The organism is Bacteroidales bacterium (assembly GCA_013141385.1).
In the GTDB taxonomy this organism is placed as follows: domain Bacteria; phylum Bacteroidota; class Bacteroidia; order Bacteroidales; family Tenuifilaceae; genus UBA8529.
Map to the genome: position 1 here is coordinate 57,672 of JABFRB010000006.1, position 57,671 is coordinate 115,342.

Here is a 57,671-nt window from a genome sequence, read left to right on the forward strand (position 1 = left end):
AGGAATTCATGCAGAAGTTATCAATATTCATACGATAAAGCCATTAGACGATGACGCAATCCTAAAATCTGTTCTAAAAACAGGTTGCGCTGTATCAGCCGAGGAGCATATGATGAATGGGGGTTTAGGTGATAGTATTGCTCAATTACTCTCACGCAAACTTCCTCGACCACTCGAAATGGTTGCCGTTAACGATAAGTTTGGGGAAAGTGGGAAGCCTGAAGAATTACTCAAGAAATTTGGGCTCGATACCCCAGATATAGTAGAGGCTGTTAAAAAAGTTCTGTCTCGTAAATAGATCGTTTACATCATTAAATGACCAATTACAGCGATAAGGAGTTGCTTGAAATGTATCGTATAAGCGATACTCAGAATTATGCATTTAACCTTATTGTTCGTAAGTACCAAGAAAGAATATACTGGCACATCCGCAAAATAGTTATAAGTCAAGATGATGCTGATGATGTAGTTCAGAATACTTTCCTTAAGGTTTGGGGAGGTCTTAGCCATTTCCGTGAGGATTCACAGCTTTTCACATGGCTATATCGAATAGCTACAAACGAAGCTTTAACATTCTTAAAAAGGAAAAGAACAAAATTTTTACTCCCAATTATTGATGTTGAACAACAACTTGCAAACACTATAGAGAGTGATCCATATTTCGATGGCAATGAGCTACAAGCAAAGCTACAGAAGGCAATTATTAAACTTCCTGTAAAACAACGATTAGTTTTTAATATGAAATACTTTGATGAAATGAAATACGAGGAAATGTCTAGAATCCTAGGAACATCTGTAGGTGCTCTTAAGGCATCGTTTCATCATGCAGTAAAAAAAATTGAAAAATTTCTTGAAGAGGATTAAACCCTTCTCAAGTGATGAAGTCATAAACTCAAGATATTAAATAGAATGAATGATTTAGAAATATTTGACCCTAAGTTAACTAAAATTGGTAAGGATAACCCATTTAAAGTTCCTAATGGGTATTTTGAATCATTGCCAACAAGGGTTCAGAATTATTGCAATGAAAATAGCGTTAAAAATCCGTTCGTATTGCGAATCGCTGCAATAAGGACTCAATTAGCCTTGGCTACTGGTCTTTGTCTTTTTGTTTTAATAGCATTTATAGGCTATCATTATTCACAACAAACTAATAGCATTAGCTCTCTAAAAAGGGTAGACTATATCAAAGTAGTTGAAGAGAGCGGCACTGAATTTGATGAAATACAACTATACGAAGCCTTCTCGAATGGACATAAAAAGGATTCAATAAAGAATTCGATGAATGATGAATTAATTGAATACCTATTGTATGATAATATTAATAATGGAACACACTTAGATCATTCAAAAGACATTAAACCGTGATACGTATAAATCCAATTATACTTTTAACCTTTTGTCTAACGCTTGGTTTCTCATCTTGTAAATCCAAGCACGAACAATGCGAAGAAGTATTGAAAGTACAAAAAGTTGCTTTCTTCACACAAAAGTTAAATCTCACCACACACGAGGCTGAATTATTTTGGCCTGTTTATAACGATTATTGGAAACGGAAAAACCAGATACTCGAAAGCAAACGTTCAACCATGAAGTTTTGTGCAAAAAATCTGGAGAAGATGACCGATGAAGAAATAATTAAATATGCTAATGAATATGTTAATTTTCAAAAACAAGAATCAGATCTTTTGATTGAATTTAACGAAAAGTTTAAGCAGATACTACCTCCTTCAAAAGTTCTAATGCTTTATCAGACAGATTACGATTTCAAGACATACCTTTTACAGCAAATAAAAAATTCTGGCAAGAAATAGTTTGATTTCCTTTGAACAACATATTTTAAGTAACAAACTTTTCATTTTTATAGATTAAATCTTTAAAATCAAAATATAAAAGTTTTGCAAAACTTTTATATTAACGATTGTTATATTTATATGGCTAATTATCAAAATAAACCACATGTCGGGTATAGATGTTATCGATGGAATTGCGGAGGGTGTAATTGTGCTGGACGATATTTATATTCCTGGCACAAAACAAACGCCTGAAATTATATGCAAGTATAAATCTGGGGAGGTTGCCTTTAAAGGAAACTTTATCTCAAGTAATCCCAGTGAATTTATTGAGCCTATCCAGAATTGGCTTTATGCTTTTGCTAAAGCCAAAAAGGCAACTACTCTTACTATAGTCTTTCACCTAACATACCTTAATGGCAGTTCAGGAAAATCGCTGTGTAAGTTATTTCAACAAGTTGAGGCAATTCAGGACTCAGGAATAAATGTCGATGTACAACTTTTTTATGAGGACGATGATATTGACATGTTCGATTGGTGCAAGGAAATGAAAAACAGCTATCATCTTCCATTTAGCCTCTCAAAGGTTAATTAATTCTTCTACAAAAGCCATTCTTAACTATTTAGAAGTTAGGTATTATCATTAGGGTAGGGTATGTTTCCTTTAAATCACCCCTCGCTTCTATTGATTTATATCAATATCTGGATAAATCTTTTAATTATATATTTGTGTACCTCAAATAATTCGAAATTTTACAGATAATTATGAAAAGATATCTACTGCATTTTTTTGCAACTATAGTACTAATAGCCTGTTCTGCTAGTATTAATGCGCAAGTTGAAGATCCTGTAACTTGGAATTTTAAAGCAATAAAAGTTGAAGGAAAAAAATACGAAATAACTATCAATGCATCTATTGAACAGGGTTGGCATCTTTACTCGATATCTCTTCCAGAAGGAGGTCCCATTGCAACTACATTCACCTTTAAGCAATCACCCGACTTTAAACTCGACGGTAAAGTAAAGGAGATAACCAAGACCACCAAAGAACATGATGAAATATTTGACCTTGATTTATCTTTTTTCTCAAAAGAGGCAACCTTTAGCCAAATGGTTGAACTCAATAATGTTGAAACAACTAATATTGAAGGCAATATTGAGTATCAAGCTTGCTTCTCGGATAAATGTATCTACCTTGAGAAAGATTTTTCGGTAAAAGTGGGTAATGGAGAGCCTCAAAAGATAGAAGTTCAGCAGCAAAAAACACCTGAAAAAAACGAGAATTCTTCTCTTTGGTATATATTCTTTTACGCTTTAGGATGGGGTCTATTGGGATTATTAACGCCCTGTGTTTATCCAATGATACCAATGACCGTTTCATTCTTTCTAAATAATGAATCGGGTCGTTTAAGATCTATTATCAATGCTCTTGTCTTTGGCCTTTCAATTATTGCCATATATACTTCAATTGGATTATTAGTTTCGCTATTTGGTCTTAGCCCAAATTTCGCAACCGTTCTTACCTCACACTGGATTCCTAATATTATTTTCTTTCTGCTTTTTATAGTATTTGCAGCATCGTTCTTTGGTTTATTTGAAATTACTTTACCAAGTAGCTTAACAACAAAAACCGATAGTAAAGTTGAAAAAGGAGGATTTGTAGGTTCATTTTTCATGGCCTTAACACTAATATTAGTTAGTTTATCTTGTGTTGGACCAATATTAGGAAACGTATTGATAGAGGCTTCACGAGGTTTAGGTTTAAGGCCTATTATAGGAATGCTTGGATTCTCAATTGCATTTGCTTTACCATTTACCATTTTTGCCATTTTTCCATCATTACTTAAGGGATTACCTAAATCTGGGGGATGGTTGAATTCGGTAAAAGTTGTTCTTGCATTTTTCATGTTAGCCTTTAGTTTGAAATTCTTAATGATAATAGACGATACGTATCATTTTGGCTTATTGGGTCGCGATGTTTACATAGCTATCTGGATTTCAATTTTCACCTTAATGGGTTTCTATTTGCTTGGTAAAATCAAATTTCAGCACGACTCAGATCTTAAGCACGTGGGCGTTTTTAGGCTTCTTTTAGCAATTGCGTCCTTTGCATTTGTTGTTTACCTAATTCCTGGCATGATTGGAGCACCCCTTAAATCTATATCAGGATTACTTCCTCCTCAGGCAAGTCATAGTTTTGACCTGATGACAATGATAAATAAATCAAAAACCGTTTCGAGTGCTAAAGTTGACGATAAAGCATCGTTATGTGAAACACCAAAATATGCAGATATCCTCCATCTACCTTATGGTTTGGATGGTTATTTTAGCTACAGTCAAGCACTAGCCTGTGCACGAACACAAAAAAAACCTCTATTTATTGATTTTGTGGGTCATTCATGTTCCAACTGCAAAGAAATGGAATCAAAGGTTTGGAGCGATCCTCGTGTATTAGAAAAGCTAAGGAATGATTATGTTATTGTTGCCCTATATATCGATGAAAGATTAGAACTCCCCGAAAGCGAATGGTTTACATCAAAGAAAGACGGCAAGGTAAAAAAGACCATTGGCAAGCAGAATGCGGACATGCAGATAAACCGTTTCAATATCAATGGGCAACCTTATTATGTTCTACTAGATGGGAACGAAAAACCTTTAGTAGAACCTAGAGGATACAATCTCGATATTGAAGCATATATTAAGTTTCTCGATAGCGGGATTGAAGAGTATAAAAAGAGAAGCAATAGTTTACAGTAAGAAATCTTATAGTTAAACATGAAGAGTCTGATGGAAAATTCAGGCTCTTTTTTTATACTGTAATTCAGAAATAAACATCCTGCCCTTAGCGTCTCCAAATTATTTTCTCCAACCAATGAGGTAATTGAATGATAACAAACAACCTCATTGCCATTGCCAAAACCACAGGGTAGATTACCCAAGGTAGAGCCTGTGGTAAAAATGGCCAAGTAATCAGTAATGCTATTAATACAATTAGATTAACGCTTAAATACGTTCGCATCCATTGCCTGGTTTTTTTTACCGATAGAAAGAAAACGGCTATTAAGTGGAATGGATTTGCCCATAGAAGGTTAAAATTCCAAACCATTGAGCGATGCGCAGTTCCTGCCCAAAGGAATGTAAAAAGCACACCCAGTAATCCGAAGAGAATCAGAAGTATTCTGTCAAACCAAAGATCTTTAACACCGCTCTTGAGATCCCTATACGATAAAAAAGCAGCTATCAGAAGTATTACCAGAGATACTTGCAACGGAGTTCCCCATATATTTTGATCAGAAAATTGTTTTCCCTCCAATAGAACTTTGGGTTGTTGAGCGAATGGTTGCTTAACTGAATCGGATAAAAGCGAAGAGTGCTGAAAAGCAGCCTGCAAATGTTCCGGCAGGTACATATATTCCCATGATGAAGCCACCCTATCTGCTGGCAGGCCCAGTAAAAGATTAATTCCAAGTTTTGCCCAGTGTGAATGAATTAAATTAGGCATTAAAAGTTGCCTAAAACTCTTCCCTTTTTCAAAAGAACTATAATCAAAAGTAATTTCACGTGGAATTGTTTTTACAAAGATATCCCTGATTCGTGTTGCACAATTGTCGCCAAAGAAATCATAAGGATAGTATCGATTCTCTGGTCTATAGTTAATTAATAACGAATCGAATAAGTGCTGCTTCTCATTCAAATTAATATTGAGTCTTTGTTCCCAAATCCAACGCCCTTCTTCAACGTAGCTCTGTTTAAACTCCCGATAGGGCGAAACAGATAGGATATATTTCAAACGTCCTCTCACAAAATTGGGATAAAAATTGGGATCGAAAAAATCAAAAGTTCCATAGTTAAAAACAATATCAAGGTTGCGCATCGGATCAGACACACGAATAGCACTATGTCCAAAAATCGAATAAAGTTCATTGCCTGGGGAGCAAGTTAAAAGGCTTATTCTAGAACTATCCGAGAGGTTAATCTCATATCTTTTCGCACTACCTTCCAGGGATAATAGAATACAAAATAGTGGCAAAATTATTCGCTGTAGTACTCTATCAATTTTCATAATGTTGCTTTTAATTTTCCAAAGATAGTTGTTTATTATTTTTCCAACATAATTACTTCAAACACTATAGGTGTGATCGTAAAACAGTAAAGATTTTATAAATTCGCAAATACAATAAAAAACCAATGATAATGGAAAAGCATAGCCCTTATATCGGCGGGAAATTCAAAACAACAGATCATACCTTTTTTGTAAGCAACCCTTTTAACAATGAGATTTTAGCAGAAGTATACCTTGCCGGTAAAGCAGAACTTGAAGAAGCAATAATATCAGCCCAAAAGATTCAAGATGAATTAAGATATCTTCCATCGTATAAAAAGTACTCTATTCTAATGGATATTGCACAAAAGATGAAAGATAAAAGAGATTTACTCGCAACAACACTTTGCCTTGAGGCAGCAAAACCCATAAAATATGCACTTAGTGAAGTTGATCGAGCTATTCAGACCTTCGTTATTGCTGCCGAGGAATGCAAGAGGCTGCCATCGGAGTATATTCAAATAGACTGGACTCCAGCGGGCGAAGGGAAAGAGGGCGTTGTAAAATACTTTCCTGTTGGGTTGGTTGCTGGTATATCACCTTTTAATTTCCCCTTAAATCTCACCGCTCATAAACTGGCTCCAGCAATTGCGTCAGGTTGTCCAATTATTTTAAAACCAGCACGCTCTACCCCTTTATCTGCATTACTACTTGCAAAAATTATTGATTCAACTGATCTACCCAAAGGGGCATTATCAATCCTTCCGATGGATCGAGAATCTGGCAATCAACTTGTTACCGACGAGCGTTTTGCATTACTAACCTTTACAGGTTCACCCCAAGTTGGTTGGGAAATGAAAAATCAGGCTGGTAAAAAACGGGTTGTCTTGGAACTTGGAGGCAATGCAGGTTTAATTGTTACTGAAACAACAAACTTAGATAAAGCAGTTCAAAAATGTGTGAATGGAGCGTTCTCATACTCAGGGCAAGTGTGTATACATACACAAAGAATATACATTCATCAATCCATATTTGATGGTTTTACAAAAAAATTTGTTGAGATAACCAGTCTTCTCAAAACAGGAGATCCATTGGATTCAAATACTGATGTTTCATCAATGATTGATGAGGAAAATGCAATTCGAGTTGAGGAATGGATAAGCGAGGCCGTTAAAGATGGAGCAAAACTTATTTATGGAGGAAAACGAAAAGATACTTTTGTGGAACCCACAATTATTACAAACACAAAGAGGGATATGAAGATTTGCGCCATGGAAGTATTTGGTCCTGTCGTAGTTATTGAATCGTATACTGATTTTCAAAATGCGATTGATGAGATAAACTACACTGAGTTTGGGCTACAAGCAGGTGTTTTTACAAATTTGCTTCATGAACAAAACCATGCCTTCAATGAACTTAAGGTTGGCGGAGTAATTATAAATGATGTGCCAACTTTTAGGGTGGATCATATGCCCTACGGAGGAATTAAAAACTCAGGATATGGACGCGAAGGTGTGAAATACGCAATTTATGATATGCTTGAGCCAAAATTGCTAGTTAGAAATTATATCTAATTTGCGCCCAATATCATAATTATTTTAATCGTTTATTATCTACGAATTACTGAAAAAAAGAGAGTAGCATCTTTTATGCTTTGGTTCAATTTGTATATTTGCACATTGTAAAATATATTGCTTTTTATAAGTCAAATGGCTTTTACACTTTTACTAAAAGGAATAATGATTGGCTTGTTGGTTTCGATTCCCCTCGGACCAATAGGGGTAATTTGCATTCAGCGTACAATTAACAAAGGCCGCTTAAGCGGTTTTTTTTCGGGAATTGGAGCAGCGTCAGCAGATACAATTTTTGCAGCCATTGCAGGTTTTAGCCTTACTTTTATCATCAATTTCATTGAAGAGAAACAAAGAATCCTAGAGGTTATTGGCGGCATAATAATTATTCTTTTAGGAATTAAAACCTTTTATACAAACCCTGTAAATCAACTAAAACGTCACAAAAAGAAAAAGAATAAACTGATTGAAGATTTTATATCTGTATTACTACTAACCGTTACCAATCCCTTTGCCATTTTTCTTTTTGTAGGGATGTTTGCTGCTCTCGGGCTGGCTTACAATGGCGAAAATATGGCACTTTCATTAATAACCATAGGGGGAGTCTTTCTTGGTGGCACTTTATGGTGGTTTACATTAAGTTCATTGGTTAACATGTTCCGAGATAAATTCCGTTTAAAACAGCTTTTATGGATAAATAAAATTGCAGGGGCAGTAATTTTCATTCTTGGGTTTTTAGCATTAGTGAATGTGGCAAGAATTCTTTTCTTTAAAAGCTAAATCTCATTTTTCCGCACCTAATAGTTAAACCCACTTGTCAGAAAACTTCGATAAATAATAATCTGTATTCATTTTTTTGCAAACTTTGAATAGTTGCGTATATTTAAATAGCTGTATTTTTCGTTTAGAGAATCTATTTATTCTAAGTATTTCTCAACAAATCAATACGGTACAATTACCCTTAAATTAATTCAAGATGAATTTAGCCCATAAACTGCTAAAAATTTCTTCTTTCAACCTAGAGGGAAAATGCGAAAAAGACACCTTTTTTAAGTTGATTCAATTTAACTTCTCAAGCCTTGTTATAATTGTTTTCTTTGTAATTCAGTCTTTTTTTGCAATTCTTTTCCTTGACAGTATTTTATTGATGCTAGTCTCAGTACTCACAGCCTTTATAATATCTATTAACTTAAATCTTGCTGTCAAAAGGAAGAATACTATTGGTCTTGATACATTTACCACGGTAATTAGCGGAATTGGACTACTTATTTCCGTTTTTTATTGCAACATGGGAGTAGTTGGATCTTTGCTATTTGGACTATTTCCTTTTTTAACCATTTCAATGCTTGGGTTTAATAAAGGGACTTATTTTTCAATTGCTTTCGGCATCCTATGTTTCCTCGTTTTTTTCATTCCATTGCAAATCAACACCTCATACAACCAACCTTTATCATACAAGTTGTACTTTACTATTTCTTACTTTGCGGCAATTATACTTGCAAATCTTTTTGAAGCGATTAAAGTTAAAACGATGCAAAACTCTGAAATGGAGGTTTTAAATGAAAAAAACGCAAATAAGCTAAATGAAGAATTTATAGCTAAACTATCTCACCAGATCCGTACCCCTTTAAACAATATCATGGTCATCTCAAACATCCTCTCTGGTTCTGAACTTGATGATAAACAAAGGGATATGATCGATACTATTCAAGCCTCAACTAATAATCTGGTAAATGTTTTAAATAGCATGGTTGAAATATCTAATATAGATATAAGAGAGAATAGTGACTTCAATATCAATTTCAACCTTCAAACAACTATTAACAATACACTAAACCTCTTCACATCACAAAGCTTCAATAATATATCCTTTAACTATAAAATTGATGAAAATTTACCCAAAAACTACTTTGGGGATCCAGTTAAAATCAAACAAGTTTTCCTTAATATTATTGAGAATATCATCAAGAACAAGAGTAGTAACAAAATACATCTTGATATTAAGATTGGGAAGAGTAAAGAAAGTCAGGAACTTATTGAACTATATTTTGAACTTAAGAGCAATAAACCAATAATACTCCCAGTCAATGAGAATCATAACCAATTCATTGTAAATGAAACAACTTACACATCAACAAGTTCCCAAATATACATTGAATTACTTGATTTAAATATTTCTCAAAAATTGATTGAGAGTAATGGCGGTAAACTAAGTATTTCGCTAACATCGGAAAGTGCTATTTTTAATTTTCCGTATAGTCTCAAAAAAAACATCGATGTTATTGATGAAAGACAGGTAGAGCCCAAGGAAGAAAGCATTGTAAAGGACAAACACCAAGCTCGGGCATCAATAGAACTTGAAAATGCCAGCGTATTGTTGGTTGAAGACAACCTCATAAACCAGAAAATTGTAATTCTTAGTCTGAAAAAATTGGTTAAGAATATAGAGATAGCGAATAACGGTAAAGAAGCACTTGATAAATTCGGCACAAGTAAATATGATATTATTCTAATGGACATTCAAATGCCAATCTTAAATGGCATTGTAGCTACAAAAAAAATTAGAGAAATTGAAGCAAGCACAAATTCGCATACGCCAATAATTGCTATTACTGCAAATGCTTTGCTTGGGGATAAAGAAGAATGTATTGAAGCTGGCATGGATGAGTATATCAGTAAACCTTTCCAAATTGAAGTGCTGATTCAAAAAATGAAAAGTCTACTTAAGTAATATTAACTAACTGATTAACAGGAGCAGAATTAAAACATGCAACTCAAATCAGGTTTAATGCCTATAATGAGAATATCATCGACTTGATCGTTTTTACCCTTCCACTCATTAATACTATCTTCAATGTACTGCCGCTGGGTCTCTAGTGGAAATTTATGAATATTCAAAAGAAGATGCCTAAAACGGCGAAACTTATATTTTTTATTTTCTAACCCACCAAATTGATCAGCATATCCATCGGTAAAGATATAAATCATATCCTCGGGTTGTATAGGAATATAATGACTACTAAATAGTTGTTTTTCTGACAGATTTCCCATGCCCACTGAGTACCTATCGCCTTTAATTTCAGTTATCTTACTATCTCTAATTAAATATAAATTACTAAAAGCACCTGCAAATTGGAGAATGTTATTTTCCTTATCGATGATGCAAAAAGAAACATCCATGCCATCTTTAACCAATGAACTATTCTCAGAGTAATCCTTACTGAACGTTTGAATTACACCAGTATTTAATCTATTAAGAATTTCTGCGGCATCGTTTACACCCTGATTATTAGTAATGTTTCGTAATAGTTCAATCCCTATTATAGACATAAACGCTCCAGGTACTCCATGTCCTGTACAATCGACAACGGCTACAAAAATTTTATTTTTTGTTTCGTTAACCCAGTAAAAATCTCCGCTAACAATATCTTTGGGCATATAAAATAGAAACGAATCGGGTAATAACTTTTTAAAATGTGCAACTGAAGGCATTATTGCTTCCTGAAGGCGTTTAGCATAGTTGATACTATCGGTTATACTTTTATTTTTTAAAATAAGTTCCTCTTTCTGTTTCTCCACTTTGGACATCGCATACTCTCTTTCCTTAAGAAATTGATTAGTTCTTCGAAAGTGCTTTGTTCTATTTCTCAAATAAAAAATAATGCCGATTAATGCTAGGAATCCATATAATCCATACGCAGCATTGCTTCTCCAAAATGGGATATTTACAATAATTTTAAGTGTTTTGCCTTCTTCATTCCAGGTCATATCACTATTTGAACCTTTTATAGTAAAAAAATATGTCCCTGCATTTAGATTTGAAAAGGTTGCTGAGTGTTTTGTCCCTAAATCAATCCACTGATCAGAAAGCCCTTTCATACAATAAGCATAATGATTTTTTTCAGAACGACTAAAGTCCAGAATAGAGAATTCAATTGTAAAGGCACTCGTTTCCTTTGATATTTCAATTTCGTCTAACCCCTCTACAGACAATGTTTTCCTATCTTTTCCACCTAAAATATCAAATGATGTTATTGCAATTTTTGGAATTTGTTTGTTTACCTTAATTGAGTCTGGAAAAAAAGTATTAAATCCTGATATACCTCCAAATAGCATTTCTCCAGATTTTGATTTATAACTTGATCCAACATTAAATTCTTGACTTTGAAGACCATCTGCCACATCGTAAGATTTAATTAAATCCGTTTCTGGGTTTAATACTGCTAAACCCCAGTTTGTACTCACCCAAATTCTTCCTTTTCTATCCTCTTCAATTGAATATATTATGTTGTTCGGTAATCCATCATCTTCGGTAAAAAGTTTGAAATTGTTGGTGTTTTGGTCAAATCTATGCAATCCGTTACTTGTACCCACCCAAATAAAACCCTTAGAATCTTCATGCAAACACATTACTTCATTGGAAATAAGTTGGCGCCCAGAGTAAATTGACTTTCTAACAAATCGGGATGCCTTTTGACTATTCGGATCAATCTTGTTTAACCCATTTAAAGTTCCAGCCCAAATATACCCTTTACTATCTACGATCACATCGTATACTTCACCAGACGTAATGGTTGTAGAATCCATTGGATTGTTGCAAAACCCTAGCAATGTATTATCTTTAATCTGATATAATCCTATTTTAGTTGCTATCCATAAACATCCATTCCTATCTTCGGCAAATGAATAAATTCTATTATTTCTGAATAAACCATAATTAATAATCCCTTTAAAAGCAAAATAATCAACAAACTCTTTCTTGTCAGGCAGATACACCTGTATACCATCACGTGTCCCAATTAATAATTCATTTTGTTGATTTATATAACTCGAATGAACAAAATCATTATATATATGCCTCTTCACGGAGGCGTATGAAAACAAGATTTTCTCTCCAGTATTAGGGTTAAACTTAAACAAACCAGCCCCCCAAGTTCCTACCCATATATTCCCAAAATTATCCTCGGAAATCGAAGCGATTATATTATTTGCGAACAATGGATTACCTAGAGAGTCCTTTGAAAAAAGTTTAAACTTCAGTGGCTTTCTATCCGATTTGATTAACCCCTGTAATGATCCAATCCAAAGAATCCCTGTTCTATCTACACAAATTGATTGAACAGAGGAGGCAATATGTTTCTCACCATTGGCATTAAAGTCATTGTAATTTATGAGAGTATGGGTTTTAGGATCAAAACTAGAAAATCCAACATCAGTCCCAATCCAAAGAATCCCTGCTTTATCTTCTTTTATTACATTAATTATTGAACTTTTAAGTTTGTTATTCTTATCCGATTTTGTAAAGAACCTTGCAAACTTATTTGTCCTGCGATTATAAAGGTTTAGTCCATTTTCGGTACCTATCCATAGATTATTATTTGAGTCTTCAAAAACATCCTTAATCTTATCGTTGCTTATTGTTTTTGTATCTGTCGGATCATTTGAATATCTCTTAAAAATTTTAAGTATCCTATCGAAAAAGCATAAACCATCTTTCGTCCCAACCCACAGAATACCTTGAGAGTCTTCAAAAATATCAAAATCGCCAGGATCTGTAGAGAAAGTAAAAAGGTCATTATAGTGAGGGTAACGTGTGAAATTATTTTCTTTGGAATTAAATTTATCTAGTGATGTAAGGGTTTTTATCCAAATAACACCCTCCTTATCCTCGTAAACTGTATATATTCTATTATCACTAAGGGTCAAGGGATCATTTATATTGCTATAATAGTTGAAAAATCTGCCTGATTTTCTTGATAGCACGCTCAATCCGAGGTTAGTACCTAACCATATATTTCCATTTCGATCTTCACAAATAGAATTAATGTAATTGTTTGATAAACTATTGGAATCAAGAGGATTGTTCCTGTAAGTTTTAAAAAAATAACCATCGTAGCGATTTAATCCATCCTGTGTGGCTATCCATAAAAAACCGTATGAATCTTGTATTACTCCAGTTATGACTGATTGTGTTAACCCATTATCAACATTATATAGATTAACACGAATAGCCGAACTACTTATTGGAATAGCTAAATTAATAGCAATAAGCAGGATGGTGATTGAGCTAAAAAAACGAGATAACCATTTCATAGGTCAGGCTAAAATATGAAAAATAATATACACTTTCCCTGATTCTATAAACATTTTATCATAATTGTAATTTCTATCTGCAAAACCAATTTTTCTACATTAAACAAAACTATAGAACTAAACTTTTATTACAGCACCGTCTCCTAGCTGAAGTTGTTGCAGTTTTAAAGAAGGAGAATTAAGAAAATTTCCTAATTCTAGACCTCCCCACTTATGGTTTATTTTTTCGATCGTATCTGAATCCATCATTACAACATTTGGCCAGTCCCGATTGGGTTTATCAGAAGGGTAAACTTTTCTTGTTCCATCAAATGCTACATGATTTATCTTTCCCTCTGAATCTCTAATAAAACAAGTATCCCTTTGTGGATCATAGTTACTTACTAAATACCAAATAACCAATGAAATATTGTTTAAATCGATTTCCTTATCAACAATAATTATTGCTTTAAGATTGTGTAGTGAGCTTAATCTAAACAATCTAGAAACTAGCTCCTTTGTATTAAAAACTTCTGATTTATTTATTGATATGATTAACGCAGATATATTATGTGATATTAGCGAAGAACTAAAAGAGGTTACGCCATCAGGTAGCGGTGCGAAATCCTCAGCAATACTTTCTTTATCAATTTCTGCTGTGTAACTATTCCTTTCCGTTTTCTTTGAAGTTGCATCAATAAATATTTTACTACCAAAGCACGGTTGTTCCGATGAATGATCAAGTACATCCAATGGACCCTTACTTAAAAATATATCATTTTGACAGTTAACTTGGCTTGAGAGTACCTGTCCGAGCTGCATAGCATTGTGAATATCGATATCGCCATCAACTGCAACTAATATTTTATTAAACATCATTTGCCCTGCTCCCCAAAGGGCATTCATTACTTTGTAGGCATGACCAGGGAAAGCGTGTTTTATCTTAACAACTGAGATATTGTGTGCAACACCTTCAAATGGAAGGCTCATATCTTCAAGTTCTGGAAGCATCGACATCCTTATTGGGGATAGGAATATTCGTTCGGTTGCTTTTGCAATATAGGCATCTTCCATTGGTGGTACTCCTACAATTGTGGCTGGATATACTGCTTTCCTTCGATGAGTAATACATGTAATATGAAATCGGGGATACCAATCAGCAAGTGAGTAAAATCCTGTATGATCACCAAACGGCCCTTCCCAAGCCAGTTCCTCGCTTGGATCAACATAACCCTCTATCACAAAATCAACATCTTCGGGTACTTCAAGATCAACAGTTATACACTTAACAAGTCGAACTTTCTTCTTTCGCAAAAAACCTGCAAAGATGTATTCATCCAAATTATCAGGTAATGGAGCTGTTGCTGAATAGGTGTATACCGGATCTCCACCAAGTGCAACAACAACAGGCATAAGTTTCCCTTGTGCCTTATACTCATTATAATGTCTCGCACCAACTTTATGACGATGCCAGTGCATCCCTGTTTCCTTTGGTCCAAAAACCTGCATCCTATACATCCCTATGTTTCTAATTCCGGTAACAGGATCCTTAGTATTAACCATCGGTAGCGTGATGAATTTACCACCATCATACGGCCAGCATTTTAGAATAGGTATTTTATTGATATCTGGGTCTAAATTGATTACCTCCTGACAAACTCCTTTTCCAGATATAACAGTAGGCATCCAATCAGACATCCTTTTTAGGCTTGGTAAAAGTTTAATCTTCTCCAGTAAAGATTCTCTTGGGCTTGACAACTCTTTGAACAATGATTCAATCCCCCTGCCAACATCATCTAAATCATCAACACCTAACGACAAAGATATTCTCCTTAAAGAGCCATAAAAATTAATAAGAACAGGAAAATCAGTCCCTGTATTCTCAAATAATAGTGCTTTCCCCCCATCAGGTTGTTTAGAAATGCGATCTGTAATTTCAGTGATCTCCAATTCAGGATTTACAAGCCCTTTTATTCGAATCAGTTCTCCATTTTGCTCAAGTACTTGGATGAATTCGTTCAAACTCTTATAAGCCATGCTATATAGATGGTTGATTGGTATATAAAGAATAAGGTTTCAGTTTGACTGAAACCTTATTCAAATATAAACAAAGATATCTATTTTTTAATGTACTTAAAATCTCTTCCTAAATACCTTGCAGATGATCCAAGCATTTCCTCAATCCTAATTAATTCATTGTATTTTGCAATCCTATCAGATCGAGAGGCTGAACCAGTTTTAATCAAACCTGTATTCAAAGCTACAGCCAGGTGTGCTATAGTAGTATCTTCTGTCTCACCGGATCTATGACTCATTATTGAAGTCATTGAATTGATGTCAGCTAAACGAACTGCGTTGATAGTTTCCGTAAGAGTGCCTATTTGGTTTACCTTAATCAGAATACTATTTCCAGCTTTCTCGTCAATTCCGCGTTGTAAACGTTTTACATTGGTAACAAATAAATCATCTCCAACGAGTTGAATTTTACTACCTAGCATTTTGGTAATCAGTTTCCAACCGTCCCAATCATCTTCTGCCATTCCATCCTCAATAGAAACGATAGGATATTTATCAGTCCAATTCTTCCAATAATCAACCATTTGCGCTGAGGTTAACTTATCACCAGTTGATTTATGAAGATGGTAAACCTTTTCCTCTGGTAGATAGTACTCAGATGAGGCAGGATCAAGTGCTAGGAAAATATCAATACCAGGTTTGTATCCTGCTTTCTCAATTGCCTGAAGAATTACTTGCACGGCCTCCTCATTCGACTTAAGGTTTGGAGCAAATCCTCCCTCATCACCTACGTTTGTTGAGTATCCTTGCTTTTTAAGAACTGACTTAAGATTGTGGAACACCTCTGCACCCATCCTAATAGCTTCGGTAAAATTCTCTGCACCAACTGGCATAATCATGAATTCCTGAAAATCGATACTGTTATCTGCATGAGAACCACCATTGATAATGTTCATCATAGGAATTGGAAGGGTACAAGCGTTAACCCCACCAACATAACGAAATAAAGGTTGTGAAGTTGATTGGGCAGCAGCATGCGCAACAGCTAATGAAACTCCAAGAATTGCATTTGCACCTAAATTGGCTTTATTCTCAGAACCATCAAGTTTAATTAGGGTTTCATCTATCAATTGTTGCTCATGAATATGCATACCAACAATTTCCTCAGAAATTACAGTATTTACATTCTCTACTGCCTTTAATACACCTCTACCAAGGTATCTTCCATTATCTCCATCACGAAGTTCAACAGCTTCATGAACACCTGTGGAAGCTCCACTAGGCACTGCTGCACGTCCAGAAAAACCACTTTCAGTAACTACATCAACTTCTACAGTTGGATTTCCTCTTGAATCGAGGATTTGGCGGGCATGTACACTAACTATTTGTCCCATAAAAAAGTATTTTAAATTTAAAAAATTTTGTATGTTTAATAAAAAGGGGATATGGTTATTAGCCTATCCCCTTTTTATTAAATATCATAATATTACTATTCAGACTTCTCTTCAGTTGATTCCTGATGAGATTCTTCAATTTTGGTTTCAGCTACAGTTTCAGCCTTTTTTGGCTTTGCACCACGACGTGTTTTCTTTGCTGCTGGTTTAGCAGATTCTTTCACATAAGTTGTGTTGTAATCAACTAGTTCAATAATGCACATCTCAGCACTATCACCAAAACGAGTACCAGTTTTAAGTATTCGGGTATAACCACCTGGACGGTCAGCAACTTTCACAGCCACATCACGAAATAATTCCGAAACCGCATACTTATCTTTTAAATAACTAAATACAGTACGACGTGAATGTGTTGTATCGTTCTTACCTTTTGTAATTAAAGGCTCTACATAAGTTCTTAATGCTTTTGCTTTAGCAACTGTAGTAGTAATTCTTTTTTTAAGAATCAACGAAGTTGCCATATTTGCTAGCATCGCCTTACGGTGAGAGTGAGTCCTACCTAAATGGTTAATCTTCTTATTGTGTCTCATCGCAATTAATCCTTGTCAAGTTTATATTTTGTAATATCCATACCGAAGGATAAATTCATTGCCTCCAGCAGATCTTCTAATTCAGTAAGAGATTTCTTACCGAAGTTTCTAAATTTAAGCAGGTCGTTCTTATTGAATGAGACCAACTGGCCTAATGTCTCAACATCAGCTGCTTTTAAACAATTAAGGGCACGAACAGATAAATCTAAGTCAACAAGTTTATTTTTCAGAAGCTGGCGCATATGCAATACCTCTTCATCAAATTCCTCATTTGAATATTTATCATCCGTATCAAGTGTTATTTTCTCATCTGAGAATAGCATAAAGTGGTAGATGAGAATTTTTGCAGCTTCTTTCAGAGCATCCTTTGGATGAATTGAACCATCCGTGAATATCTCCATAATAAGTTTCTCGTAGTCAGTCTTTTGTTCAACACGGTAGTTTTCAATCGAGTATCTTACATTCTTAATCGGAGTATGAATAGAATCAATTGGAACAATTCCAAATTCTCCATCTTCGGGTTTATTTTCCTCCGATGGAATGTACCCACGACCCTTATTAATAAAAAACTCAATTTCTAATTTGACATCAGGATCCATTCTGCAAATTACTAAATCAGGGTTTAGTACCTTGAATTTGCTAAGAAAATTTGATAAGTATCCTGCTTTTAACTCGCTTTGTCCCGAAATATTAACGGTAACCTTTTCGAAATCTTCACCATCAATAGTTCTTTTAAAACGAATCTGCTTTAAGTTGAGCACAATTTCGGTAACATCCTCCATAACACCGGGGATAGTTGTGAATTCGTGATCTACACCAGAAACCTTTATCCAGATTATGGCATATCCTTCAAGTGATGAAAGAAGGATTCTCCTCAAAGCATTGCCCACCGTGATACCATAGCCTGGCTCAAGAGGACGAAACTCAAATTTACCGTATTGTTCGGTAGATTCAAGCATAATAACCTTATCGGGTTTTTGGAATGCCAGTATAGCCATATGGTATAGGTATTTTTACTTAGAATAAAGTTCAACAATTAACTGCTCCTTAATGTTCTCTGGAATCTCCGATCTTTCAGGCACATTGATGTATTTTCCTGCAAAAGAATCCTTATCCCATTCTAACCATGAATATTTGGTATGACGGTTAGATGATGTAGCATCTTGGATTACTTCCAAGGATTTTGATCTTTCACGCACTGCAACAAGATCACCTTTTTTCAAAGTAAATGATGCTATGTTTACAACCTTGCCATTTACAGTGATATGCCTGTGGCTTACCAACTGGCGGGCTGCGGCTCTGGTTGGGGCAATCCCTAAACGATAAACTACGTTATCGAGTCTAGCCTCAAGAAGTTGTATTAAAATTTCACCTGTAATACCTTTACTTTGAGATGCTTTATGGAATAAGTTCTCGAATTGTTTTTCAAGAACACCATAAATAAATTTGGCTTTCTGCTTTTCTTGAAGCTGTACACCATATTCAGATAATTTCTTCCTTTTCTTGTTTACCCCGTGCATTCCAGGAGGGTAATTTTTCTTCTCGTAGTATTTGTCGGGTCCAAAAATGGGCTCACCAAACTTACGGGCTATTCTGGTTCTTGGTCCAATATATCTTGCCATTACTTAAAAAAGTTTATTGAGTACTTAATTAATAAACCGTTAAACCCTACGACGTTTGGGTGGACGGCATCCATTATGAGGAAGTGGAGTCACGTCAACAATTTCGGTAACTTCAATTCCTGTAGCGTTAATAGTACGCATTGCAGATTCACGACCAGCGCCGGGACCCTTCACAAAAACCTTAACTTTACGTAAGCCAAGATCGTAAGCTACCTTTGCGCAATCAGCTGCGGCAGTCTGAGCTGCGTAGGGAGTGTTCTTTTTGGAACCCCTAAAGCCCATCTTTCCAGATGACGACCAAGATATTACTTGTCCTGTACTATTTGTTAAGGATACAATGATATTGTTGAAGGAAGAGTGGATATGTGCTTGTCCTACTGGATCTACTTTTACTACTTTCTTCTTTACTGTTCCTGTCTTTTTTGCCATAGTTATTTCCTATTTAGTAGCTTTTTTCTTATTGGCAACGGTTTTCTTACGCCCCTTACGGGTACGAGCATTGTTCTTGGTACTCTGACCTCTGACGGGCAGGCCAAGGCGATGCCGAATTCCGCGATAACAACCAATATCCATCAACCTCTTGATGTTAAGCTGTACAGATGATCGGAGTTCACCCTCTACTTTATAGCCATCATTAAGGATTGATCGGATAGCGTTGATATTATCATCGTTCCAGTCTTTAACCTTAACGTCGTAACCCACTCCTGCTTGTTCTAGGATTTTGCGGGCACTACTACGGGCTATACCGTAGATGTAGGTTAGGGCAACCTCTCCCCTTTTGTTCTTTGGCAAGTCTACACCAACGATTCGTGCCATATTTTTACTTTAAAAAATTAGGGTACAAAGTTAATTAAATTTTTATCCTTGACGTTGTTTAAACTTCGGATTTTTTTTATTAATCACGTACAAACGTCCATTTCGCCTTACGATTTTACAATCAGCACTGCGTTTTTTTATTGATGCTCTTACTTTCATCGCAACAAAGTGTTTTCAAATGTTTATTTATACCTAAAAGTAATTCTGCCTTTAGTTAAATCATAGGGCGACATTTCAACTCTAACCTTATCACCTGGAAGAATCTTTATGTAATGCATTCTCATCTTCCCGGAAATATGAGCGGTAATAACGTGCCCGTTATCAAGTTCTACTCTAAACATTGCATTAGAGAGGGCTTCGATAATAGTTCCGTCTTTCTCAATTGCGGTTTGTTTTGACATATTGCCTCTTAAATTAACTGCTTTTTAATACTTCATCAATGTACTTAAAGGTAGATAACTGTTCTGCTTTATTTTTTCTAACAACAACAGCCAGTTCAAAATGTGCCGATGGTTTTCCATCAACAGTTTTAATAGTCCATCCATCTCGTTCCTGAAAAACCTGTTTTGATCCCATGTTAATCATTGGTTCAATACAAATTGTCATTCCGCTAATTAACTTAGATCCATTGCCTCTAACCCCATAATTTGGAACCTCAGGTTTCTCGTGCATATTACGACCTATGCCATGTCCTACTAATTCTCGAACTACAGAGTATCCATTACCTTCCGCATGTTGTTGAACTGCGCTGGATATATCCCCAACTCTAAGTCCATCTATAGCCTTATTGATGCCTAGTTCCAAACATTCACGGGTTACCTTAATCAGCCGCTGCACTTCGGGAGAGACTTCACCTATTACAAAGGTATAGGCTGAATCACCGTAAAAACCGTGCATATAGGTTCCGCAATCGATGGATACTATATCGCCATCCCTTAAAGCGTTATCCTTAGGGATACCGTGCACAACAGCACTATTCACTGAAGTACATAGAGTATTCGGGTAACCATTATAACCTAAAAATCCGGGCTTTGCCCCATTATCTCTTATAAATTCCTCTGCTCTTTTATCGAGTTCGAGGGTGGTTATCCCGGGATGAATTAATTTTGCTACTTCTGCTAAAGTTTTTGAAACAATTTCGTGATTTAACTTCAGTAGTTCAATCTCTTCCTCCGTTTTTGCCAATATCATTATTAAAAGAACTTAATCTGTCTAAACGCCTGTTCTACCCTTTATTCTGCCACTCTTCATAAGACCATCATAATGTCTCATGAGAAGGTGACTTTCGATTTGCTGCAATGTATCAAGCACAACCCCTACTAAAATTAGCAGTGAAGTTCCACCGAAGAATTGAGCAAATTGATTACTTACGCCAACCATATTTGCAAATGCAGGCAGTATAGCAATTATTGCTAAAAAGATTGAACCAGGTAATGTAATTCTTGACATAATAGTATCCAGATATTCCACAGTTCTTTTACCTGGTTTTACTCCAGGTATAAATCCGCCATTTTTCTTCATATCCTCAGCCATTTGGTTAGGATTGATTGTAATCGCAGTATAGAAATAGGTAAATGCGATAATCAAAATTGCATAGGTAAAGTTATACCAAAATCCATAAGGATTTGAAAAGGCAGAAGCAATACCCGAAGTAGTTTGAGTATCAAACTTGGTTAACAACATTGGTACAAACATTAATGCTTGAGCAAAAATGATTGGCATAACCCCTGCTGCATTTACTTTTAATGGAATATACTGTCTTACCCCACCATACTGTTTATTACCAACAATACGTTTTGCATACTGAACTGGTATTTTACGTGTTCCTTGAATTAAAAGAATGGAAAACATAAAGATAGCAAATAGCATTACCATCTCAACAAGAAACATTACCAAACCACCTCCAGCTACCTCTTCTATTCTAGAAGCAAACTCTGCAAATAGCGCAAATGGCAAACGAGCTATGATTCCAATCATGATAATCATTGATATACCGTTACCAATTCCTTTGTCAGTAATCTTCTCGCCAAGCCACATGATGAACATTGTGCCAGCAATAAGTATTATTGTTGAAGAAATAGTAAAAAATGCACCTCCTAAAGCAAATGCGGATTCAGGTAATTGGTAGTGTAGATTAGTCAAGTATGCTGGTGCTTGCAATACGAGAATAATTACAGTTAAATAACGAGTAATCTGATTCATCTTTCGACGACCACTCTCACCCTCTTTCTGTAATCTTTGGAAATAAGGTATTGCAATACCTAATAGTTGAACCACGATTGAGGCTGATATGTAAGGCATAATACCCAAAGCAAAGATTGATGCATTATGGAAAGCACCACCCGAAAACATGTCGAGCAGACCCATAATACCTTCACTAGTTTGCTTCTTTAAAGCACCAAGTTGTGCAGGATCTATACCAGGTAATACAATATAACTACCTAATCGATAAATTAATATTATTCCAAGTGTATACAGTATCCGCTGACGCAGATCCTCTATCTTGAAAATATTTTTTATGGTTTCAATAAAAGCTTTCATCAAACTATAGTTTTACAGCAGTACCTTGTTGTGCTTCAATTGCTTCAATTGCTTTTTTTGAAAAAGCATGTGCTTGAACATCGAGTTTTAATGAGAGAGTACCATTCCCAAGAATTTTGATATTATCATTCTTAGATGCAAATCCCGCATCAACTAAAGTCTGCACATTAATGGTTGCTAAGCCATTCTTTTCTGCCAATAGTTGTAAAACATCAATATTGATAGCTTTATACTCTTTACGAAATTTATTTTTAAACCCGAACTTGGGCAAGCGACGCTGTAATGGCATCTGACCACCTTCGAAACCAGCCTTTCTAGAATAACCAGATCTAGACTGAGCTCCTTTATGACCTCTTGTGGAAGTTCCACCGTGTCCAGAACCTTGTCCTCGTCCAATTCTTTTATCGTGGTGAGTAGAACCTTTTGCAGGTTTTAAATTATTCAAATTCATAGTTGAAATTGCATTATGTATGTTTATGCAAGCTATTATTCAACGCGTACAAGGTGCTTAACCTTTTCAATCATCCCGAGAATTTGAGGAGTTGCTTCGTGCTCAACGGTATGATTGATACGCCTTAGGCCAAGAGATTCGAGGTTTAAACGTTGGCGTTTAGAACTCCCAATTTTGCTCCTAATCTGTGTTATTTTTACTTTAGCCATAGTTTCTTAATCTAACCGTTAAAAACTTTATTTAAAGAAACTCCACGGTGTTCAGCTATGTTTTGGGCATCTCTAAGTTCTAGTAATGCCATCACAGTTGCTTTTACCAGGTTGTGAGGGTTTGATGAACCCTTAGATTTTGCTAGCACGTCGGTAACCCCAACGCTCTCTAGGACAGCACGCATAGCACCACCAGCTTTAACACCGGTTCCGTGAGATGCGGGCTTAATGAATACTCTAGCACCGCCATATTTAGCTAATTGCTCATGAGGAATTGTTCCCTTATAAACAGGAACCTTAACCAAGTTCTTTTTGGCATCTTCAATACCCTTTGATATAGCTGTTGTAACCTCGCTTGCTTTGCCAAGGCCATATCCAACAATACCATTCTCATTACCCACCACAACTATTGCGGAGAAACTGAAGGTACGTCCACCCTTGGTTACTTTGGTAACCCTCTGAATGCTAACCAACCTATCTTTTAGTTCAAGATCGCTGGATTTAACTCTTCTTATATTCGTATTTGCTGACATATCCACTAGATTTTTAGTCCGCCTTCTCTTGCTGCATCAGCCAAAGCCTTTACACGGCCATGGTAAAGATAACCGTTGCGGTCAAAAACCACATCAGTAATTCCTTTCTCTAATGCCACTTTAGCTGCAAGTTGCCCTACAAGACGAGCCTGTTCAATTTTAGTAATTTTGGTTTTCTCAGCGATCTCTTTAGCAGCAGACGAGGCGTGAGCCAAGGTTACTCCTTTTGAGTCGTCTATGAATTGTACATAGATCTGTGCATTGCTCCTGAAAACCGTTAAACGAGGCTTCCCGGTAGTACCGGAAATTTTCTTGCGTATTCTCCTTTTGATTCGGAGTCTTCTCTCTGATTTTGTCAAAGCCATTTTTAATCAGTTTTAACAGGTTATACACTAGCTGATTTACCAGCTTTTCTTCTAATAACTTCACCAACAAATTTAATCCCTTTACCTTTGTATGGTTCAGGTTTTCTAAGTGAGCGAATTTTAGCTGCTACCGATCCAATGAGTTGCTTATCAATGCTTCGTAGTGTTATAGTAGGATTTCCTCTACGCTCAGTTTTTGCTTCTACTTTTACTTCATCTGGAAGTAAAACATGAATATCGTGTGAAAAGCCAAGGCTTAGTTCAAGAACTTGCCCTTTAGCTTCGGCCTTATATCCAACACCTATTAACTCTTGCTGAATCTCCCATCCTTTTGAAACACCAATAACCATATTACTGATGAGTGAACGATAGAGACCATGCATGGCACGATGACGTTTTTGCTCTGTTGGTCTGGTGAGAACAACAGTATCTCCCTCCAAGTTAATTGAGATGTCAGGGTCAACTTTCTGGGATAGCTCCCCCAGAGGGCCTTTTACGCTTACCACATTATCAGCGCTAACTTTCACGCTTACACCCTGTGGTAGGTTTACAGGTTTTTTTCCGATCCTAGACATTGTTAATTATTAATTAAATTAGTAAATATAGCAAAGTACTTCACCACCAACTTTCTTCACACGTGCTTCCTTTTCAGTCATCACACCATGTGAAGTACTTATGATAGCTATTCCTAAGCCGTTAAGAACACGTGGTAGCTGATCTGCACTAACATAGCGTCTTAAACCAGGACTACTTACGCGCTCTATGTGCTTTATTGCACTCTTTTTTGACTCAGGGTTATATTTAAGCGCTATTTTAATCATTCCCTGCTTACTATCCTCTTCAAGTTTATAGTTTAGAATATACCCTTTTTCGAAAAGAATACGAGTAATATCTTTTAAAATACTTGAAGCAGGAATTTCTACCACACGGTGATTCGCCATAATAGCGTTTCTTACGCGGGTTAGATAATCTGCAATTGGGTCGGTAATCATGTTAATTATAGTTATAAGTTTTACCAACTAGCTTTTTTAATTCCAGGTATTAAACCATTAGAAGCCATTTCTCTAAAGGTTATCCTGCTTATTCCAAACTGACGCATATATCCGCGTGGCCTTCCGGTCAACATGCAACGATTGCGTAAACGAATTGGGTTTGAATTACGAGGTAGTTTTTGTAGACCAACATAATCTCCTTCTTCTTTAAGCCTTGCGCGCTTTTCAGCATATTTTGCGATGAGTTTTGCACGTTTAACCTCACGGGCTTTCATTGACTCTTTAGCCATACACTAGTTCTTTTTAGCGTTTTTAAAAGGTATTCCAAATTCACGGAGTAAGGCATAAGCCTCTTCATCAGATTTAGCAGAGGTAACAATAGTTATCTCCATACCAAGAATCTTATTAATTTTATCGATATCTATCTCTGGGAAGATAATTTGCTCCTGAATACCGAGGGTATAGTTTCCACGACCATCAAGTTTATCACTAATCCCTTTGAAATCGCGAATACGTGGAAGTGATACGTTAACAAGTCTCTCAAGAAACTCGAACATACGTTCACGACGAAGTGTAACCTTCAATCCAATAGGAACGTTTTTACGAAGTTTAAAGTTTGAAATATCCTTCCTTGAGTTTGTTTGAATCACTTTTTGACCTGTAATCTGAGTTAATTCATTCTGTGCATTTTCGATAATTTTCTTATCGGCAACAGCTTGTCCAACGCCTTGGTTGATTACAATCTTTTCCAAACGGGGTACCTGCATTACGCTTTTATAGCTGAATTCCTTCATCAATGCAGGAATAATCTCCTCGTTATATTTTTTGCTGAGGTTTGGTACGTATTCCATTACTTAATCTCCTCTCCTGATTTTTTAGAATAGCGAACTAGCTTACCATTCTCGTTTAACCGACGACCTATACGTGACGGTTTCCCAGATGTGGGATCAATTAACATTAGGTTCGAAATATGAACCGGAGCTTCCTTCTTAATAATTCCACCTTGGGGGTGCTTAGCATTAGGTTTTGTATGCTTAGATACCATGTTAACGCCTTCAACGATAGCACGGCTGTCTTTTACAATAACGCTGAGTACTCTTCCCTGTTGGCCTTTGGATTCTCCTGAGTTCACGAACACCAAATCCCCTTTTTTTATGTGTAACTTACTTGCCATCAGTGTAATAATTTACTTGTTATAATACCTCTGGTGCCAGGGATACAATTTTCATATAGCTATCGCGAAGTTCTCTAGCAACTGGGCCGAAAATACGCGTTCCGCGAATTTCACCCTGCGCATTAAGAAGAACGCAAGCATTATCATCAAAACGGATGTATGAACCGTCTGGACGTCGCATCTCTTTCTTTGTGCGAACTACTACGGCCTTGGTAACAGTACCCTTTTTAACTTCGCCGCCAGGCATAGCACTTTTTACAGTAACTACTATTTTATCACCAATGCGTGCATAACGTTTTGCTGTACCGCCAAGTACTCTGATGCAAAGTACTTCCTTTGCACCGCTGTTATCAGCAACTACTAAACGACTCTCTTGTTGTATCATGGCTACTTAGCTCTTTCAATGATTTCAACTAATCTCCAGCACTTTGTTTTGCTCAAAGGGCGGACTTCCATAATTCTAACAACATCACCAATATTTGAGGTATTAGCTTCGTCATGAGCATAGAATTTGGTAGTTCTGTTAACAAACTTACCGTAGATGGGATGTTTTACTTTTCGTTTTACAGCAACAACTATGGATTTTTCCATTTTATTGCTTACAACGATCCCTGTTCTTTCTTTACGTAAATTTCTTGTATTCTCTTCCATCTCTGTTAGCTTTTCTTGTTCTCTTTGAGATTACGTTCGCCAAGAATAGTTTTTAATCTTGCAATATTCTTGCGAGTATCAGTAATCTTCATAGGATTATCGAGGGGCGATATGCTGTGATTAAGCTTTAGCTTAAGTAGCTGTGCTTTCTCATTATCAATACGCTCCTCCAGCTCCTTGGTTGTTAGTTCTCTTATCTCTGCTGTTTTCATAGCTCGTTAGATAGCTGTTTCAGTATAATCGTTACGAACAACGAACTTAGTGGCTATTGGAAGTTTTTGCGCTGCTAGGCGTAATGCTTCCTTAGCTACCTCGAACGATACTCCTTCGGCTTCAATAATAATCCGACCTGGAGTTATAGGAGCAACAAATCCCTCAGGTGCACCCTTACCCTTACCCATACGTACTTCGGCTGGTTTCTTGGTAATAGGCTTATCTGGGAATATACGGATCCATATTTGACCTTCACGTTTCATATAACGGGTCACTGCCTGACGAGCAGCCTCAATCTGGCGACCGGTAATCCAACATGGCTCCATCGCTTTGATTCCGAAAGAACCGAATGCAAGTTGATTGCCACGTTGAGCATTGCCTTTCATACGGCCTTTTTGCTGCCTCCTGAACTTGGTTTTCTTTGGCTGTAACATTTCCTAAAAGTCCTTTTAGTTCTTAAAACTATTTCCTTTTCTTTCTAGGTCCGCGTTGTTGCTTTCCTTGATTAGTATTTTGATGTTGTTGAGTAGCAGGTGATGAGGCTCCTAAGTTTGGAGACAAATCACGTTTTCCGTATACTTCACCATTGCATATCCATACTTTAATACCAATTAATCCTACTTTGGTGTGAGCCTCAGCAAGAGCATAATCGATATCAGCACGAAAGGTGTGTAATGGAATTCTACCCTCTTTATAGGTTTCAGAGCGTGCCATTTCTGCACCTCCTAAACGACCTGAGATTTGAACTTTAATCCCTTCTGCTCCCATTCTAATAGTAGAAGCAATTGACATCTTAATGGCACGGCGGAATGATATACGACCTTCAATCTGGCGAGCGATATTGCTACCTACGATAACAGCATCTAGTTCAGGACGTTTCACTTCGTAAATGTTGATTTGCACTTCTTTTTTAGTGATCTTCTTAAGTTCTTCCTTAAGTTTATCAACTTCTTGACCACCTTTACCAATTATGATGCCTGGTCTAGCGGTATGTACTGTAACAGTTATCAGTTTTAACGTACGCTCAATTACAATCTTTGAAATACTGGCTTTTGCAAGTCTCGCGCTGAGGTATTCGCGAATTTTGCTGTCCTCAACGATCTTTTGAGCATAGTTGTTACCACCATACCAATTAGAATCCCATCCTTTGATGATTCCTAATCTGTTTGCTATTGGATTTACTTTATTTCCCATCTAGCTAGTTTTTTGTAGTATCGTTATTAACTGCACTGTCTAAAACAACGGTAACGTGATTTGAATGCTTACGAATTCTATGTGCACGTCCCTGTGGAGCTGTCCTAATACGTTTAAGCTGTTTTCCTTGATCAACAAATATTTCCTTTACATAAAGGTTTGCTTCTTCAAGACGAACGCCTTCATTTTTTGCTTGCCAATTGGCAACTGCTGAAAGAAGTAGTTTCTCAACCTTAATTGCTGCTTCCTTAGGAGTAAACTTCAGGATGTTAAGGGCATTATTAACTTCTTTACCACGTATCATATCTACAACCAAACGCATTTTGCGGGGAGAAGATGGGCAATTGCGAAGTATTGCAAAAGCTTTCTTCTTTTTCTCCTCCTTTATTTGGTTGGCCATTAATTGTTTTCTTGCACCCATTGCTAAGTTTCTTTAAAAATCAATTCACTTATTTCTTCTTATTACCTGCATGTCCACGGAAGGTACGAGTTGGAGCAAATTCGCCAAGCTTGTGCCCTACCATATTTTCGGTAACATATACTGGGATAAATTTATTCCCATTATGAACTGCTATGGTGTGTCCAACAAATTCAGGAGATATCATCGACCTTCTTGACCAAGTTTTAATAACTGTCTTCTTAGTTGTAGCGTTCATGTCAACAACACGCTTATCCAACTTATAGTCAATAAAAGGACCTTTTTTGAGTGATCGACTCATAACTTACTGTTTTATCTAATTACTTTTTCCTGCGTTCTATAATAAACTTGTTGGAGCTGTTCTTCGGAGAGCGTGTCTTATAGCCCTTTGCAGGGATACCCTTGCGTGAGCGTGGGTGACCTCCAGAAGCACGACCTTCGCCACCACCCATTGGGTGATCTACTGGGTTCATAGCAACCCCTCTAGTGCGAGGACGACGTCCTAACCATCTTGAGCGACCAGCTTTACCAGATTTCTCCAGTGCATGGTCAGAGTTAGAAACAGCTCCAATTGTAGCTTTGCACTCAGTAAGAATCATGCGAGTTTCACTGCTAGGCATCTTAATGATAGCATATTTACCTTCGCGGGCTAATAGCTGAGCATAAGATCCTGCACTTCGAGCCAACTGACCACCTTGACCAGGTCTTAACTCGATGTTGTGAATCAATGTACCCATCGGAATTTCCGATAGATGTAGCGTGTTGCCGATTTCGGGGGCAACCCCCTTACCTGACATAATAACTTGACCTACTTTTAGGCCATTAGGTGCTATTATATAACGTTTTTCACCATCTGAGTATTCAACCAAGGCGATACGTGCAGTTCTGTTTGGGTCGTACTCAATTGTTTTCACAACTGCTTCAACGCCATCACGTTCACGTAAAAAATCGATAAGCCTATATCTACGCTTATGACCGCCACCAACATAACGCATTGTCATGCGTCCTTGGTTGTTTCTACCACCAGTCCTCTTAATAGGACGAATTAATGATTTCTCAGGTGTCGAGGTGGTTATATCATCGAAAACACCTATAACTTTATGTCTCTGTCCTGGTGTAACAGGTTTTAGTTTCCTTACAGCCATTTCACTTAAATGTTGCTATAAAAATCAATCTTTTCACCTTCTTTTAACGTCACTATGGCTTTCTTGAAACTATTTGTTTTTCCGGATAGAAAACCGGATTTTGTATAGCGTGATTTCAATTTACCTGCGTAACGAATTGTATTTATCGAATTGACGGTTACACCGTATAACTCTTCAATGGCCTTTTTAATCTGTAACTTGTTAGCACTTTTCTCGACAATAAAACCATATTGGTTTAATTTCTCGCTTAAGCGTTCCATCTTCTCTGTTACTATTGGCCTTATCAAAATGTTCATCGCTCTTTAGTTTATGATACTTTAAACATCTTATGTAATACGTCAACCGAACTCTCTACCAGAACAAGTGTATTTGCATCAAGAACTTCGTATGTATTTAAAGATGATGCTAATACAACTTTTTGTCTCTGTAAATTTCTGGAGGACAAATATATATTTTTATTTGGTTCGCTTAGCACAAATAAAGACTTTTTGTCGCCAATATTAAGATTAGTGCAAATTGAGATAAATTCTTTGGTTTTAGGAGTATCAAAATTGAAGTCTTCTATAACCAAAATCTTATTATCTAAAATTTTGTGTGCTAATGCACTTTTACGCGCTAACTGCTTAACCTTTTTGTTGAGTTTCGATTCGTAATCACGTGGTCTTGGTCCAAATACTCTTCCACCACCACGGAATAAGGGAGATTTGATACTACCGGCACGTGCTGTACCAGTACCTTTTTGCCTCTTTAGTTTGCGAGTACTACCGGATATTTCGTTACGCTCTTTCGATTTGGATGTACCTTGACGTTGATTATTAAGATATTGTTTAACATCAAGGTAAATTGCGTGATCGTTTGGTTCAATGGCAAAAATGCTATCATTGAGTTCGATCTTTCTTCCGGTTTCCTTTCCAGCTATATTTAGTACTTTAACTTCCATTATTTCTCAATAATTAAATATGAACCTTTAGCACCTGGAATAGATCCCTTTACGAGGAGCAGATTGTTCTCAGGGATTACCTTTAATACACGTAGGTTGGTAATTTTAACTTTATCACCGCCTGTGCGTCCTGGTAATCTTTTTCCTGGGAATACACGAGAAGGGAAGGATGATGCACCCATTGATCCAGGAGCCCTTAAGCGGTTATGTTGTCCGTGGGTTTGTCCACCAACACCTCCGAAACCGTGACGTTTTACAACGCCCTGGAATCCTTTACCTTTAGTAATACCCGAAACATCAACCCATCGATCATCATTGAAGATATCAACTGTGATAACATCACCTAACTGGTGATCTTTATCCCAATCCCTAAATTCAATAACTTTACGTTTAGGTGTTGTGTTCGCTTTTTTGAAGTGACCCAGTAAGGGTCGTCCGGTGTGCTTCTCCTTCTTGTCATCGAAAGCGAGTTGAACAGCGATGTAGCCATCCTTCTCGTTTGTTTTGACCTGAGTAACTACGCAGGGACCAGCTTCAATCACAGTGCATGGTATGTTCTTACCCTCGGCACTGAATACGGAAGTCATTCCGATTTTACGTCCAATTAATCCTGCTGACATTTTTTAGTCAATTAATGATCAAACTCATACTTTAATTTCTACTTCGACTCCAGATGGAAGTTCGAGCTTCATTAGGGCATCGATAGTCTTCGGGGTGGAGCTGTAGATGTCGAGTAAACGTTTGAAAGAGCTGAGTTCAAATTGCTCTCTCGATTTTTTGTTAACGAACGTGGAGCGGTTTACAGTAAAAATCCGCTTGTGTGTAGGTAGCGGAATAGGACCACTCACCACAGCGCCTGTTGCTTTTACAGTCTTCACGATCTTCTCGGCAGACTTGTCAACCAGGTTGTGGTCATACGATTTTAGTTTAATTCTAATTTTCTGGCTCATTGCTATTACTGCTAAGTAATTTTTTATTCTTCTTCCTTAATTACTTTACCACTTGTGCTTTCAATAATCGTCTTTGAAATATTGGTAGGAACCTCAGCATAATGAGAAAACTCCATTGTTGATGTTGCTCTACCAGAAGTAAGAGTACGAAGTACTGTTACATATCCAAATTGTTCAGAAAGTGGCACTTTGGCTTTAATAACTCGGGCAACACCTTTAGATTCCATCCCTGTGATTTGTCCTCGGCGTTTATTGAAATCGCCAATTACATCACCCATGTACTCTTCTGGGGTTACCACTTCAACCGACATAATTGGTTCAAGTATAACTGGGCTTGCCTTAGGGCAAGTATGACGGAATGCTTGGCGAGCACAAATTTCGAATGACAGAGCATCGGAGTCTACAGCATGGAATGAACCATCTGTTACAATCACCTTCATGCTTGGCATCGAGTAACCAGCCAAAACACCATTCTTCATAGCCGAAGCAAATCCCTTTTCAATTGAAGGAATGAATTCCTTGGGGATATGTCCGCCCTTAACATCATTAACGAATTGCAAACCTGTAACACCCTCATCGGCTGGTCCAATTTCAAAGATGATATCAGCAAATTTACCTCTACCACCAGATTGTTTCTTGAACACTTCACGATGGTTTACAGATTTTGTGATACACTCTCTGTATGCAACCTGAGGAGCACCTTGGTTGATATCTACGCTAAATTCTCTTCTTAGTCGGTCTACAATGATCTCAAGGTGGAGTTCACCCATTCCTCTGATAATAGTTTGACCACTATCCTCATCGGTATGAACTCTGAAAGTTGGATCCTCTTCGGAAAGTTTGTTCAAAGCCAACCCCAGTTTATCCATATCTTTTTGAGTTTTTGGCTCTATTGCCAAACCGATAACTGGCTCGGGAAAAGTCATTGATTCCAGTGCAATAGGATGCTTCTCGTCGCAAACAGTATCGCCTGTACGTAGGTCTTTGAAACCTACTGCAGCACAAATATCTCCAGCTTCGCAGAATTCTATTGGATTCTGTTTATTCGCATGCATTTGGTAAAGACGGCTGATACGATCCTTCTTACCACTGCGAACGTTATAAACATAACTTCCACTATCCAATTTTCCTGAGTAAACACGAATAAATGCTAAACGACCAACATAAGGGTCGGTAGCAATTTTGAATGCAAGACCACAAAATGGCTCGTTAGCATCTGGCTTACGTGTTTCTTCTTTTTCACTATCAGGATTAATCCCCGTAACGGCACCTTTATCAAGTGGGCTAGGGAGGAATGCAATAACTGAGTCAAGAAGAATTTGAATCCCTTTATTTTTGAAAGCAGCACCACAAAGTACAGGAATAACTGTCATACTAATAGTGGCGGTGCGAATAGTCTGAGTAATCTCATCTTTTGTGATTGATTCAGGGTCATCGAAGAAACGCTCGAGTAGATCATCATTGAAACCTGCAACGGCCTCGATTAATTTTCCACGCCATTCAGCGGCTTCTTCTTTCATTTCGGAAGGAATCTCTTCGTATCTGAAATCTAACGTATTTGTTTTTGGATCTTCAAACCAAATAATGGCTTTGTTTGCAATTAAGTCAATAACGCCTCTAAAAGTTTCCTCAGCACCAATTGGTAATTGGATAGGAACGGCGTTTGCACCTAATTTTTCTTTGATTTGCGTAACAACCGATAGAAAATCAGCTCCTGTACGATCCATCTTATTGATGAATGCAATTTTAGGAACACCATATTTATCGGCTTGACGCCAAACGGTCTCGCTTTGTGGTTCAACTCCACCAACTGCGCAGAAAGTTGCAACGGTTCCATCAAGAACACGAAGCGAACGCTCAACCTCAACAGTGAAATCTACGTGACCAGGGGTGTCAATTATGTTTACTTGGTATTGCTGATTGTTATACTTCCAAAAAGTAGTAGTTGCAGCAGATGTAATTGTAATACCTCTCTCCTGCTCCTGAACCATCCAGTCCATGGTAGCAGCTCCATCGTGAACCTCTCCAATTTTATGTGTTTTACCCGTATAATATAGAATACGCTCGGTAGTTGTTGTTTTACCAGCGTCAATGTGGGCCATGATTCCTATATTACGAGTAAACCTTAAATCTCTGCTCATCCTTATCTCTTTCTATCTAATATTCCTTCTCTCAACCACTAAAATCTGAAATGAGCAAAAGCTTTATTGGCTTCGGCCATCTTATGCATATCCTCTTTCTTCTTGAATGCAGCACCTTCCTCGTTGAAAGCAGCCATGATTTCGGCAGCAAGCTTATCGCTCATGCCTCTACCAGTACGCTTACGTGAGTAAAGAATCATGTTTTTCATGGAAAGAGAGATCTTACGATCGGGGCGAACCTCCATTGGAACCTGAAAGGTTGCACCACCAACGCGGCGGCTCTTAACTTCTACCTGAGGGGTAATGTTTTCAAGAGCTTTTTTCCAGATCTCAAGAGGAGTCTTCTCAGAGTCCTTCATCTTATTAGAAACAATTTCTAACGCATCGTAAAAGATGTTAAACGATACGCTTTTCTTACCGTTTACCATTAAGTTATTCACAAAACGGGTTACCAAAGTATCGTGAAACTTTGGATCGGGGAGAATGATTCGTTTTTTTGGTTTAGCTTTTCTCATCGCTGTAAATCTTCAAGAGGTTAACTTATTTTTTCTTAGGTCTCTTAGTACCGTACTTCGAACGACGTTGGTTACGACCTTCTACGCCAGAAGCATCGAGGGTACCTCGAATTAAGTGGTAACGAACACCAGGTAAATCTTTTACCCTGCCACCACGAATAAGCACTATAGAGTGCTCTTGAAGATTGTGACCTTCTCCAGGAATGTAAGCGTTCACCTCCTTACCGTTGGTGAGCCTAACCCTGGCAACCTTTCTCATAGCCGAATTCGGTTTTTTAGGAGTAGTGGTGTACACACGTACACATACCCCGCGTCTTTGTGGACAAGCATCAAGCGCAGGCGCTTTACTCTTGTCGATCAGCTTAGACCTTCCTTTTCTTACTAGCTGCTGAATTGTAGGCATATAAACACTAAATATTTAATTAAAAAAATGTTACAAAATGGGCTGCAAAGGTATTCGATTTTTTTGAAATACCACAATTTCTAACCCTTTTTTTATTGCCAATTAATGAATTAGATCGGCATTTGTTAAGCGGTCGCAAAAGTAGAGCTTTTTAGCTAATATGCAAGTTTGTTTAAAAATATGTTGTAAAAGATAATAAATGACATATATAAAATAGATTTTTCATGAGTAGATAAAAGTTATATATTTCTAATTATCTGATAATTAAAATTTTTTTAATGATTTACAATGGATATAAGTAATATTTTCAAAATCAAGTATCTAAAAATTAGGCGTGTTGACTTCTAAATTTAAGTTAGTTTTCGCAAAACGCTGTTTATTTCAAAATTTTACTATTTTTGGGGGATTTAAAAATAAGGTAGATTAATTTGACATATACAGTAATTATACCTTAATATATATGTATACATCATAAGCATAAAAATAATTGTTTCAACAAATAACAACTTTAATACTCTGTAAGGATGAAAACGTATCTTACTAATCAAATCAAAAATGTAGCCCTGCTTGGAAATACCGGCTCAGGTAAAACACTTCTAGCTGAGTCGATGATGTTTGAAGGTAAAGTTATTGAACGTAAAGGGACTATTGAAGGGAAGAGTACAGTTTCGGACTACTCTGAAATTGAGCAACAGAACCAACGTTCTATTTTTTCGACTATCCTTTATACCGAATTCCTTGATCATAAACTAAATATAATTGACACTCCAGGTTCCGATGACTTTGTTGGTGCAGTTATTTCAGCTATGCGCCCAACAGATACAGTGGTTATGGTAGTAAATTCACAGTATGGTGTTGAGGTTGGAACTGAAATCTTCAACCGCCATGCAGAACATATGCATAAACCAATGGTTATAGCTGTCAACCAGCTTGATCAGGATAAGGCAAATTTTGATTCAACAGTAGAATCGCTTAAACAGAGTTTGGGTAAAAAAGTAGTTTTGGTTCAATACCCTATCAATCCAGGAACTGAGTTCAACGCATTTGTAGATGTGTTGGTAATGAAACTATATAAGTTTAAAGGAGATACAGGTATTCGCGAAGATCTACCTATTCCAGCAGAGGAAATGGATAGAGCAACAGAATTGCATAATGCACTTGTTGAGGCTGCTGCTGAGAATGATGAATCCTTAATGGAGAAGTTCTTTGATCAAGGAACTTTATCAGAAGAGGAAATGCGCAAAGGATTAGCAGCAGGTTTAAATAATCGTAATCTATTCCCAGTATTTTGTACCTCTGGTAAAAGGAATATCGGTACAAAGAGGTTAATGGACTTCATTATTAATGTTGCTCCAAACCCATCAGAAAGTCCAATGCCAAAGAATGAAGATAACAAGGAAATAAAATGTGATGCAAGTGCACCAACATCACTTTACTTTTTCAAAACATCTGTTGAGCCACATATTGGAGAGATTAACTATTTCAGAGTAATGTCTGGAAAAGTTACCGAAGGTATGGATCTCATTAACAGCAATAATGATTCAAAGGAAAGAATCGCACAGCTTTTTGTTGTGGCAGGAAAGAACCGAACCAAAGTAACTGAAATGGTTGCTGGTGACATTGGAGCCACAGTTAAACTAAAAAACACCAAAACTAATCACACCCTTGCAGTTTCTGCTCTTGGCGGTATTAAGTTTGAATCCATGACATTCCCTAATTCAAAATTCCGTACAGCTATAAAGGCTAAAAGCGAATCGGATACTGAGAAAATGGGAGAATTACTTAACCGTGCACATCAGGAAGATCCAACTATTATCGTTGAACATTCAAAAGAATTGCGTCAAATAATTCTTTCAGGACAAGGTGAACACCACCTTAATATCTTGAAATGGCACTTGACCAACCTTCATAAAATTGAGGTTGAGTTTTTTGCTCCGCGTATTCCTTACCGTGAAACGATAACTAAGATTGCCACTGCCGATTATCGCCACAAAAAGCAATCAGGTGGTGCTGGTCAATTCGGAGAGGTTCACATGGTTATTGAACCCCACGTAGAGGGTGCTCCTGCTCCTAAACAGTATAAGATTGGGGGGAAAGAGGTAAATATCAGCGTTAGAGGAACTGATGAAATTAATCTTGACTGGGGTGGAAAACTTATTTTCTACAACTGTATTGTTGGTGGTGCTATTGATGCACGTTTCCTACCTGCAATACTAAAAGGTATTATGGAGAAGATAGAGCAAGGTCCATTAACAGGTTCTTATGCCCGTGATATCCGTGTTGCAGTTTACGATGGTAAGATGCACCCAGTTGATTCAAATGAAATTTCATTTAGACTAGCTGGCCGTAATGCTTTTAAGACTGCGTTTAAAGAGGCTGGTCCAAAAATTATGGAGCCCGTTTATGAGGTTGAAGTTCTTGTTCCTGCTGATAGAATGGGTGATGTTATGAGTGACCTACAAAACCGCCGTGCAATTATTATGGGTATGGGAAGCGAGAAGGGTTTTGAGATTATCAATGCACGTGTACCACTTGCTGAGATGAATAAGTACTCTACTTCCTTATCATCATTAACTAGCGGTCGTGCAACATATAACATGAAATTTGCTGCATACGAACAAGTTCCATCCGATGTTCAGGAGAAACTGCTTAAGGCTTACGAAGCAGAACAGGAAGAGGAATAGAGTATACCCTAAACCAAATCAATATATTTTACAAGAAGAGAGGGCGCCGAGAGGTGCCCTTTGTTTTTTTATACATGCTGAATAATAACTCTACTACATTAGTATTGTTTTAATCTTAAAACTACATATTTTTGCAATTCAAATAACACTAAAATCAGAATGAAATCAGCAGAAATACACACCACCAAAGGTGTAATGAAGTTAAACTTCTACGAGGAGGATGCACCAAAAACAGTTGCAAACTTCGTTAAATTAGCCAAAGAAGGTTATTATGATGGGTTAGCATTCCACAGGGTGATACCAAACTTTGTTATTCAGGGAGGGTGTCCTTTTTCAAAGGATATGAGCAACCCACGCGTTGGGACTGGTGGCCCAGGATATAAAATCGACTGCGAACTAACCGGAGGAAATCAGTACCACGATCGTGGTGTGCTATCAATGGCACATGCAGGGAGAAATACTGGAGGATCACAGTTTTTCGTTTGTCATGGTCGTCAAAACACCCAACATTTAGACAGGCAACATACCTGTTTCGGTAAGGTTTATGAAGGACTCGATGTTATCGATGCCATTGTTGCTGGTGATAAAATTGAGAAAATTATTATCAACGAGGAATAAATAATTGCATTTTCAAATTAACGAGACGGGCTTTTACCCGTCTCAATTTATTTACAGTCAGTTCGATGTAAAATGTCATGCTGAGCGAAGCGAAGTATCTATAAAACAGATGCTTCACTCCGTTCAGCATGACACAGCAACAATCTGTTGCTATGTTAAAATCAAGATGTTATACTTAGACCGAATTCACGTTATTTCGTAGACTATGAATCGTAAAATATTCAATTTCTTAGTTATCTGTGTAACTATACTACTTGTGAACCTGCTTACAACGTTTGTTACTGATTATTTCATGACCTATAAAAACCATACAAACTATCTTAAGTTTACTGCAATTGGTATGGTGGCAATAGTTTTGGTATTATACCCAGCATTTGAGTATATTAATAGATTAGTAGAAAGATTTACAACTAGTTTTCTTAAAAAGGGAAAGAATTTTTTTGGACGTACACTTGGTGTATACATTGCTTTTTGCATTATAATATTTATACTTTATTGCATATATGCTCGAATTTGGTTTCATTTAAATGTTATTGAAATCATTTTCAATAGAATAGTAGGATAATTTAATTATCATTGAAACATCTCTAAAACTATCCTTTTTCATTTTCCAAAAAGCAACCTTATATACAAGTTTTTCATCTTTAGTAAAAAAACAAGATGATGAGAAAAACAGTTTATTTTCTAGTTTTATTTTTCGTTATATGCTTTGGAACAACAAATTGCATTAAAACGGATAATAATTATTTGGATGTATCAAGTTTTGACAAACTAAGGCTTGACACCATTGTTTTCACCCATTCAATGAAGGGTTGGGAACTTTACAGCTGGCAGGTTGGCTCGAATTGGAAATACTCGTTAATGGTAGGAACTAACTCACTAAAGACCTATTCGAGTATTATCAATAATCATATAAGCGTCACAGGAGAGGATTCTATAAAGGTATTATTGAGTAGACTACCAAACGAAGAAGAGGTTTTTTGGATAGGTAAGAAATGGATAGCAGATATTATGCAAATAAATTTTGGTGAAATACAATTACCTCCAAGATATGTTCAAATTGATATTAAAGAGTTCTGTGATAATCATAATTTAAAGTTGACTATCATAGAATAGCATTATCATTTACCCCTTAGCAGGTATAGAAAGCCTTTATATTTGCCTCCCCTGAACACTTTTTTATCCCAACCAACTGCTTCTATAATATAGTAGTAAACCCCATCGGGGGCATCGGCTTTATTCCCATTTATCTGACCATTCCATCCCTCCCATGTTTTTGGGTTTCCTGAATATTTGTAAACAAGCGTTCCTCCTTTACTGAAAATAAAAATATTAAACGTTTTTATTGAGCTTATATTTACAACTGGTTCTTTGAGTTTAAAAAAATCATTTACACCATCGCCATTCGGTGAAAAAACGTTTGGAATAGCATCCGATTTTATTGTAGACGTATCAACCTGAGCAAATAAAGTCATTGTATCCCTACAACCAGTACTAACTTTTACTGCAATATGCTCAATAGGATATTTCCCGGGTATCATCTTTTCGGGAGTTGGGTAAGCATCAATTCGTTCAGTAAACAATAAACTATCGCGCCAAACAATGCTATCGCCACCGTGTTTAAAGAGTTTTTCATCGTTTAAAATACGCCAGTAAATTGAATCGGAATTTATCGATTTGCTTTCCAACTTCATTTTTAAAGGTGCTTCTCCCTCTGGTTCTGTGCCACCATCCTTCCAAGCTCCATCAACTTCAGTGAAAACTGAAAAATCTGCCTTAGGTGCTTTTCCAATTAGAATAGATGTTTCATAAGTAAGAATCCTTCCAAAGGGATTTGAAATCCGAATATCATACTTAGAATCGTAAAGTGGTGCAGTATTCTGTATCAACAAAAATAAGGTTGACGAGGAAGTAAAGGTTACTAGAGAATTACTTGCATGCCAAATAATGTTTTTGAAGTAATCAGTCCCCAACTTATTAATCTCGGGATGAACGGGTGTTTTAGATAAATCCCAATAGGTGAAATAATCGTAAGCAATAGCGTATTTGCTCGGTTGTAATTTTGTATCCAAAGATAGAAATGTACAATTATTGTCTATTTCGATATTGCTAATAATCACATCATCAATCATTACCCAACATGTATATACCTCGGTGACATTATCGGAGATTCTAGTAATCGATACCCTATAACCACCCCTGCTAAGGTTTGTAAGATTGGATTCCGTAACACCATTTTCAGTGGCAAATTGCACGAATGGATTAACCACATTGGGGTTAGCCTCATCAAATTTATACCATATAAAGTTTGAATTTGCGCCATTTGAGAATTTCGCTTTTAATGATCCTTTTTTAGGAGATGCAATAGATGAAAAGAAAACGTATACAGAATCCTGTTTTGCATTATTCGCAAGGTATTGTGTTAAACCCGCCCAATCTCTTACTGGCGAGTTAAGTTGAGCAGTAGAAATATTTGAAATGATTAGCAAAAATGCTAGTATTTGTATGCTAAATAGGGTTTTATTTTTTTTCATTCCTGTAAATCAAATAAGACACAATATTAACAAATAAATGTGAATTAGAAGTTGTTGGATGAACGTTGCTTGTTTATTGTAATCAGCAAAAAATATCATTCGTCATTACATAATCTCAATTCCTCTTTTAACTCCTAGCAATTGTAATAAACACTATTAAACCTCGATTATTGTAGGCAGCTAAAATAATGTTAACAACAAATTATCTCATTGTTTGCTATAACGAATAGCTGCTTGTACATTTGTTGGCTTATAAAAATAACGAAAGGGTATATATAGTGCAATTCCTTGATGAATTAAGTGATGTGCAGCGAGAGGCGGTTATGACTACCGAAGGGCCGAGCCTTATTATTGCCGGAGCGGGATCTGGGAAGACTAGAGTTCTCACATTTAGAATTGCAAATTTACTCACACAGGGTGCTCCTCCGTGGTCAATCCTTGCATTGACCTTTACCAATAAGGCAGCCAGAGAGATGAAGGAACGCATTGCCAAGATTGTTGGCGAAAGCACTGCTTCTCAGCTTTGGATGGGAACTTTTCACTCAATGTTTCTAAAGATATTGAAGTATGAGGCAGATAAATTGGGCTATTCAAAAACCTTCTCAATTTACGATACAACCGATTCGAAAAATCTTGTTAGCTCAATAATAAAGGAGTTAAATCTTGATACTCAGATTTATAAAAACGGAGAGGTTTTTAGTAGGATTTCATCAGCTAAGAATAACCTAATTACTCCACAAGCATACGCTTCGAACACCAATCTAGTTGCTTTTGATAGACAAAATCGCAAACCCGAAATTGCCCGAATTTATGCACTTTATGCACAACGATGCTTCAAGGCATCGGCTATGGACTTTGACGATTTACTGCTTAACACGAATATACTTTTTCGAGATTTTCCAGATGTATTGGCAAAGTATCAACAAAAATTTAAGTTTATTCTTGTTGATGAGTATCAAGATACCAACTACTCACAATATTTAATTGTAAAGAAACTAGCTTCGCAGCATAATAATGTTTGCGTTGTTGGTGATGATGCTCAAAGTATTTACTCATTTAGAGGTGCTAAAATTGAAAATATCCTTAATTTTAGAAACGACTACCCTAGCTACAAGTTTTTTAAGCTAGAGGAAAATTATCGATCCACACAGAATATTGTAAATGCTGCAAACAGTATAATTTCAAAAAATAGTCGGCAGATTAAAAAGGTATCCTTTTCCTCAAAAGAGGAAGGCGATAAGATTAAAGTTTTAAAAGCCTTTACCGATCAAGAGGAGGGTTATATAGTTGCCTCGGAGATATTGAATATTCAATATCGCGAGCATGCTCCTAGCAAGGACTTTGCTATTCTATATCGCACCAATGCTCAATCGAGAATATTTGAGGAGGCATTGCGGAAACGCAATATTCCCTATAGGGTTTATGGAAGTTTATCATTTTACCAACGAAAGGAAGTAAAGGATATCCTAGCTTATTACCGCTTATCAATAAACCCCAGCGATGATGAGGCTTTAAAAAGGATTATCAACTACCCCACCCGGGGTATAGGCAATACAACAATGGAGCATATTGCCGAGGTGGCCAATGCTAAAAATCAAAGTATCTGGGTAACGTTAGAGCAGATTGATAGTGATAATGCTGGTCTCAAGTCTGGGGCAATAAAAAAATTGAAAGATTTTATTGGCATGATGCGCCAATTCCAAAGTTCCGTTTTTAATGTAGATGCATATGAATCTGCATATGCAATTGCAATGGGAACCGGAACAATTCGTGATTTGAAGGAGGATAAATCATTTGAAGGAATTGCTCGTTTTCAGAATATAGAGGAACTATTGAACAGTATCAAAGAGTTTACTGAGAGCCAGAAGAAGGAAGGGGTGACTGATATAATTACTCTTGCTGATTACATGGAAAATGTATCACTTCTCACCGATGCTGATACTCAAAAGCCCGAGGATAGAGATAAAGTAACCGTTATGACTATCCACTCGGCAAAGGGTCTTGAATTTAATTACGTATTTCTAACAGGGGTTGAAGAGGATCTATTCCCATCCAAAATGACTGTTTCAACTCCCGATGAACTTGAAGAAGAGCGAAGATTATTTTATGTAGCTATTACACGTGCCGCAAAAAAAGCAACCATTTCATACGCCCAAACACGCTATAAATGGGGTAATTTGACGCATTGCGTACCAAGCCGTTTTATCAGTGAGATTGATCCTGAATGGGTTGATATGCCAGGAGATATTAATGCTCCTGCGGAAACGTCTAATTCAATGACATCTGCTAAAAATCCTCGTTTTGGGTCTAACCAAAAATCAGGGTTAAATATTACACCTATTCCACAAAGCGAGAAAAGAGATCAGAATAGCGGAGGGCTATACCGAAATCCTTCTATCAACAAAAGAGACGATGATGCAGGTGATACTTGCGATCCTTCGAGCATTGTAACCGGGGTACAGGTATCTCATGAGAGATTTGGTAATGGTAAAGTTATTAATGTTGAAGGTGAAGGTCAGAATCGTAAAGCAACGGTTTTCTTTCAATCTGCAGGTCAAAAGCAACTGCTTCTGAAATTTGCACGGCTGAAAATTATTGGATAATCTGCGTGTCTAAATTTTACAAAAGACCTGTTTTTATGATGTGGATTTTCAATATTTTTAGTAAAAGTAAATGGTTAATATATTTTGCCCAATAATCTGAGAATAGTTGAGTTTGGGTAATAAAACTATTCAGCAAAATAAGGTTTTAGACCATGTGCTTTTTTGATTTGACAACCTGCGTGGTAAAACCTTACAGGTTTTTTTTCTGAATTAAACTTTCAACCGAATTTATAGATTCTTCAATTTCATTCACATTAAACGGTTTGCAATAATACTTATGGATAATTTTAGTGTTTAATATTTCTTCTATCTCGGGTGAGATATCAAAACCAGTTAAAATATAAAAAATAACTTGAGGAAATTCTGTTTTTGCTTTTTTAGCAAACTCAACGCCATCCATACCAGGCATTTTCATATCGCTTATAACAATATCGATCTCAGGATGTGCCCGAAGTAGTTCTAATCCTTCAATGCCTGACAAACAAGTTATTACGTTATATTTTTTTTGAAAGTTTATTCTAAACAGTAATAAATTTGTTTGCTCATCGTCTACGTAAAGGATTGTTTTCTTTTCATCCATAATTATATGGTTTTAAGTTGGTAATTTTATAATAACATTCGTACCTTTTTTGACTTCTGATTGAATCTCAACAGATCCATTAAATTCTTTTATTATCTCATAACTAATCGATAGTCCAAGACCAGTGCCTTTACCCGACTCTTTGGTAGTGAAAAAAGGATCGAATATTCTACTTAAATTCTCCTTGGGTATACCCAGCCCTGAGTCAGATATTGTAAGCATTAACTCATTTTCAAGCAAAGTGGTAGTGATAGTGATAGAACCCTTATCATCAATTGCTTGAATGGCATTAGAGAGTATATTCAATACAGCTTGATGTAATCTCCCCTCGTTTGCAACAACTGTAAATGAATCATTGGTAAACTGCTTTATTATATCTATCCTATTCTTTGTTTGAATACTAAGCATAACCAAACAATTATCAATAATTGAGTGGATATCACAATTTTCAGAAGTTGATTCAGTTTGTCGGCTAAATCTATTCAAACTTTTTACTATATCTGCCGCTCTAATAACACCAATATTAACAGCATTAATAAGTGGGTTAACATTTTCAAGGTGATCGCTTAAATTATCAACAAAATAGTTATTAATAGCTTGAATACCCCCATTAATGAAGTTCAATGGATTGTTAATTTCATGTGCAACTCCTGCCGCAAGAACCCCCAGTGAAGCCATCTTTTCAGCATGGACGAGCTGTTTTTGTGCGCTTTGCAAATTACTTAGAGCAGCTTCTAGTTCTAGTCGTTGAGCGTTTAACTCTTCGTTGGCTTCAATTAGTACTTCATTAGTAACCTTAAGTTCTTCGGTTCGCTCATCTACAAGTAGTTCTAAATGATCTTGATGTTTCAGAAGTTCTTTTTCAATATTTTTCTTTTCGGTAATATCGCGGAGGATCGATTGTAAGAGAATTTGATCGTTCAGCGTTATTTTTGATATGATTCCACTAAACCAATGATTATCACCAGAAATATCGATCATACGATAATCGATTATCCCAGTATAAATATTATCGCTTGACATCAGATGTTGGACAGTCTCTTTAACCATGTAAATATCCTCATGGTGAATATATGCAGCAATGTTTGAATTAGAAAAATCGTTTGGATTAATTCCAGTAATTTTCTCGAGTTGTTCATTTGCAAAAACGATATTCCCATTTTGATCTGAAATCATTATGATATCAGGAAAATCATCGATAATTGTTCTGTATCGTTCTTCGCTTTCTTTCAATGCTTTTTCGGCTTTTTTGCGCTCAGATATATCACGAACTATAGCGTGCAGTAAATACTCCCCTTTTATCATAATTCTATTAAGACTTACTTCAGCATAAAACTCAGTGCCATTATATTTTTTGTGAAGCCACTCAAAAAACTGAGAATTACCATTTAAAGCAGCATTTATCTTCTCCAAAGTTTTTTCCTTAGACAATCTACCATCAGGTTGAAATTCTGGCGAAAACTCAACAGGAGAGTGACCAATTATCTTATCACTTCCACATCCAAAAATCTGACTTGTTGTTGAATTACAATCCAGAAATTTAAATTTATTCATAATAAACATGGCATCACTTGAGGCTTCAAATAGCGATTTGAATTTGAATTCACTTTCCCTTAAAGCTTTTTCAGCATTTTTCCTTTCGGTAATATCAATAATTATTCCTCTGAAACCAACCAGCTTTTGATTCTCCAAAATTCTACTTGTATAGGTTTGGATTGGAAATGTTTTTTTATTCTTTTTAACGGCAGTATATATATATCCTTTATTAGTTTCACCATCCATCAATCGTTTCATATTCTCAGAAGCGAGTTCTTGTTCTTCTTGAATAATGGCTGAAAAAATATTTATGCCCTTACGAAAATCCTCCTTACTGTAACCAAAAATCTCAAAACCTGATTTGTTAACATAGGTAAGTCTCCCACTTAAATCAGCTTCGAATACGGTTTGAGGCAATAAATCTGTCATCTCTCTAAATTTATTTTCACTTTTTTCCAATTCATTTTCTACATACTTGCGTTCATTGGTGTCTGATATCGCTCGATCAATAGATTTTTTATTAATTTTAAAAGTACTATACCCTGCAATCCCTGTAAAAATCATAGCAAAAGATGTATCTACTAAAAAATCAACAGCAGATGCATTAGAAATAGAAAATTGTTGTTTAAAGATTTTAACAAAAATGAAAAGCACAATAATATTTACTAAAATATAGACCAAGATTGTTTTCTGATATTTTATTATAAATAATGGCATCATGGAAAGAATTGCCACAATAATAACAACGGTATCTAAGCGAGCAATAACTTCGCTCTTATCTACCCACATTACAAACCAAACACTCGAGAGAGATGAAATAAGGAGCAGATGCGCTGCAAAACCATAAAGACCTCGCATTAAAAGAAAAAGAGCAATAATGAAAATAATCGCCATTGAAAATTCCGAAAGAATTATTGGCAGGTATAATTTACCATAATCAGAACTTATAGTTTGTATATAACCGGTTGAGAATATAATCAGTGTTAAACCGATAATAACTGAAATACTAAAATAATAAATTAAACACACCCTCTGCTGCAATGCAAAATCTGAATCTTCATATCTACTTAATACCTTAGGAAGTTTTCCTCTTTTCTTATTTTTCGACTTATAACCAATATGAATTCCAATATCCATAAATATTTTTCTAGTACTTTTTTTATTATCCTTAAAATCTGTAAATTAATTCATTTGAAGGTTATTTCACTTGCAATAAAATTGAGATGAATCTTTAAAAAAAATGATATATCTCATTCTATTTGAAACGCTGTTTTTAATTTCTCCTCCACAATGTGATGCTTTTTGTTTAAAATTAGTCCAAAAGAAATTTGCTAACAAATTCTTTAGCTGCTCAATAGACAATTGAATCCTAAGTGAGGTCAAAGGTTTAATTAATATATTTTATACCTTATTTCCTGAAAATCCTTTACTTGTTATGCCTTTCCAATTAATTTTTGGGTATTGTCAGAAAAAGTCTACTTTTGATTCCGATATTACAGACTATCTGTAAGGCAGATACTATCAAACATTATAGATATTCGTTTAAAACTCAACAAAAAGACATTGGAAATATTTGAGATTATTGCCACCACACTTTTCGGTTTAGAAGAGATACTTGCACAAGAACTTCGCGAACTTGGTGCGGCTGATATTGAAGTATTGAGCCGTGCAGTAAGGTATAAAGGAGATCGGGAGATGCTTTACAAAAGCAACCTGCTCCTACGAACCGCTGTAAAAGTTTTAAAACCGATTGGTACATTTTATGCAGCAAACGAACAGCAACTGTACGATAAAATTAAAAAAATAAATTGGGACGAATATTTTAGTTATAATAAAACATTTGCAATTGACGGAAGCACACATAGCGAAATATTCACCCATTCCAAGTTTATTGCCCTAAAATCAAAGGATGCAATTGCCGATCAGTTTAGGGAGAAATACAGCATTAGACCCTCCGTTGATACTGAAAATCCCGATCTACGTATCAATGTGCATATTAATGACAAAACGGTTATTGTTTCTTTAGATAGTTCGGGATCCTCGTTGGGTAAACGTAACTATAGGCTTGCTCAAACAGAGGCTCCAATAAACGAAGTGCTCGCTGCCGGAATAATTTTATTATCTGGATGGGATAAAACCTGTGATTTTATAGATCCTATGTGTGGATCAGGCACATTTCCCATTGAAGCAGCTTTACTTGCTAATAATATTCCATCTGGCAGAAACCGAAAATTTGGTTTTGAAACATGGGGTGATTTTGATTTAAATTTATGGAATGATGTTAAAGCCAAGGCCGATTCTAATATTATTTCATCTAACGTAAAAATTTTTGCAAACGATATTGATAATAAAGCATTGGACATTGCTTTTGCAAATGCTAAAAGAGCAGGCGTAAGCAATCTCATTACTTTTGATACTATTGATTTTTTTCATACATCTCATGATACTGGAAAGGGGCTTGTTGTTATGAATCCCCCATACGGTGAGCGGTTGCAAATAAATGAAATCACTAATTTTTATCAAGATATCGGATCAAGACTTAAGCACTTCTATCAGGGTTGCGATGCATGGATTATAAGTGCCAACTACGAAGCCCTAAAAAATTTCGGGCTAAGAACTTCTAAGAAAATAAAATTGTATAATGGTCCACTCGAATGCCGATTACAAAAATATGAGCTATATCAGGGGAGCAAGAAGGTTAGTAAGATTGGGAATGAACCAACTCATTAAGAGGATTGTATCAAAATAACTAAAACTAGGTCTAAAGATTCCGATGAATATAGAGTTTGTTCAAACAATATAAAATGCGGGATATAAAACAATTCACATTATTAATCATCTTTTCAATAACCATTTTGTTTTTATCATACAATCAGCTAGTTTTGTAGCAGAAGAGAAACGATTGACTTATTGCTATAGTAAAGTTGATAAATTACCACCTTTCAGAAAATTAAAAAGTACTTATCCTTACCTTAAAAAGTAATCGTTTTCTTATATTTGATAGCAAACAGAAATCTATAAAATGGATTACAACACAAGCAGAAAAAAGCTTAACCTCCCCGAGTACGGCAGAAACATCCATCAAATGGTTGATCATTTATCTACCGTTGAGGACAGAGATGAACGTAACCGATTAGCAAGAGTGCTTATTGGTATAATGGGCAATATGAACCCACATCTTCGGGATGTTAACGATTTCAAGCATAAACTTTGGGATCACCTATTCATCATGTCTGACTTTAAGATTGATATAGACTCCCCATACCCTATTCCAAACCTTGAAACCTATCAGGAAAAACCAAAAACTGTTCCCTACCCCACACAGCCAATTACTTTTAAACACTACGGACGTTCTATTGAGCTGATGATACAGAAAGCAATTGAAATGGAAGAAGGACAGCAAAAGGAAGCCCTTACGCAACTTATTGCAAACCACATGAAAAAGGCTTACCTGATGTGGAATAAAGATTCCGTTTCGGACGATGATGTAATAAAGGATCTAGCAAGACTATCAGGAGGAAAATTGACTTTAGCAGTTGGTACAAGGTTGAGTGATAGTCGCGAAGTCTTCAAAAATAAGCGTAAATTCGTTCCACGAAAAAAATAACTTACTTAAGCAGCTATGGCCACATTTGAGGTATATGGCGGAAAGCCGCTCAAGGGTGAACTACACCCTCAGGGTGCTAAAAACGAGGCATTACAAATTATTTGTGCCACGCTTTTAACTCCCGAAAAGGTTACAATTCGAAATATTCCCAGCATCAGAGATGTGGTTAAACTCATCGAACTGTTAGAGTGCATGGGTGTTGAAATTAAGTTTACCGAGCCTTCTGTCTGTACATTTCAAGCCAAAAACGTTAACGTTGAATACCTCACCACTGATGACTTCAAAACCAAGGCAGCCAGCCTTAGAGGTTCTATAATGGTTGTTGGGCCGTTACTTGCCCGCTATGGTATAGCGTACATTCCAAAACCAGGAGGTGATAGAATTGGTCGCCGTAGACTCGATACCCATTTCATCGGATTCGAAAAATTAGGCGCATCGTTTAACTTCGATACGAAGGAAAGTTTCTTTAAGGTTGAGGGAAAAAATCTCAAGGGTGCATATATGCTACTTGACGAGGCTTCTGTTACTGGAACGGCTAATATTCTTATGGCAGCAGTGCTAACCCCTGGTAAAACAACCATTTTTAATGCAGCCTGTGAGCCTTACGTACAGCAACTTAGCAAAATGCTTCTTCGCATGGGTGCTAAGATTTCAGGTATAGGCTCAAATCTTTTGGTGGTTGATGGCGTTGAAAATCTAGGAGGATGTGAACACACAATCCTTCCCGATATGATTGAAATTGGTTCGTTTATAGGTCTTGCGGCTATGACCCATAGCGATATCACCATAAAAAACGTTTCGTACGAAGATTTAGGAATTATCCCCGATTCTTTTAGCCGACTTGGAATCAAAATGGAGAGAATTGGCGATGATATTCATATTCCCGAGCAGAGTAATTATGAGATTGATACCTTTATAGATGGTTCGATTCTAACAATTGCTGACGCTACTTGGCCTGGTCTCACACCCGACCTTCTTAGCGTTTTTCTTGTTGTTGCTACACAGGCCAAAGGCTCAGTTCTAATTCATCAAAAGATGTTCGAGAGTCGATTATTCTTCGTTGATAAGCTAATTGACATGGGCGCACAGATTATCCTCTGCGACCCTCACCGTGCAACGGTGATTGGACATAATCACCAATTGCAACTTCGCCCTACAACAATGACATCTCCTGATATTCGTGCAGGGGTTGCCCTTCTTATTGCAGCACTTTCTGCCGATGGAAAAAGCACCATCCATAACATCGAGCAGATTGATCGTGGCTACGAGAATATCGATAAACGGTTGAATGCTATTGGGGCAGATATTAGAAGAATTGGATAGTTTTAATTTGTTAGTTTGATACTAACCGCACATTATTCGTTCGTATCCCACAATCTTTTTTTTCTACTACTTGCCTCTTTTCAGGCATTTTTAAACCTTTTTTGGGAAAGGCACTCTAACCTCAAACTATAACCAAACCACAAAGCATGAAATCTCTTTTCATAACTCTTGCAGTTTTTTTACTACTAATAATCACCTCAATTACTTCTGCTCAAGAAGATCCTGTGGTTCAAAAAATCATTGAGATAGGAAAAACCGATAACCAAACAATGAAACATCTCGATATACTTTGTAATCGATTTGGAGGAAGGTTAATTGGATCCGATGCTTATGAAAATGCGGCAGAATGGGCTGCAAGTAAATTTAAGGAATGGGGAATGCAAGTGGAGATGGATGAGGCTGGAACTCTTCCTGTTGGTTTTAACCGTGGCCCTTGGTTCGGAAGAATGTTGAGCGATAATGGCATGATTCTTCATTTCGCCACACCATCATATACATCAGGTACAAAGGGTGTTCAAAAGGGTCATGTGCTGATTGAGCCAAAATCCCAAGGTGAATTCAACCACATGAAAGGGAGACTTAAAGGAGCATGGGTACTAATATCTGGCACAAGTACTGGTTGGCCAATTGATATATCAAAGGAAGCAGATATTGAACGCGCTAAAATAATTGCAGAAAACGCAATAATTGAAAAGAAAAATGATTCAATCAATGCCTTAAATAGGAAGGCTCGTGAAACAGATGGTAAAAAGATTGATCCACTACCCTTTAAAGAAGAACCTGCATTATTTTACAAACAAATGATTGATGCTGGTATTCTAGGAATAATCCAATCCGCAAAAATTCCAATCATAGCATTATACGATCGGAAGAATATCGATAGTATGACATTCGAAAAACTGCCACAAGTACCCGATATCAAACTCGATGAGCATCAATTTCAGATAATTGAACAGATGGCTAAAGAGCGTCAACGCTTTGATTTAGAGTTTGATATTCGCAATCATTTTAAAATGGGACCCATCAAATATCACAATGTTATTGGAATTATTCCTGGCACTGAATTCCCTGATGAGTACGTGATAATGGGCGGTCACCTTGATGCTTATGATGTTGGTACAGGTGGTGTTGACGATGGTTCTGGTTCTACACCAGCAATGGAAGCCGCTCGCTTAATTATGAAGGCCGGCGGTAAACCAAAACGTACCATTCTGGTTTGCTTATGGGCTGGTGAGGAGTTTGGGCTTTTAGGTTCTACAAGTTGGGTGATAAGAAATCAGGATAAACTTCCCAAAATATCTAACATGTTTAATCGTGATGGAGGACCAACTGTTGCCAATAGTTTGAGCGTGTCTGATGCCATGTGGTCTGATATCGAAAAAATTTGCCAACCCTTGAATAACATCAATCCCAATTTCCCCTTCACCCTTAAGAAAAAAAATCCAAAAGAGCGTCCCAAAAAAGCGACAGGTACGGATAGTAGTCCATTTGCAGTTGTAGGAGTTCCTACAATGACATTTAATACCGAAGATACTAAAGGGTACAACTTCAGTTATGGAGAAATATGGCATACTGAAAGAGATCTTTACAATATGAGTATCCCAGAATATCAAGAACATACTGCTATTGTTACTGCTGTTGTTGTTTACGGAGTAGCCAACCTCGATCATCTTTTATCCCGAGAAGGGTATTATCTTCCTGACACCAAAAAAGAGGAGAAAAAAGAGGTAAAGAAAAAGAAATAACTATAACAAATACTTCGCATAAAAACCCACCGTTGCAACGATGGGTTTTTTATTACCTTTGTGCCAAATTGTCGGAATAAATTCCATGGCAGAGTATTTGTTTGGTGAAAACGACTGAAAAAATATTACATATATGACAAGGAAGAAACACAAGAAAGAGGAAGTTACAGATGAGCAGATATTAGACCCAACAGCGGGTGATACCGCTACATTTTCTGACAAAAATGTAGTGAATGATGAAAAAAAAGACGAGGAAAATAAGACCGAGGAAAAAATTGAGGTAAATCCTGTTGAGCAAATTCAGGCTCAACTTGATGAAATGAAGGATAAATACATTCGCCTTTCAGCAGAATTTGATAACTATCGTAAACGTTCACTTCGCGAGAAGATGGACTTAACTAAGTATGCCTCTGAAGATATACTACAATCAATCCTTCCACTTTATGATGATTTTGAACGTGCAATGAAAAGTTGGGATGAAAGCACTGATATTGATGCAGTAAAACAAGGATTACACCTGATTTATAATAAGTTTTATGATTTTCTGAAAACAAAAGGAATTTCTGAAATCGAAGCAATAGGTAAAGAGTTAAACACAGATATTCATGAAGCCATAACCAAAATTCCTGCTCAGGACGATGCGATGAAGGGTAAAATTGTTGATGTTGTTCAAAAAGGATATATGCTCAACGATAAGGTGATTCGTTTTTCGAAAGTAGTTATTGGGGAATAGGCTTAGCAAAAACTAATTATGGCGAAAAGAGATTATTACGAGATACTTGGTCTACAACGTGATGCATCGAAAGATGAGATAAAAAAGGCCTATCGCAAGATGGCTATTAAATATCATCCCGATAAGAATCCTGGTGACAAAAGTTCCGAAGATCATTTTAAAGAAGCAGCTGAAGCTTATGAGGTTCTTAACGATGATAACAAACGAGCACGTTATGACCAGTTCGGACATGCTGGCATGAATGGAGGTGGCGGGTTCTCTGGTGGTGGAATGAATATTGAAGATATCTTTTCCCAATTTGGTGATATTTTTGGCGGTCACTTTGGTGGATTTGGTGGATTTGGTGGTGGACGAAGTTCGCAACGTGTAAACAAGGGATCCGATTTACGTGTAAAAGTTAAACTCAACCTACAAGAAGTTGCAAATGGAGTTGAGAAAAAGATAAAGGTTAACAAATATGTAACTTGTAAGACATGCTCTGGATCAGGTGCTGCAGGCGGTTCATCGCACAACACTTGCTCAACATGTAGAGGTTCTGGTTATGTTACCCGAATTGCAAATACAATGCTTGGGCAGATGCAAACAAACAGTACCTGTCCTACCTGCAACGGAGAAGGAAAAACCATTACTCATAAATGTACTAGTTGTAGCGGTGAAGGTGTTGTTCGCGACGACGAGGTAATTTCAATCAAGATTCCAGCAGGTGTGGCAGAGGGTATGCAAATGAGCGTATCTGGTCGAGGGAATGCTGCTCGCAGAGGTGGCGTTAATGGCGATCTTCTTGTTCAGATTGAAGAGGAGAAAGATCCTGAACTAATCCGCGATGGAAACGATTTAATATATAATTTGTACCTGAGTTTTCCTGATGCAACACTGGGAGTTCCAATTGAAATTCCAACTGTTGATGGGAAAGTAAAAATTAAGATTGATCCAGGAACACAACCCGGAAAAGTATTACGACTCAGAGGGAAAGGTATTCCAGATGTAAATGGGTATGGCAGAGGCGATTTACTTGTCACAATTAATGTATGGGTACCCAAGAGCCTTACAAAAGAAGAAAAGGCAATGATTGAAAAAATGTCAAAGTCGCAAAATTTTGAGCCAAATCCCGATAGTAGCGAGAGAAATTTCTTTGAGAAAATGAGAGGATTCTTCGAGTAATTAATTAAACCAGTATTTTAACATATAGCAATCTATCCCTGAAAAATTTTCAGGGATTTTTTTATTTTTTTTAAATTGCTGTGCAACAAATTGACTTGATAGCACTTTATATAATTTGTAAAATAAAAATCTTGTTTTTTGTAGCTTTTTACTCATAACAGGTACTAAATACTAAATTTGAATTGCAGTTTATAATCAATTAATAATATCATTATGAATCTTCTAACCGCAGAGCACGTCGAGAAGCGATTCTCTAACCATCTTGCACTCGATGATGTGAGCATTTACGTTCCCGAGAAAAGTATCTATGGACTTCTTGGTCCAAACGGTGCAGGGAAAACAACACTAATCAGAATTATCAATCAAATTACTGGTCCCGATAAAGGTGAAGTAACCTTTGCAGGTCGGAAAATGGTTGCCGACGACATCTATCAAATTGGATACCTACCAGAGGAGCGTGGATTATACAAAAAAATGAAAGTTGGTGAGCAGGCCTTGTATCTGGCTCAACTTAAAGGACTAAGCAAAACTGATGCTATAAAACGCTTAAAATATTGGTTTGAAAAGTTCGAAATACAGACTTGGTGGGATAAAAAGGTTGAAGAACTATCTAAGGGGATGGCACAAAAAGTGCAGTTCATTGTTACTGTTATCCACGAACCTCGACTACTCATTTTCGATGAGCCCTTCAGCGGTTTCGATCCAATCAATGCAAATATTCTAAAAGAAGAGATCCTTAAACTAAAAGAAAAAGGAGCAACAATCATATTTTCAACCCACAACATGGGTTCAGTGGAAGAACTTTGCGACCATATCACTCTTATCAACAAATCAAAGAATATACTGAACGGCCCTATAAATGAGGTTCGTCAAAAGTATGGAAACAATGTTTTTGAATTAACTTTTAAAGGAGATGTTCAGAAACTACGGAGTAGTCTTGATTCAAATTATACTCTACTAAGCGATAGTGAGGATGCTGGACTTAAAAAAGCTCAGATTAAGATAAATAATTACTCTTCCGACAATCGTTTGTTAAGTATGGTTATTCCTGCTGTTGAAGTAACTGGATTCAACCAACTTATCCCAAGCATGAACGATATATTCATTAAGGTAGTTGAAAGTTACAATCAGGCTAACGGAGTAACTGCCAATTAGTTTAACCATATAAAAAATTAGAAATGAATAAAATACTACTGATTATCGAAAGGGAATTTATGTCGAGGGTTCGTAAGAAATCCTTCATCATAATGACATTATTGGGACCAATACTTTTTGGATCATTAATGGTTGGCCCGATGCTACTCGCCATGTATGGGAGAGATGATTCTAAGAAAACCATCGTTGTCCTAGATGAGTCACGCTATTTCACCAATACATTAGCCGAAAAAGGGAACGTAACATATAATTATATTCCTAGCACAAACCTCGATTCTATTAAGAATGTCTATAAAAAAGCGGGGTTTTATGGTGTACTATACATTGGCAAAGTCGAAAACTTCACTCCTGCCAGTATTCGATTTTTCTCACAGGAACAACCTAGCATCGACCTACTCTCAAACTTAGAATCTTCAATATCAAAAGAATTAGAAAAAAGGAAATTGGCAAAATATAATATTCCAAATTTTGAGGAGATTCTAAAAGACATTAAAACCGATGTAAGTGTTAGAACCATACAGTGGAAGGAGGATGGTTCGGAGAAAGAAGGTAGTACTCACATGGCAATGGCAGTTGCCTACATTTGTGGTTTTGCTATATATATGTTCATTTTCATATTTGGTGCTCAAGTGATGAGAGGTGTTATTGAGGAAAAAACCAGCCGAATTGTTGAGGTGGTAATATCCTCTGTTAAACCCTTCCAACTGATGATGGGAAAAATCTTAGGTATTGCAGCTGTGGCTTTAACTCAACTAATTATTTGGGTCGTTCTTACTAGTGGAATTGTTATGGTTGCACAATCAGTTCTTTTGGACGAAAAGGCACAAAAGGCCGTTCAGAACTACTCCCAGATTCAAAACGCATCCCAATTCGGAAATCAAATGGGTGGCACTGATATAGTTAAATTAGATGGAAACCAGCAGAAGATGGTAGATATTATGGTGGCCATAAAAAATATCAATCTATTTTTAATAATTGGGGCATTTATATTCTTCTTCCTTTTCGGATACTTACTCTATTCTGCAATGTTTGCCGCTATTGGAGCCGCTGTTGATAACGAGACAGAAACTCAGCAATTCATGCTCCCGGTTACAATCCCGCTCATTTTTGCGATTATTATAATGATGCAAACCTTTCAAAACCCTAATGGAGCTTTATCGCTCTGGTGCTCATACATTCCATTTACCTCGCCAATTATTATGATGGCAAGAGTTCCTTTTGGTGTTTCGGGTTGGGAAATTCTGATTTCAGGAATTATTTTAGTTGCTTCTTTTATAGGAATGACTTGGTTATCATCAAAAATTTACCGTGTAGGTATTTTGATGTACGGTAAAAAAACATCATGGAAAGAGATGTTGAAATGGATTAGATATAAGAGTTAGAAAGTTTAGAGTTATATTTAGAACCACAATAGACGCATTGGATCACAATAGAGATTTATTTATGTGAACTACTGTGCCTATTGTGGTTTATTTTTTAACCATCACATTCAAAACATGATTAACAAAATTGCAATATCCGTTGAAGAGCTTTGCAAGCACGATTCATCGGGTCACGATTGGTGGCATATACATAGGGTTTGGAACCTAGCAAAGCTAATAGGTAAAAAGGAAGATGTGGATTTACATCTAGTAGAACTTGCTGCCCTACTTCACGATTTGGACGACTGGAAACTTAGCGATAAGAACCAAGAAGATTTACCCAATGCACGTAGATTACTTGCCGAAAACAGCGTTTCTAAAGATATAATAGAAAAAGTGGTTTTAATTATAAACGAGGTGTCGTTTAAGGGCGCCGGTGTAGAAACCAATCCAACCTCAACGGAAGCAATGGTTGTTCAGGATGCCGATAGGCTCGATGCAATTGGTGCAATTGGCATTGCAAGAACGTTTGCGTATGGGGGCTTTAAAAATCAACCTTTACACATACCCGATCTTAAACCTACCCTCCATAAAAATTTTGAAGATTATAAAAGCACCAGAACCTCTACAATCAACCATTTCTACGAAAAACTTCTTCTACTAAAAGATAGGTTAAACACAAATACAGCCAAAGAACTAGCTATTCAACGCCATCGGTTTATGGAGCAATTCCTTGAACAGTTCTATACGGAATGGAATCAAGAGAAATAAGTTATCTGTTATCAGTAGTGCGTTATCTGTTATGACAAACTTAATAACAGATAACTGGCAACAGTTTACTACCTTTACCATTAAATAAAACTGCTACCATGCGAGTTGCTATTATTGATATGGGTACCAACACCTTTAATCTGCTTATTGCTGAAACCAATGGCGATAGTAGTTACAACATCCTTCACAATGGCAAGTACGCAGTTAAACTTGGCGAGGGAGGTATCGATAAAAAATTTATCGCCCCGGAAGCATGGAATAGGGGATTGGCAGCAATTGAATCGCATATAAATACAATCTCATCATTTAATGTTGAAAAAATTTTTGCCTTTGCCACATCCGCAACTCGTGATGCTGAGAATGGTGCTGCTTTCGTAAATGAAATCTACAATAGACACAAACTAAAGGTTGATGTAATAGCGGGCGAAACCGAGGCTCGTTTCATCTATCAGGGTGTTAAACAGGCTATAGATTTGGGCAATAGCATTAACCTAGTCCTTGATATTGGC

The 57,671-nt window shown here is 36.6% G+C and carries 64 protein-coding genes (2 of these 64 cut by a window edge); 24 read left to right on the plus strand and 40 right to left on the minus strand.

Annotation, left to right across the window (positions count from 1 at the left end):
• The 6 genes from HOO91_04380 to HOO91_04405 all read left to right on the plus strand — a co-directional run.
• Window positions 1–298: the 3' portion of a transketolase family protein gene (locus tag HOO91_04380; protein ID NOU16776.1), read on the plus strand. It extends 656 nt beyond the left edge of the window; 298 of the gene's 954 nt are visible here — the last part of the coding sequence; its start codon lies beyond the left edge, outside the window; its stop codon occupies window positions 296–298.
• 17 nt (window positions 299–315) lie between these two features.
• The gene (locus HOO91_04385; GenBank protein NOU16777.1) at window positions 316–864 is read left to right on the plus strand and encodes an RNA polymerase sigma factor; all 549 of its coding nucleotides are present in this window, start codon (window positions 316–318) and stop codon (window positions 862–864) included.
• A gap of 45 nt (window positions 865–909) precedes the next feature.
• The gene (locus HOO91_04390) at window positions 910–1,368 is read left to right on the plus strand and encodes a hypothetical protein (protein ID NOU16778.1); all 459 of its coding nucleotides are present in this window, start codon (window positions 910–912) and stop codon (window positions 1,366–1,368) included.
• Window positions 1,365–1,814: a hypothetical protein gene (locus tag HOO91_04395; GenBank protein NOU16779.1), complete on the plus strand. Its 450-nt coding sequence runs from the start codon at window positions 1,365–1,367 to the stop codon at window positions 1,812–1,814. Before HOO91_04390 ends, HOO91_04395 begins: the two co-directional genes overlap by 4 nt.
• Window positions 1,815–1,959: 145 nt before the next feature.
• On the plus strand, window positions 1,960–2,388 hold the full coding sequence (locus HOO91_04400) for a DUF1987 domain-containing protein (protein NOU16780.1): 429 nt from the start codon (window positions 1,960–1,962) through the stop codon (window positions 2,386–2,388).
• A 170-nt stretch (window positions 2,389–2,558) separates the two neighbouring features.
• A complete protein-coding gene (locus HOO91_04405) occupies window positions 2,559–4,550 on the plus strand; it encodes a thioredoxin fold domain-containing protein (GenBank protein ID NOU16781.1) in 1,992 nt (663 codons plus the stop codon).
• Between the two features lie 85 nt (window positions 4,551–4,635).
• Here the strand turns inward: HOO91_04405 and HOO91_04410 are convergent, their stop codons facing one another.
• Window positions 4,636–5,856: a DUF4105 domain-containing protein gene (locus tag HOO91_04410; GenBank protein NOU16782.1), complete on the minus strand. Its 1,221-nt coding sequence runs from the start codon at window positions 5,854–5,856 to the stop codon at window positions 4,636–4,638.
• A gap of 125 nt (window positions 5,857–5,981) precedes the next feature.
• On the opposite strand from HOO91_04410, the gene HOO91_04415 reads away from it, so the two are divergent.
• The 3 genes from HOO91_04415 (at window position 5,982) to HOO91_04425 (ending at window position 10,137) form a co-directional block, all read left to right on the plus strand.
• Window positions 5,982–7,409, plus strand: a complete 1,428-nt coding sequence (locus HOO91_04415) for an aldehyde dehydrogenase family protein (protein ID NOU16783.1) — start codon at window positions 5,982–5,984, stop codon at window positions 7,407–7,409.
• A gap of 135 nt (window positions 7,410–7,544) precedes the next feature.
• A complete protein-coding gene (locus HOO91_04420; protein ID NOU16784.1) occupies window positions 7,545–8,186 on the plus strand; it encodes a LysE family transporter in 642 nt (213 codons plus the stop codon).
• Window positions 8,187–8,382: 196 nt separating this feature from the next.
• A complete protein-coding gene (locus HOO91_04425; protein ID NOU16785.1) occupies window positions 8,383–10,137 on the plus strand; it encodes a response regulator in 1,755 nt (584 codons plus the stop codon).
• 29 nt (window positions 10,138–10,166) lie between these two features.
• Here HOO91_04425 and HOO91_04430 read toward each other — a convergent pair whose 3' ends face one another.
• From HOO91_04430 to HOO91_04605, 36 genes are all read right to left on the minus strand, one after another.
• Window positions 10,167–13,499, minus strand: a complete 3,333-nt coding sequence (locus tag HOO91_04430; GenBank protein NOU16786.1) for a SpoIIE family protein phosphatase — start codon at window positions 13,497–13,499, stop codon at window positions 10,167–10,169.
• A 117-nt stretch (window positions 13,500–13,616) separates the two neighbouring features.
• On the minus strand, window positions 13,617–15,515 hold the full coding sequence (locus tag HOO91_04435) for a menaquinone biosynthesis decarboxylase (GenBank protein NOU16787.1): 1,899 nt from the start codon (window positions 15,513–15,515) through the stop codon (window positions 13,617–13,619).
• An 80-nt stretch (window positions 15,516–15,595) separates the two neighbouring features.
• Window positions 15,596–16,888 carry a phosphopyruvate hydratase gene (gene eno, locus HOO91_04440; GenBank protein NOU16788.1) on the minus strand — a complete coding sequence of 431 codons (1,293 nt, stop codon included), beginning with the start codon at window positions 16,886–16,888 and terminating at the stop codon, window positions 15,596–15,598.
• Window positions 16,889–16,983: 95 nt separating this feature from the next.
• Window positions 16,984–17,478: a 50S ribosomal protein L17 gene (rplQ, locus tag HOO91_04445; protein NOU16789.1), complete on the minus strand. Its 495-nt coding sequence runs from the start codon at window positions 17,476–17,478 to the stop codon at window positions 16,984–16,986.
• A gap of 5 nt (window positions 17,479–17,483) precedes the next feature.
• Window positions 17,484–18,476 carry a DNA-directed RNA polymerase subunit alpha gene (locus HOO91_04450; GenBank protein ID NOU16790.1) on the minus strand — a complete coding sequence of 331 codons (993 nt, stop codon included), beginning with the start codon at window positions 18,474–18,476 and terminating at the stop codon, window positions 17,484–17,486.
• Window positions 18,477–18,491: 15 nt separating this feature from the next.
• A complete protein-coding gene (gene rpsD / locus HOO91_04455; GenBank protein ID NOU16791.1) occupies window positions 18,492–19,100 on the minus strand; it encodes a 30S ribosomal protein S4 in 609 nt (202 codons plus the stop codon).
• A gap of 39 nt (window positions 19,101–19,139) precedes the next feature.
• Window positions 19,140–19,529, minus strand: coding sequence for a 30S ribosomal protein S11 (rpsK, locus tag HOO91_04460; GenBank protein NOU16792.1), 390 nt, complete (start codon window positions 19,527–19,529; stop codon window positions 19,140–19,142).
• Window positions 19,530–19,538: 9 nt separating this feature from the next.
• Window positions 19,539–19,916, minus strand: a complete 378-nt coding sequence (gene rpsM, locus HOO91_04465) for a 30S ribosomal protein S13 (protein NOU16793.1) — start codon at window positions 19,914–19,916, stop codon at window positions 19,539–19,541.
• Window positions 19,917–19,958: 42 nt separating this feature from the next.
• Window positions 19,959–20,075 (minus strand): 50S ribosomal protein L36, encoded by a 117-nt coding sequence (gene rpmJ, locus HOO91_04470; GenBank protein NOU16794.1) that lies wholly within the window; start codon window positions 20,073–20,075, stop codon window positions 19,959–19,961.
• A 23-nt stretch (window positions 20,076–20,098) separates the two neighbouring features.
• Window positions 20,099–20,317, minus strand: a complete 219-nt coding sequence (infA, locus tag HOO91_04475) for a translation initiation factor IF-1 (protein NOU16795.1) — start codon at window positions 20,315–20,317, stop codon at window positions 20,099–20,101.
• Window positions 20,318–20,330: 13 nt separating this feature from the next.
• Window positions 20,331–21,107: a type I methionyl aminopeptidase gene (gene map, locus HOO91_04480; GenBank protein NOU16796.1), complete on the minus strand. Its 777-nt coding sequence runs from the start codon at window positions 21,105–21,107 to the stop codon at window positions 20,331–20,333.
• A 21-nt stretch (window positions 21,108–21,128) separates the two neighbouring features.
• On the minus strand, window positions 21,129–22,457 hold the full coding sequence (gene secY / locus HOO91_04485) for a preprotein translocase subunit SecY (protein NOU16797.1): 1,329 nt from the start codon (window positions 22,455–22,457) through the stop codon (window positions 21,129–21,131).
• Between the two features lie 4 nt (window positions 22,458–22,461).
• The gene (gene rplO, locus HOO91_04490) at window positions 22,462–22,908 is read right to left on the minus strand and encodes a 50S ribosomal protein L15 (protein ID NOU16798.1); all 447 of its coding nucleotides are present in this window, start codon (window positions 22,906–22,908) and stop codon (window positions 22,462–22,464) included.
• Between the two features lie 35 nt (window positions 22,909–22,943).
• Window positions 22,944–23,117: a 50S ribosomal protein L30 gene (gene rpmD / locus HOO91_04495; protein NOU16799.1), complete on the minus strand. Its 174-nt coding sequence runs from the start codon at window positions 23,115–23,117 to the stop codon at window positions 22,944–22,946.
• Between the two features lie 11 nt (window positions 23,118–23,128).
• The gene (gene rpsE, locus HOO91_04500) at window positions 23,129–23,650 is read right to left on the minus strand and encodes a 30S ribosomal protein S5 (protein ID NOU16800.1); all 522 of its coding nucleotides are present in this window, start codon (window positions 23,648–23,650) and stop codon (window positions 23,129–23,131) included.
• Between the two features lie 5 nt (window positions 23,651–23,655).
• Entirely contained in the window at window positions 23,656–24,015 is a 360-nt protein-coding gene (locus HOO91_04505) for a 50S ribosomal protein L18 (GenBank protein ID NOU16801.1), read from the minus strand.
• Between the two features lie 20 nt (window positions 24,016–24,035).
• Complete coding sequence (gene rplF, locus HOO91_04510) at window positions 24,036–24,590, minus strand: 50S ribosomal protein L6 (GenBank protein ID NOU16802.1); 555 nt, start codon at window positions 24,588–24,590, stop codon at window positions 24,036–24,038.
• Window positions 24,591–24,608: 18 nt separating this feature from the next.
• Window positions 24,609–25,004, minus strand: coding sequence for a 30S ribosomal protein S8 (gene rpsH / locus HOO91_04515; GenBank protein ID NOU16803.1), 396 nt, complete (start codon window positions 25,002–25,004; stop codon window positions 24,609–24,611).
• A 23-nt stretch (window positions 25,005–25,027) separates the two neighbouring features.
• A complete protein-coding gene (gene rpsN / locus HOO91_04520) occupies window positions 25,028–25,297 on the minus strand; it encodes a 30S ribosomal protein S14 (GenBank protein NOU16804.1) in 270 nt (89 codons plus the stop codon).
• A gap of 3 nt (window positions 25,298–25,300) precedes the next feature.
• Window positions 25,301–25,858 (minus strand): 50S ribosomal protein L5, encoded by a 558-nt coding sequence (rplE, locus tag HOO91_04525; GenBank protein NOU16805.1) that lies wholly within the window; start codon window positions 25,856–25,858, stop codon window positions 25,301–25,303.
• Window positions 25,858–26,181 (minus strand): 50S ribosomal protein L24, encoded by a 324-nt coding sequence (gene rplX / locus HOO91_04530; GenBank protein NOU16806.1) that lies wholly within the window; start codon window positions 26,179–26,181, stop codon window positions 25,858–25,860. The genes rplE and rplX overlap by 1 nt, the downstream gene beginning before the upstream one ends.
• Before the next feature lie 19 nt (window positions 26,182–26,200).
• Entirely contained in the window at window positions 26,201–26,566 is a 366-nt protein-coding gene (rplN, locus tag HOO91_04535) for a 50S ribosomal protein L14 (GenBank protein NOU16807.1), read from the minus strand.
• A gap of 2 nt (window positions 26,567–26,568) precedes the next feature.
• Window positions 26,569–26,832, minus strand: coding sequence for a 30S ribosomal protein S17 (rpsQ, locus tag HOO91_04540; protein NOU16808.1), 264 nt, complete (start codon window positions 26,830–26,832; stop codon window positions 26,569–26,571).
• A gap of 5 nt (window positions 26,833–26,837) precedes the next feature.
• Window positions 26,838–27,044, minus strand: a complete 207-nt coding sequence (gene rpmC, locus HOO91_04545; protein NOU16809.1) for a 50S ribosomal protein L29 — start codon at window positions 27,042–27,044, stop codon at window positions 26,838–26,840.
• Window positions 27,045–27,050: 6 nt separating this feature from the next.
• Window positions 27,051–27,479 carry a 50S ribosomal protein L16 gene (rplP, locus tag HOO91_04550; GenBank protein NOU16810.1) on the minus strand — a complete coding sequence of 143 codons (429 nt, stop codon included), beginning with the start codon at window positions 27,477–27,479 and terminating at the stop codon, window positions 27,051–27,053.
• 28 nt (window positions 27,480–27,507) lie between these two features.
• Window positions 27,508–28,239: a 30S ribosomal protein S3 gene (gene rpsC / locus HOO91_04555; protein ID NOU16811.1), complete on the minus strand. Its 732-nt coding sequence runs from the start codon at window positions 28,237–28,239 to the stop codon at window positions 27,508–27,510.
• Between the two features lie 4 nt (window positions 28,240–28,243).
• A complete protein-coding gene (rplV, locus tag HOO91_04560) occupies window positions 28,244–28,660 on the minus strand; it encodes a 50S ribosomal protein L22 (protein ID NOU16812.1) in 417 nt (138 codons plus the stop codon).
• A gap of 28 nt (window positions 28,661–28,688) precedes the next feature.
• Window positions 28,689–28,958: a 30S ribosomal protein S19 gene (gene rpsS, locus HOO91_04565; protein NOU16813.1), complete on the minus strand. Its 270-nt coding sequence runs from the start codon at window positions 28,956–28,958 to the stop codon at window positions 28,689–28,691.
• Between the two features lie 19 nt (window positions 28,959–28,977).
• Window positions 28,978–29,802 carry a 50S ribosomal protein L2 gene (gene rplB, locus HOO91_04570; GenBank protein NOU16814.1) on the minus strand — a complete coding sequence of 275 codons (825 nt, stop codon included), beginning with the start codon at window positions 29,800–29,802 and terminating at the stop codon, window positions 28,978–28,980.
• Window positions 29,803–29,807: 5 nt separating this feature from the next.
• Window positions 29,808–30,098: a 50S ribosomal protein L23 gene (gene rplW / locus HOO91_04575; GenBank protein NOU16815.1), complete on the minus strand. Its 291-nt coding sequence runs from the start codon at window positions 30,096–30,098 to the stop codon at window positions 29,808–29,810.
• Between the two features lie 11 nt (window positions 30,099–30,109).
• Window positions 30,110–30,742, minus strand: coding sequence for a 50S ribosomal protein L4 (gene rplD, locus HOO91_04580; protein NOU16816.1), 633 nt, complete (start codon window positions 30,740–30,742; stop codon window positions 30,110–30,112).
• Complete coding sequence (gene rplC, locus HOO91_04585) at window positions 30,742–31,362, minus strand: 50S ribosomal protein L3 (GenBank protein ID NOU16817.1); 621 nt, start codon at window positions 31,360–31,362, stop codon at window positions 30,742–30,744. The genes rplD and rplC overlap by 1 nt, the downstream gene beginning before the upstream one ends.
• A 24-nt stretch (window positions 31,363–31,386) precedes the next feature.
• A complete protein-coding gene (gene rpsJ / locus HOO91_04590; protein NOU16818.1) occupies window positions 31,387–31,692 on the minus strand; it encodes a 30S ribosomal protein S10 in 306 nt (101 codons plus the stop codon).
• A 23-nt stretch (window positions 31,693–31,715) separates the two neighbouring features.
• On the minus strand, window positions 31,716–33,833 hold the full coding sequence (gene fusA, locus HOO91_04595; protein NOU16819.1) for an elongation factor G: 2,118 nt from the start codon (window positions 33,831–33,833) through the stop codon (window positions 31,716–31,718).
• Between the two features lie 38 nt (window positions 33,834–33,871).
• Complete coding sequence (gene rpsG, locus HOO91_04600) at window positions 33,872–34,348, minus strand: 30S ribosomal protein S7 (protein ID NOU16820.1); 477 nt, start codon at window positions 34,346–34,348, stop codon at window positions 33,872–33,874.
• 25 nt (window positions 34,349–34,373) lie between these two features.
• A complete protein-coding gene (locus tag HOO91_04605; protein ID NOU16821.1) occupies window positions 34,374–34,751 on the minus strand; it encodes a 30S ribosomal protein S12 in 378 nt (125 codons plus the stop codon).
• A gap of 524 nt (window positions 34,752–35,275) precedes the next feature.
• Here HOO91_04605 and HOO91_04610 point away from each other — a divergent pair.
• The 4 genes from HOO91_04610 (at window position 35,276) to HOO91_04625 (ending at window position 39,169) form a co-directional block, all read left to right on the plus strand.
• Window positions 35,276–37,435, plus strand: coding sequence for an elongation factor G (locus HOO91_04610; protein ID NOU16822.1), 2,160 nt, complete (start codon window positions 35,276–35,278; stop codon window positions 37,433–37,435).
• Window positions 37,436–37,594: 159 nt separating this feature from the next.
• Window positions 37,595–38,053 carry a peptidylprolyl isomerase gene (locus tag HOO91_04615; GenBank protein ID NOU16823.1) on the plus strand — a complete coding sequence of 153 codons (459 nt, stop codon included), beginning with the start codon at window positions 37,595–37,597 and terminating at the stop codon, window positions 38,051–38,053.
• A 205-nt stretch (window positions 38,054–38,258) separates the two neighbouring features.
• Window positions 38,259–38,618 (plus strand): hypothetical protein, encoded by a 360-nt coding sequence (locus tag HOO91_04620; protein NOU16824.1) that lies wholly within the window; start codon window positions 38,259–38,261, stop codon window positions 38,616–38,618.
• Window positions 38,619–38,716: 98 nt separating this feature from the next.
• Window positions 38,717–39,169 carry a hypothetical protein gene (locus tag HOO91_04625; protein NOU16825.1) on the plus strand — a complete coding sequence of 151 codons (453 nt, stop codon included), beginning with the start codon at window positions 38,717–38,719 and terminating at the stop codon, window positions 39,167–39,169.
• A 5-nt stretch (window positions 39,170–39,174) separates the two neighbouring features.
• Here the strand turns inward: HOO91_04625 and HOO91_04630 are convergent, their stop codons facing one another.
• Window positions 39,175–40,587, minus strand: a complete 1,413-nt coding sequence (locus HOO91_04630) for a gliding motility-associated C-terminal domain-containing protein (protein ID NOU16826.1) — start codon at window positions 40,585–40,587, stop codon at window positions 39,175–39,177.
• 275 nt (window positions 40,588–40,862) lie between these two features.
• Between HOO91_04630 and HOO91_04635 the strand changes: the two genes are divergently transcribed.
• Complete coding sequence (locus HOO91_04635) at window positions 40,863–43,190, plus strand: UvrD-helicase domain-containing protein (protein NOU16827.1); 2,328 nt, start codon at window positions 40,863–40,865, stop codon at window positions 43,188–43,190.
• A 190-nt stretch (window positions 43,191–43,380) separates the two neighbouring features.
• On the opposite strand, the gene HOO91_04640 is transcribed toward HOO91_04635, so the two are convergent.
• Both HOO91_04640 and HOO91_04645 read right to left on the minus strand, forming a co-directional pair.
• Window positions 43,381–43,770 (minus strand): response regulator, encoded by a 390-nt coding sequence (locus tag HOO91_04640; GenBank protein NOU16828.1) that lies wholly within the window; start codon window positions 43,768–43,770, stop codon window positions 43,381–43,383.
• 12 nt (window positions 43,771–43,782) lie between these two features.
• Entirely contained in the window at window positions 43,783–46,443 is a 2,661-nt protein-coding gene (locus tag HOO91_04645; protein NOU16829.1) for a PAS domain S-box protein, read from the minus strand.
• A 426-nt stretch (window positions 46,444–46,869) separates the two neighbouring features.
• Here HOO91_04645 and HOO91_04650 point away from each other — a divergent pair, with 426 nt between their 5' ends.
• From HOO91_04650 to HOO91_04695, 10 genes are all read left to right on the plus strand, one after another.
• A complete protein-coding gene (locus tag HOO91_04650) occupies window positions 46,870–48,036 on the plus strand; it encodes a class I SAM-dependent RNA methyltransferase (GenBank protein NOU16830.1) in 1,167 nt (388 codons plus the stop codon).
• Between the two features lie 292 nt (window positions 48,037–48,328).
• Window positions 48,329–48,913, plus strand: a complete 585-nt coding sequence (locus HOO91_04655) for a DUF4290 domain-containing protein (protein NOU16831.1) — start codon at window positions 48,329–48,331, stop codon at window positions 48,911–48,913.
• 15 nt (window positions 48,914–48,928) lie between these two features.
• Window positions 48,929–50,236: a UDP-N-acetylglucosamine 1-carboxyvinyltransferase gene (murA, locus tag HOO91_04660; protein NOU16832.1), complete on the plus strand. Its 1,308-nt coding sequence runs from the start codon at window positions 48,929–48,931 to the stop codon at window positions 50,234–50,236.
• Between the two features lie 146 nt (window positions 50,237–50,382).
• Window positions 50,383–51,981 (plus strand): M28 family peptidase, encoded by a 1,599-nt coding sequence (locus HOO91_04665; protein NOU16833.1) that lies wholly within the window; start codon window positions 50,383–50,385, stop codon window positions 51,979–51,981.
• A gap of 133 nt (window positions 51,982–52,114) precedes the next feature.
• Window positions 52,115–52,714 carry a nucleotide exchange factor GrpE gene (gene grpE / locus HOO91_04670; protein NOU16834.1) on the plus strand — a complete coding sequence of 200 codons (600 nt, stop codon included), beginning with the start codon at window positions 52,115–52,117 and terminating at the stop codon, window positions 52,712–52,714.
• Between the two features lie 18 nt (window positions 52,715–52,732).
• Window positions 52,733–53,875 (plus strand): molecular chaperone DnaJ, encoded by a 1,143-nt coding sequence (gene dnaJ / locus HOO91_04675; GenBank protein NOU16835.1) that lies wholly within the window; start codon window positions 52,733–52,735, stop codon window positions 53,873–53,875.
• A 213-nt stretch (window positions 53,876–54,088) separates the two neighbouring features.
• Window positions 54,089–55,030 (plus strand): ABC transporter ATP-binding protein, encoded by a 942-nt coding sequence (locus HOO91_04680; GenBank protein ID NOU16836.1) that lies wholly within the window; start codon window positions 54,089–54,091, stop codon window positions 55,028–55,030.
• Between the two features lie 23 nt (window positions 55,031–55,053).
• Complete coding sequence (locus HOO91_04685; GenBank protein ID NOU16837.1) at window positions 55,054–56,412, plus strand: ABC transporter permease; 1,359 nt, start codon at window positions 55,054–55,056, stop codon at window positions 56,410–56,412.
• Between the two features lie 114 nt (window positions 56,413–56,526).
• Window positions 56,527–57,162, plus strand: coding sequence for an HD domain-containing protein (locus HOO91_04690; protein ID NOU16838.1), 636 nt, complete (start codon window positions 56,527–56,529; stop codon window positions 57,160–57,162).
• A 98-nt stretch (window positions 57,163–57,260) separates the two neighbouring features.
• Window positions 57,261–57,671, plus strand: partial view of a phosphatase gene (locus HOO91_04695; GenBank protein NOU16839.1) — the beginning only. 522 nt of this gene lie beyond the right edge of the window; only the first 411 of its 933 coding nucleotides appear in the window; its start codon is at window positions 57,261–57,263; the stop codon falls past the right edge of the window.

What these genes read in the sequence shown, in the direction of transcription:
- HOO91_04385 (NOU16777.1), top strand. Translation starts at nt 316, where the DNA reads ATGACCAATTACAGCGATAAGGAGTTGCTTGAAATGTATCGTATAAGC.
- HOO91_04390 (NOU16778.1), top strand. Translation starts at nt 910, where the DNA reads ATGAATGATTTAGAAATATTTGACCCTAAGTTAACTAAAATTGGTAAG.
- HOO91_04400 (NOU16780.1), top strand. Translation starts at nt 1,960, where the DNA reads ATGTCGGGTATAGATGTTATCGATGGAATTGCGGAGGGTGTAATTGTG.
- HOO91_04405 (NOU16781.1), top strand. Translation starts at nt 2,559, where the DNA reads ATGAAAAGATATCTACTGCATTTTTTTGCAACTATAGTACTAATAGCC.
- HOO91_04410 (NOU16782.1), bottom strand. Translation starts at nt 5,856, where the DNA reads ATGAAAATTGATAGAGTACTACAGCGAATAATTTTGCCACTATTTTGT.
- HOO91_04415 (NOU16783.1), top strand. Translation starts at nt 5,982, where the DNA reads ATGATAATGGAAAAGCATAGCCCTTATATCGGCGGGAAATTCAAAACA.
- HOO91_04420 (NOU16784.1), top strand. Translation starts at nt 7,545, where the DNA reads ATGGCTTTTACACTTTTACTAAAAGGAATAATGATTGGCTTGTTGGTT.
- HOO91_04425 (NOU16785.1), top strand. Translation starts at nt 8,383, where the DNA reads ATGAATTTAGCCCATAAACTGCTAAAAATTTCTTCTTTCAACCTAGAG.
- HOO91_04430 (NOU16786.1), bottom strand. Translation starts at nt 13,499, where the DNA reads ATGAAATGGTTATCTCGTTTTTTTAGCTCAATCACCATCCTGCTTATT.
- HOO91_04435 (NOU16787.1), bottom strand. Translation starts at nt 15,515, where the DNA reads ATGGCTTATAAGAGTTTGAACGAATTCATCCAAGTACTTGAGCAAAAT.
- eno (NOU16788.1), bottom strand. Translation starts at nt 16,888, where the DNA reads ATGGGACAAATAGTTAGTGTACATGCCCGCCAAATCCTCGATTCAAGA.
- rplQ (NOU16789.1), bottom strand. Translation starts at nt 17,478, where the DNA reads ATGAGACACAATAAGAAGATTAACCATTTAGGTAGGACTCACTCTCAC.
- HOO91_04450 (NOU16790.1), bottom strand. Translation starts at nt 18,476, where the DNA reads ATGGCTATACTGGCATTCCAAAAACCCGATAAGGTTATTATGCTTGAA.
- rpsD (NOU16791.1), bottom strand. Translation starts at nt 19,100, where the DNA reads ATGGCAAGATATATTGGACCAAGAACCAGAATAGCCCGTAAGTTTGGT.
- rpsK (NOU16792.1), bottom strand. Translation starts at nt 19,529, where the DNA reads ATGGCAAAAAAGACAGGAACAGTAAAGAAGAAAGTAGTAAAAGTAGAT.
- rpsM (NOU16793.1), bottom strand. Translation starts at nt 19,916, where the DNA reads ATGGCACGAATCGTTGGTGTAGACTTGCCAAAGAACAAAAGGGGAGAG.
- rpmJ (NOU16794.1), bottom strand. Translation starts at nt 20,075, where the DNA reads ATGAAAGTAAGAGCATCAATAAAAAAACGCAGTGCTGATTGTAAAATC.
- infA (NOU16795.1), bottom strand. Translation starts at nt 20,317, where the DNA reads ATGTCAAAACAAACCGCAATTGAGAAAGACGGAACTATTATCGAAGCC.
- map (NOU16796.1), bottom strand. Translation starts at nt 21,107, where the DNA reads ATGATATTGGCAAAAACGGAGGAAGAGATTGAACTACTGAAGTTAAAT.
- secY (NOU16797.1), bottom strand. Translation starts at nt 22,457, where the DNA reads ATGAAAGCTTTTATTGAAACCATAAAAAATATTTTCAAGATAGAGGAT.
- rplO (NOU16798.1), bottom strand. Translation starts at nt 22,908, where the DNA reads ATGAATTTGAATAATTTAAAACCTGCAAAAGGTTCTACTCACCACGAT.
- rpmD (NOU16799.1), bottom strand. Translation starts at nt 23,117, where the DNA reads ATGGCTAAAGTAAAAATAACACAGATTAGGAGCAAAATTGGGAGTTCT.
- rpsE (NOU16800.1), bottom strand. Translation starts at nt 23,650, where the DNA reads ATGTCAGCAAATACGAATATAAGAAGAGTTAAATCCAGCGATCTTGAA.
- HOO91_04505 (NOU16801.1), bottom strand. Translation starts at nt 24,015, where the DNA reads ATGGCTTTGACAAAATCAGAGAGAAGACTCCGAATCAAAAGGAGAATA.
- rplF (NOU16802.1), bottom strand. Translation starts at nt 24,590, where the DNA reads ATGTCTAGGATCGGAAAAAAACCTGTAAACCTACCACAGGGTGTAAGC.
- rpsN (NOU16804.1), bottom strand. Translation starts at nt 25,297, where the DNA reads ATGGCTAAAGAGTCAATGAAAGCCCGTGAGGTTAAACGTGCAAAACTC.
- rplE (NOU16805.1), bottom strand. Translation starts at nt 25,858, where the DNA reads ATGGAATACGTACCAAACCTCAGCAAAAAATATAACGAGGAGATTATT.
- rplX (NOU16806.1), bottom strand. Translation starts at nt 26,181, where the DNA reads ATGGCAAGTAAGTTACACATAAAAAAAGGGGATTTGGTGTTCGTGAAC.
- rplN (NOU16807.1), bottom strand. Translation starts at nt 26,566, where the DNA reads ATGATACAACAAGAGAGTCGTTTAGTAGTTGCTGATAACAGCGGTGCA.
- rpsQ (NOU16808.1), bottom strand. Translation starts at nt 26,832, where the DNA reads ATGGAAGAGAATACAAGAAATTTACGTAAAGAAAGAACAGGGATCGTT.
- rpmC (NOU16809.1), bottom strand. Translation starts at nt 27,044, where the DNA reads ATGAAAACAGCAGAGATAAGAGAACTAACAACCAAGGAGCTGGAGGAG.
- rplP (NOU16810.1), bottom strand. Translation starts at nt 27,479, where the DNA reads ATGTTACAGCCAAAGAAAACCAAGTTCAGGAGGCAGCAAAAAGGCCGT.
- rpsC (NOU16811.1), bottom strand. Translation starts at nt 28,239, where the DNA reads ATGGGAAATAAAGTAAATCCAATAGCAAACAGATTAGGAATCATCAAA.
- rplV (NOU16812.1), bottom strand. Translation starts at nt 28,660, where the DNA reads ATGGGTGCAAGAAAACAATTAATGGCCAACCAAATAAAGGAGGAGAAA.
- rpsS (NOU16813.1), bottom strand. Translation starts at nt 28,958, where the DNA reads ATGAGTCGATCACTCAAAAAAGGTCCTTTTATTGACTATAAGTTGGAT.
- rplB (NOU16814.1), bottom strand. Translation starts at nt 29,802, where the DNA reads ATGGCTGTAAGGAAACTAAAACCTGTTACACCAGGACAGAGACATAAA.
- rplW (NOU16815.1), bottom strand. Translation starts at nt 30,098, where the DNA reads ATGAACATTTTGATAAGGCCAATAGTAACAGAGAAGATGGAACGCTTA.
- rplD (NOU16816.1), bottom strand. Translation starts at nt 30,742, where the DNA reads ATGGAAGTTAAAGTACTAAATATAGCTGGAAAGGAAACCGGAAGAAAG.
- rplC (NOU16817.1), bottom strand. Translation starts at nt 31,362, where the DNA reads ATGTCAGCAGGATTAATTGGACGTAAAATCGGAATGACTTCCGTATTC.
- rpsJ (NOU16818.1), bottom strand. Translation starts at nt 31,692, where the DNA reads ATGAGCCAGAAAATTAGAATTAAACTAAAATCGTATGACCACAACCTG.
- fusA (NOU16819.1), bottom strand. Translation starts at nt 33,833, where the DNA reads ATGAGCAGAGATTTAAGGTTTACTCGTAATATAGGAATCATGGCCCAC.
- rpsG (NOU16820.1), bottom strand. Translation starts at nt 34,348, where the DNA reads ATGAGAAAAGCTAAACCAAAAAAACGAATCATTCTCCCCGATCCAAAG.
- HOO91_04605 (NOU16821.1), bottom strand. Translation starts at nt 34,751, where the DNA reads ATGCCTACAATTCAGCAGCTAGTAAGAAAAGGAAGGTCTAAGCTGATC.
- HOO91_04610 (NOU16822.1), top strand. Translation starts at nt 35,276, where the DNA reads ATGAAAACGTATCTTACTAATCAAATCAAAAATGTAGCCCTGCTTGGA.
- HOO91_04615 (NOU16823.1), top strand. Translation starts at nt 37,595, where the DNA reads ATGAAATCAGCAGAAATACACACCACCAAAGGTGTAATGAAGTTAAAC.
- HOO91_04620 (NOU16824.1), top strand. Translation starts at nt 38,259, where the DNA reads ATGAATCGTAAAATATTCAATTTCTTAGTTATCTGTGTAACTATACTA.
- HOO91_04625 (NOU16825.1), top strand. Translation starts at nt 38,717, where the DNA reads ATGAGAAAAACAGTTTATTTTCTAGTTTTATTTTTCGTTATATGCTTT.
- HOO91_04630 (NOU16826.1), bottom strand. Translation starts at nt 40,587, where the DNA reads ATGAAAAAAAATAAAACCCTATTTAGCATACAAATACTAGCATTTTTG.
- HOO91_04640 (NOU16828.1), bottom strand. Translation starts at nt 43,770, where the DNA reads ATGGATGAAAAGAAAACAATCCTTTACGTAGACGATGAGCAAACAAAT.
- HOO91_04645 (NOU16829.1), bottom strand. Translation starts at nt 46,443, where the DNA reads ATGGATATTGGAATTCATATTGGTTATAAGTCGAAAAATAAGAAAAGA.
- HOO91_04655 (NOU16831.1), top strand. Translation starts at nt 48,329, where the DNA reads ATGGATTACAACACAAGCAGAAAAAAGCTTAACCTCCCCGAGTACGGC.
- murA (NOU16832.1), top strand. Translation starts at nt 48,929, where the DNA reads ATGGCCACATTTGAGGTATATGGCGGAAAGCCGCTCAAGGGTGAACTA.
- HOO91_04665 (NOU16833.1), top strand. Translation starts at nt 50,383, where the DNA reads ATGAAATCTCTTTTCATAACTCTTGCAGTTTTTTTACTACTAATAATC.
- grpE (NOU16834.1), top strand. Translation starts at nt 52,115, where the DNA reads ATGACAAGGAAGAAACACAAGAAAGAGGAAGTTACAGATGAGCAGATA.
- dnaJ (NOU16835.1), top strand. Translation starts at nt 52,733, where the DNA reads ATGGCGAAAAGAGATTATTACGAGATACTTGGTCTACAACGTGATGCA.
- HOO91_04680 (NOU16836.1), top strand. Translation starts at nt 54,089, where the DNA reads ATGAATCTTCTAACCGCAGAGCACGTCGAGAAGCGATTCTCTAACCAT.
- HOO91_04685 (NOU16837.1), top strand. Translation starts at nt 55,054, where the DNA reads ATGAATAAAATACTACTGATTATCGAAAGGGAATTTATGTCGAGGGTT.
- HOO91_04690 (NOU16838.1), top strand. Translation starts at nt 56,527, where the DNA reads ATGATTAACAAAATTGCAATATCCGTTGAAGAGCTTTGCAAGCACGAT.